The sequence below is a fragment of the Geomicrobium sp. JCM 19038 genome, from assembly GCF_000698125.1.
Taxonomy (GTDB): Bacteria; Bacillota; Bacilli; order Bacillales; family Marinococcaceae; genus Geomicrobium_A.
This window is the reverse complement of the sequence record NZ_BAXA01000018.1, coordinates 1-50,768: the sequence shown is the minus strand read 5'-3', so window position 1 is coordinate 50,768 and position 50,768 is coordinate 1. Positions and strand designations below refer to the sequence as shown.

54 protein-coding genes, 8 pseudogenes and 1 other annotated feature are annotated in these 50,768 nt (G+C 42.1%); of the genes and pseudogenes, 26 read left to right on the top strand and 36 right to left on the bottom strand.

Annotation, left to right across the window (positions count from 1 at the left end; genetic code table 11):
* Window positions 1-17: 17 nt before the first annotated feature.
* The 13 genes and pseudogenes from tig to ilvE form a co-directional block, all read right to left on the bottom strand.
* Window positions 18-1,337 carry a trigger factor gene (tig, locus tag JCM19038_RS17905; RefSeq protein ID WP_042420596.1) on the bottom strand — a complete coding sequence of 440 codons (1,320 nt, stop codon included), beginning with the start codon at window positions 1,335-1,337 and terminating at the stop codon, window positions 18-20.
* 125 nt (window positions 1,338-1,462) lie between these two features.
* On the bottom strand, window positions 1,463-2,464 hold the full coding sequence (locus JCM19038_RS17900) for a lipopolysaccharide assembly protein LapB (RefSeq protein WP_042420594.1): 1,002 nt from the start codon (window positions 2,462-2,464) through the stop codon (window positions 1,463-1,465).
* A 27-nt stretch (window positions 2,465-2,491) separates the two neighbouring features.
* Window positions 2,492-3,208 carry a hypothetical protein gene (locus tag JCM19038_RS24020; protein WP_238554489.1) on the bottom strand — a complete coding sequence of 239 codons (717 nt, stop codon included), beginning with the start codon at window positions 3,206-3,208 and terminating at the stop codon, window positions 2,492-2,494.
* Between the two features lie 50 nt (window positions 3,209-3,258).
* Entirely contained in the window at window positions 3,259-3,687 is a 429-nt protein-coding gene (locus tag JCM19038_RS24015; protein WP_238554488.1) for a sodium/glutamate symporter, read from the bottom strand.
* Window positions 3,656-3,913, bottom strand: a complete 258-nt coding sequence (locus JCM19038_RS24010; RefSeq protein ID WP_238554487.1) for a hypothetical protein — start codon at window positions 3,911-3,913, stop codon at window positions 3,656-3,658. The genes JCM19038_RS24015 and JCM19038_RS24010 overlap by 32 nt, the downstream gene beginning before the upstream one ends.
* Before the next feature lie 229 nt (window positions 3,914-4,142).
* Entirely contained in the window at window positions 4,143-4,727 is a 585-nt protein-coding gene (gene leuD / locus JCM19038_RS17890) for a 3-isopropylmalate dehydratase small subunit (protein WP_042420592.1), read from the bottom strand.
* A gap of 12 nt (window positions 4,728-4,739) precedes the next feature.
* Window positions 4,740-6,154, bottom strand: a pseudogene (leuC, locus tag JCM19038_RS17885) (3-isopropylmalate dehydratase large subunit).
* Window positions 6,155-6,168: 14 nt separating this feature from the next.
* Window positions 6,169-7,239, bottom strand: a complete 1,071-nt coding sequence (gene leuB, locus JCM19038_RS17880; protein ID WP_042420591.1) for a 3-isopropylmalate dehydrogenase — start codon at window positions 7,237-7,239, stop codon at window positions 6,169-6,171.
* A 20-nt stretch (window positions 7,240-7,259) separates the two neighbouring features.
* Entirely contained in the window at window positions 7,260-8,807 is a 1,548-nt protein-coding gene (locus JCM19038_RS17875) for a 2-isopropylmalate synthase (protein WP_042420589.1), read from the bottom strand.
* Complete coding sequence (gene ilvC / locus JCM19038_RS17870; protein WP_042420587.1) at window positions 8,794-9,816, bottom strand: ketol-acid reductoisomerase; 1,023 nt, start codon at window positions 9,814-9,816, stop codon at window positions 8,794-8,796. The genes JCM19038_RS17875 and ilvC overlap by 14 nt, the downstream gene beginning before the upstream one ends.
* Before the next feature lie 31 nt (window positions 9,817-9,847).
* Entirely contained in the window at window positions 9,848-10,366 is a 519-nt protein-coding gene (ilvN, locus tag JCM19038_RS17865) for an acetolactate synthase small subunit (RefSeq protein WP_042420584.1), read from the bottom strand.
* Window positions 10,363-12,087, bottom strand: a complete 1,725-nt coding sequence (gene ilvB, locus JCM19038_RS17860) for an acetolactate synthase large subunit (protein ID WP_193745164.1) — start codon at window positions 12,085-12,087, stop codon at window positions 10,363-10,365. The genes ilvN and ilvB overlap by 4 nt, the downstream gene beginning before the upstream one ends.
* A gap of 102 nt (window positions 12,088-12,189) precedes the next feature.
* Window positions 12,190-12,435, bottom strand: a binding site (T-box leader).
* Window positions 12,436-12,524: 89 nt separating this feature from the next.
* A pseudogene (gene ilvE, locus JCM19038_RS17855) lies at window positions 12,525-13,426 on the bottom strand (branched-chain-amino-acid transaminase).
* 206 nt (window positions 13,427-13,632) lie between these two features.
* Here ilvE and JCM19038_RS17850 point away from each other — a divergent pair.
* The 4 genes from JCM19038_RS17850 (at window position 13,633) to JCM19038_RS17835 (ending at window position 17,505) form a co-directional block, all read left to right on the top strand.
* Window positions 13,633-13,890: a hypothetical protein gene (locus JCM19038_RS17850; RefSeq protein ID WP_042420582.1), complete on the top strand. Its 258-nt coding sequence runs from the start codon at window positions 13,633-13,635 to the stop codon at window positions 13,888-13,890.
* 329 nt (window positions 13,891-14,219) lie between these two features.
* The gene (gene pdhA / locus JCM19038_RS17845; protein ID WP_042420605.1) at window positions 14,220-15,272 is read left to right on the top strand and encodes a pyruvate dehydrogenase (acetyl-transferring) E1 component subunit alpha; all 1,053 of its coding nucleotides are present in this window, start codon (window positions 14,220-14,222) and stop codon (window positions 15,270-15,272) included.
* On the top strand, window positions 15,269-16,273 hold the full coding sequence (locus JCM19038_RS17840) for an alpha-ketoacid dehydrogenase subunit beta (protein WP_042420581.1): 1,005 nt from the start codon (window positions 15,269-15,271) through the stop codon (window positions 16,271-16,273). Before pdhA ends, JCM19038_RS17840 begins: the two co-directional genes overlap by 4 nt.
* Window positions 16,274-16,284: 11 nt before the next feature.
* Entirely contained in the window at window positions 16,285-17,505 is a 1,221-nt protein-coding gene (locus tag JCM19038_RS17835) for a dihydrolipoamide acetyltransferase family protein (protein WP_042420580.1), read from the top strand.
* A gap of 32 nt (window positions 17,506-17,537) precedes the next feature.
* Here JCM19038_RS17835 and JCM19038_RS17830 read toward each other — a convergent pair whose 3' ends face one another.
* The 6 genes and pseudogenes from JCM19038_RS17830 to JCM19038_RS24005 all read right to left on the bottom strand — a co-directional run bounded on the left by JCM19038_RS17830 (window position 17,538) and on the right by JCM19038_RS24005 (window position 21,804).
* A complete protein-coding gene (locus tag JCM19038_RS17830) occupies window positions 17,538-17,951 on the bottom strand; it encodes a PaaI family thioesterase (RefSeq protein ID WP_042420579.1) in 414 nt (137 codons plus the stop codon).
* A 14-nt stretch (window positions 17,952-17,965) separates the two neighbouring features.
* Complete coding sequence (gene paaX, locus JCM19038_RS17825; RefSeq protein ID WP_042420602.1) at window positions 17,966-18,793, bottom strand: phenylacetic acid degradation operon negative regulatory protein PaaX; 828 nt, start codon at window positions 18,791-18,793, stop codon at window positions 17,966-17,968.
* Window positions 18,794-18,927: 134 nt separating this feature from the next.
* Entirely contained in the window at window positions 18,928-19,728 is an 801-nt protein-coding gene (locus JCM19038_RS17820; protein ID WP_042420578.1) for an ABC transporter ATP-binding protein, read from the bottom strand.
* Window positions 19,703-20,719, bottom strand: a complete 1,017-nt coding sequence (locus tag JCM19038_RS17815; protein WP_042359534.1) for an ABC transporter permease — start codon at window positions 20,717-20,719, stop codon at window positions 19,703-19,705. The genes JCM19038_RS17820 and JCM19038_RS17815 overlap by 26 nt, the downstream gene beginning before the upstream one ends.
* 19 nt (window positions 20,720-20,738) lie before the next feature.
* Window positions 20,739-21,550, bottom strand: a pseudogene (locus JCM19038_RS22050) (ABC transporter substrate-binding protein).
* Window positions 21,532-21,804, bottom strand: a complete 273-nt coding sequence (locus JCM19038_RS24005; RefSeq protein WP_052361943.1) for a hypothetical protein — start codon at window positions 21,802-21,804, stop codon at window positions 21,532-21,534. Before JCM19038_RS24005 ends, JCM19038_RS22050 begins: the two are co-directional and overlap by 19 nt.
* Before the next feature lie 369 nt (window positions 21,805-22,173).
* Between JCM19038_RS24005 and paaA the strand changes: the two genes are divergently transcribed.
* Genes paaA through JCM19038_RS24630 form a run of 7 tightly spaced genes read left to right on the top strand, consistent with a single transcriptional unit; the run spans window position 22,174 to window position 25,331 of the window.
* On the top strand, window positions 22,174-23,088 hold the full coding sequence (paaA, locus tag JCM19038_RS17805) for a 1,2-phenylacetyl-CoA epoxidase subunit PaaA (protein ID WP_042420577.1): 915 nt from the start codon (window positions 22,174-22,176) through the stop codon (window positions 23,086-23,088).
* Window positions 23,085-23,441, top strand: a complete 357-nt coding sequence (gene paaB, locus JCM19038_RS17800) for a 1,2-phenylacetyl-CoA epoxidase subunit PaaB (protein ID WP_042359532.1) — start codon at window positions 23,085-23,087, stop codon at window positions 23,439-23,441. Before paaA ends, paaB begins: the two co-directional genes overlap by 4 nt.
* Entirely contained in the window at window positions 23,434-23,790 is a 357-nt protein-coding gene (locus JCM19038_RS24000; protein WP_238554486.1) for a Phenylacetic acid catabolic protein, read from the top strand. Before paaB ends, JCM19038_RS24000 begins: the two co-directional genes overlap by 8 nt.
* Window positions 23,787-24,209, top strand: a complete 423-nt coding sequence (locus tag JCM19038_RS23995) for a Phenylacetic acid catabolic protein (protein ID WP_238554485.1) — start codon at window positions 23,787-23,789, stop codon at window positions 24,207-24,209. The genes JCM19038_RS24000 and JCM19038_RS23995 overlap by 4 nt, the downstream gene beginning before the upstream one ends.
* 31 nt (window positions 24,210-24,240) lie before the next feature.
* Window positions 24,241-24,549 (top strand): EthD family reductase, encoded by a 309-nt coding sequence (locus JCM19038_RS17790; RefSeq protein ID WP_042420575.1) that lies wholly within the window; start codon window positions 24,241-24,243, stop codon window positions 24,547-24,549.
* On the top strand, window positions 24,542-25,063 hold the full coding sequence (locus JCM19038_RS17785; protein WP_052361941.1) for an enoyl-CoA hydratase/isomerase family protein: 522 nt from the start codon (window positions 24,542-24,544) through the stop codon (window positions 25,061-25,063). The genes JCM19038_RS17790 and JCM19038_RS17785 overlap by 8 nt, the downstream gene beginning before the upstream one ends.
* On the top strand, window positions 25,044-25,331 hold the full coding sequence (locus JCM19038_RS24630) for an enoyl-CoA hydratase/isomerase family protein (RefSeq protein ID WP_052361939.1): 288 nt from the start codon (window positions 25,044-25,046) through the stop codon (window positions 25,329-25,331). Before JCM19038_RS17785 ends, JCM19038_RS24630 begins: the two co-directional genes overlap by 20 nt.
* Before the next feature lie 15 nt (window positions 25,332-25,346).
* Here the strand turns inward: JCM19038_RS24630 and JCM19038_RS17780 are convergent, their stop codons facing one another.
* From JCM19038_RS17780 to JCM19038_RS23975, 5 genes and pseudogenes are all read right to left on the bottom strand, one after another.
* Complete coding sequence (locus tag JCM19038_RS17780) at window positions 25,347-25,529, bottom strand: hypothetical protein (protein ID WP_042420573.1); 183 nt, start codon at window positions 25,527-25,529, stop codon at window positions 25,347-25,349.
* Between the two features lie 78 nt (window positions 25,530-25,607).
* Window positions 25,608-25,873, bottom strand: a pseudogene (gene uraH, locus JCM19038_RS17775) (hydroxyisourate hydrolase).
* Window positions 25,874-25,957: 84 nt separating this feature from the next.
* Window positions 25,958-27,443, bottom strand: a pseudogene (gene pucL / locus JCM19038_RS25625) (factor-independent urate hydroxylase).
* Between the two features lie 96 nt (window positions 27,444-27,539).
* Complete coding sequence (locus JCM19038_RS17760; protein ID WP_238554482.1) at window positions 27,540-28,799, bottom strand: CdaR family transcriptional regulator; 1,260 nt, start codon at window positions 28,797-28,799, stop codon at window positions 27,540-27,542.
* A gap of 8 nt (window positions 28,800-28,807) precedes the next feature.
* Window positions 28,808-29,146: a PucR family transcriptional regulator ligand-binding domain-containing protein gene (locus JCM19038_RS23975; RefSeq protein ID WP_238554481.1), complete on the bottom strand. Its 339-nt coding sequence runs from the start codon at window positions 29,144-29,146 to the stop codon at window positions 28,808-28,810.
* 157 nt (window positions 29,147-29,303) lie between these two features.
* Between JCM19038_RS23975 and JCM19038_RS17755 the strand changes: the two genes are divergently transcribed.
* Genes JCM19038_RS17755 through JCM19038_RS17745 form a run of 5 tightly spaced genes read left to right on the top strand, consistent with a single transcriptional unit; the run spans window position 29,304 to window position 33,110 of the window.
* Window positions 29,304-30,587 carry a M20 family metallo-hydrolase gene (locus JCM19038_RS17755; protein ID WP_042420572.1) on the top strand — a complete coding sequence of 428 codons (1,284 nt, stop codon included), beginning with the start codon at window positions 29,304-29,306 and terminating at the stop codon, window positions 30,585-30,587.
* The gene (locus JCM19038_RS17750) at window positions 30,565-31,809 is read left to right on the top strand and encodes an alanine--glyoxylate aminotransferase family protein (protein ID WP_042420571.1); all 1,245 of its coding nucleotides are present in this window, start codon (window positions 30,565-30,567) and stop codon (window positions 31,807-31,809) included. The genes JCM19038_RS17755 and JCM19038_RS17750 overlap by 23 nt, the downstream gene beginning before the upstream one ends.
* Window positions 31,810-31,811: 2 nt before the next feature.
* Window positions 31,812-31,949: a hypothetical protein gene (locus JCM19038_RS23970; RefSeq protein ID WP_238554480.1), complete on the top strand. Its 138-nt coding sequence runs from the start codon at window positions 31,812-31,814 to the stop codon at window positions 31,947-31,949.
* Window positions 31,888-32,307, top strand: a complete 420-nt coding sequence (locus JCM19038_RS24625) for an amidohydrolase family protein (protein ID WP_255343398.1) — start codon at window positions 31,888-31,890, stop codon at window positions 32,305-32,307. The genes JCM19038_RS23970 and JCM19038_RS24625 overlap by 62 nt, the downstream gene beginning before the upstream one ends.
* Window positions 32,301-33,110: an amidohydrolase family protein gene (locus JCM19038_RS17745; protein ID WP_255343397.1), complete on the top strand. Its 810-nt coding sequence runs from the start codon at window positions 32,301-32,303 to the stop codon at window positions 33,108-33,110. The genes JCM19038_RS24625 and JCM19038_RS17745 overlap by 7 nt, the downstream gene beginning before the upstream one ends.
* A 12-nt stretch (window positions 33,111-33,122) precedes the next feature.
* Here the strand turns inward: JCM19038_RS17745 and JCM19038_RS17740 are convergent.
* The 6 genes and pseudogenes from JCM19038_RS17740 to JCM19038_RS24620 form a co-directional block, all read right to left on the bottom strand.
* Window positions 33,123-33,580, bottom strand: a pseudogene (locus tag JCM19038_RS17740) ((2Fe-2S)-binding protein).
* A pseudogene (gene pucD, locus JCM19038_RS17735) lies at window positions 33,577-35,846 on the bottom strand (xanthine dehydrogenase subunit D). The pseudogenes JCM19038_RS17740 and pucD overlap by 4 nt, the downstream one beginning before the upstream one ends.
* A complete protein-coding gene (locus JCM19038_RS17730; protein ID WP_042420570.1) occupies window positions 35,839-36,681 on the bottom strand; it encodes a xanthine dehydrogenase family protein subunit M in 843 nt (280 codons plus the stop codon). The pseudogene pucD and the gene JCM19038_RS17730 overlap by 8 nt, the downstream one beginning before the upstream one ends.
* The gene (locus tag JCM19038_RS17725; protein WP_193745163.1) at window positions 36,651-37,202 is read right to left on the bottom strand and encodes an NTP transferase domain-containing protein; all 552 of its coding nucleotides are present in this window, start codon (window positions 37,200-37,202) and stop codon (window positions 36,651-36,653) included. The genes JCM19038_RS17730 and JCM19038_RS17725 overlap by 31 nt, the downstream gene beginning before the upstream one ends.
* Window positions 37,203-37,222: 20 nt before the next feature.
* A complete protein-coding gene (locus JCM19038_RS17720) occupies window positions 37,223-38,236 on the bottom strand; it encodes an XdhC family protein (protein ID WP_042420568.1) in 1,014 nt (337 codons plus the stop codon).
* 165 nt (window positions 38,237-38,401) lie between these two features.
* Window positions 38,402-38,524: a hypothetical protein gene (locus JCM19038_RS24620; protein WP_255343396.1), complete on the bottom strand. Its 123-nt coding sequence runs from the start codon at window positions 38,522-38,524 to the stop codon at window positions 38,402-38,404.
* 149 nt (window positions 38,525-38,673) lie between these two features.
* On the opposite strand from JCM19038_RS24620, the gene JCM19038_RS17715 reads away from it, so the two are divergent.
* The 8 genes from JCM19038_RS17715 (at window position 38,674) to JCM19038_RS17680 (ending at window position 45,864) form a co-directional block, all read left to right on the top strand.
* Window positions 38,674-39,462 carry a GAF domain-containing protein gene (locus JCM19038_RS17715; RefSeq protein ID WP_042420567.1) on the top strand — a complete coding sequence of 263 codons (789 nt, stop codon included), beginning with the start codon at window positions 38,674-38,676 and terminating at the stop codon, window positions 39,460-39,462.
* A gap of 18 nt (window positions 39,463-39,480) precedes the next feature.
* Entirely contained in the window at window positions 39,481-39,681 is a 201-nt protein-coding gene (locus JCM19038_RS17710) for a hypothetical protein (RefSeq protein ID WP_042420565.1), read from the top strand.
* A gap of 205 nt (window positions 39,682-39,886) precedes the next feature.
* On the top strand, window positions 39,887-41,155 hold the full coding sequence (locus JCM19038_RS17705; protein WP_042359520.1) for an OFA family MFS transporter: 1,269 nt from the start codon (window positions 39,887-39,889) through the stop codon (window positions 41,153-41,155).
* A 111-nt stretch (window positions 41,156-41,266) separates the two neighbouring features.
* Window positions 41,267-41,830, top strand: coding sequence for a hypothetical protein (locus JCM19038_RS21330; RefSeq protein ID WP_152549505.1), 564 nt, complete (start codon window positions 41,267-41,269; stop codon window positions 41,828-41,830).
* A gap of 7 nt (window positions 41,831-41,837) precedes the next feature.
* Entirely contained in the window at window positions 41,838-42,305 is a 468-nt protein-coding gene (locus JCM19038_RS17695; RefSeq protein ID WP_042420564.1) for a GNAT family N-acetyltransferase, read from the top strand.
* A gap of 454 nt (window positions 42,306-42,759) precedes the next feature.
* Complete coding sequence (locus tag JCM19038_RS17690) at window positions 42,760-43,836, top strand: DUF418 domain-containing protein (RefSeq protein WP_052361931.1); 1,077 nt, start codon at window positions 42,760-42,762, stop codon at window positions 43,834-43,836.
* A 224-nt stretch (window positions 43,837-44,060) separates the two neighbouring features.
* The gene (locus JCM19038_RS17685; RefSeq protein ID WP_042420562.1) at window positions 44,061-44,669 is read left to right on the top strand and encodes a hypothetical protein; all 609 of its coding nucleotides are present in this window, start codon (window positions 44,061-44,063) and stop codon (window positions 44,667-44,669) included.
* A gap of 154 nt (window positions 44,670-44,823) precedes the next feature.
* Entirely contained in the window at window positions 44,824-45,864 is a 1,041-nt protein-coding gene (locus JCM19038_RS17680; protein WP_042420559.1) for a GerAB/ArcD/ProY family transporter, read from the top strand.
* 51 nt (window positions 45,865-45,915) lie between these two features.
* Here JCM19038_RS17680 and JCM19038_RS17675 read toward each other — a convergent pair whose 3' ends face one another.
* The 4 genes from JCM19038_RS17675 to JCM19038_RS17660 form a co-directional block, all read right to left on the bottom strand.
* A complete protein-coding gene (locus JCM19038_RS17675; protein WP_042420557.1) occupies window positions 45,916-46,707 on the bottom strand; it encodes a peptidoglycan recognition family protein in 792 nt (263 codons plus the stop codon).
* A 156-nt stretch (window positions 46,708-46,863) separates the two neighbouring features.
* The gene (locus tag JCM19038_RS17670; protein ID WP_042420556.1) at window positions 46,864-47,244 is read right to left on the bottom strand and encodes a hypothetical protein; all 381 of its coding nucleotides are present in this window, start codon (window positions 47,242-47,244) and stop codon (window positions 46,864-46,866) included.
* 147 nt (window positions 47,245-47,391) lie between these two features.
* Window positions 47,392-47,619 (bottom strand): hypothetical protein, encoded by a 228-nt coding sequence (locus tag JCM19038_RS22995; protein ID WP_042420554.1) that lies wholly within the window; start codon window positions 47,617-47,619, stop codon window positions 47,392-47,394.
* Window positions 47,616-47,834, bottom strand: a complete 219-nt coding sequence (locus JCM19038_RS17660; RefSeq protein WP_042420551.1) for a hypothetical protein — start codon at window positions 47,832-47,834, stop codon at window positions 47,616-47,618. The genes JCM19038_RS22995 and JCM19038_RS17660 overlap by 4 nt, the downstream gene beginning before the upstream one ends.
* A gap of 152 nt (window positions 47,835-47,986) precedes the next feature.
* Here JCM19038_RS17660 and JCM19038_RS17655 point away from each other — a divergent pair, with 152 nt between their 5' ends.
* Entirely contained in the window at window positions 47,987-48,652 is a 666-nt protein-coding gene (locus JCM19038_RS17655; protein WP_042420549.1) for an SOS response-associated peptidase, read from the top strand.
* A 319-nt stretch (window positions 48,653-48,971) separates the two neighbouring features.
* On the opposite strand, the gene JCM19038_RS17650 is transcribed toward JCM19038_RS17655, so the two are convergent.
* Entirely contained in the window at window positions 48,972-49,331 is a 360-nt protein-coding gene (locus tag JCM19038_RS17650; protein ID WP_042420547.1) for a YxeA family protein, read from the bottom strand.
* 165 nt (window positions 49,332-49,496) lie between these two features.
* On the opposite strand from JCM19038_RS17650, the gene JCM19038_RS17645 reads away from it, so the two are divergent.
* Window positions 49,497-49,787: a hypothetical protein gene (locus JCM19038_RS17645; RefSeq protein ID WP_042420545.1), complete on the top strand. Its 291-nt coding sequence runs from the start codon at window positions 49,497-49,499 to the stop codon at window positions 49,785-49,787.
* Between the two features lie 585 nt (window positions 49,788-50,372).
* Here the strand turns inward: JCM19038_RS17645 and JCM19038_RS17640 are convergent.
* Window positions 50,373-50,648 (bottom strand): annotated as a pseudogene (locus JCM19038_RS17640) (phage terminase large subunit); the annotation flags it as partial.
* Window positions 50,649-50,768: the final 120 nt, after the last annotated feature.

Below are 50,768 nucleotides of genomic sequence, written 5' to 3'. Positions count from 1 at the left end.
CCTTTTAATCCCATGCATTATTCTGCACTATTCTCTTCAACTTTATCAACTTTAACGCTTTGCTCAACAAGGAAATCAACCGCAGTTTGGATGCGAAGATCACCTTTAAGAGCCTCTACGCCACCTTGCATTGCAAGAAGTTGACGAATCTCTTCTTTTTCACGTTGATACATTTCAGCCATTTTGTCGAGCTCTTCTTCAACTCGCTCATCACTTGCTTCTAGCTCTTCAGCAACAGCAATTGCTTCAAGAACGAGGTTCATGCGAACACGCTTTTCAGCTTCTGGCTTGAATTGCTCTTTCATTCCTTCTGCATCTGTACCTGCCATTTGGTAGTACATATCCATAGAAATGCCTTGAGATTGGAAACGTTGCTCCATCTCTTGCATCATACGATCCGTTTCAGTCTTGATCATTCCATCTGGAATGTCGACTGTCGCGTTTTCAGTTGCTTTCTCAACGACTGCATCATTATCGTGATGCTCTTTTTCATGCTCTTTGTCTTTTTGGAGTTGCTCTTTCTTCTTCGCTTTAAGCTCGTCCAACGTTTCGACATCTTCATCGACATCTTTTGCAAACTCATCATCAAGTGTTGGAAGCTCTTTGCGCTTTACTTCATGAACTTTCACTTTGAATACTGCAGGCTTACCAGCAAGGTCAGCTGCATGGTATTCTTCAGGGAATGTCACGTTAACGTCTTTTTCTTCGCCAGCTTTTGCACCTACAAGCTCTTCTTCAAAGCCTGGGATAAACTGTCCAGATCCGATCTCTAATGAGTAGTTCTCAGACTTTCCGCCTTCGAACGGCTCACCATCAACGAATCCTTCAAAGTCAAATACGAGTGTGTCGCCATCTTTAGCCGCATCGTCTTCAACGACAACAAGCTCTGCATGCTTCTCACGAAGTGACTCTAATTCTTTGTTAACGTCTTCGTCATTTACCGTTGTATCGAACTTCGGTACTTCAAGACCTTTGTACTCGCCAAGTTCAACTTCAGGTTTTACGACAACATTTGCAGTGAAAATAAGTGTTTTACCTTTTTCCATCTCTTTGATGTCGATTTCTGGTTGGTCAACAGGTTCGATTCCAGTCTCTTCAACCGCTTCAGAATATGCTTTAGGTAGAAGAATGTCTAGTGCATCTTGGTACAATGATTCTACTCCAAAACGTGATTCAAACAATTGACGAGGTACTTTCCCTTTACGGAATCCTGGTACATTGACCGTTTTTTTCACTTTATCAAACGCTTGGTCAATCGCAGCGTCGAATTCTTTTGCATCTACGTCTACAGTGAGGACCCCTTGGTTTCCTTCACCTTTTTCCCATTTAGCAGTCATTTATTGTGTTCCCTCCAAGTTTCATAGGTTACGCATCCATAATTACAACCATTACATTATAACATATTCGACCTTGTTTTCAATCAATGTCCGATAGAAAAACTTGCCTAAACATAAGTTTTCTATTAATTTGTCGGATGATGCGCTCGGAGAACTTGGACGACTTCTTGTAATTCCTGAACATCCGCACTATACGTATGTGCAATTGTTTGAAGTTCGTCTTTTTGAACCATTCCAGCATACACCATCGCTTCGAAGTGGAGCGCTGCCGCATATGTATGAACATGAAAAGCCGGAAGTGCAAATGGATACTTATTAAACTTTACATACTCCCATAACTGCGTTGCCGTTTCGTAAAGTTGCGGACTCTCATTAAGAACGGTATGTTCGAGCAACTGGATAAGCTTTGCTTCCTTTTCAGCTTCATAGTCTTCAAACCCTTTTAGTTCATTCGGAACGAACGAAAGCATAAGATCATCTTTACTAACGGCAACTGACTCGCTCCAATCTTCATCTTTTAAGTACAACATGATCATCGTTTTTAATACTGGATTTTGTTCATCGTCAGCGAGCACTTTTTCAAATGCTGACACCGACGCGCCAACGCTGTATTGCTTAATCTGTTGAAAAGCACCCATCTTTTCTTCTTCTGAACCGGAATACAAACGTTTTTGTAGCTCTTCAGGAAGCTCTTCTCGTTCGACTTGAACGTCTGATTGCTGTTCCATCCACTCGGCATTTGTCAATATTTGTTGCATTTGCATGCGCTCATCATCACTGATCGCTTCACTACGCAAAGAACGGTTGATCCACGAAATCGCTTCTGACCAGCGATTGTTTTCAGAAAGAGCGCTAATGATGATTGAAACAACCTTTCCTTCTGATGAAGGTCGATTCTCAATCAAGACTTTGCCAAGTTCTAACACATCATCTGTCCGCCCTGCTTTTAAGTAAGCTAGCAAACAGCCGTACCCCGCATCATAATGCGCGGGGTCGACGTCTAATAGAAGTTGAAACGATTCAATTGCTTCATTATAATTGTTCGTCTCCAATGCAAGTAGCCCTTTTTTGATGAGGTGCTCTTGCATGCCTGGAAACATAATCACTTTATTGTCATGTTTACTCATCATTCATCCTCTATTCATAAACGAACATTACTCACGCCGTTCATTCTGTTTGTTCTTACCGAAGTAAAGCACACCGAGTAACCAGAATGCAACGGTTAATAATGTCGTTGCGATTAAAAATGGAACGGCACCGAAGTTTATAATGAGTGGCATCGCTGCTGCAGTTACTAAACCACCACCGACCATCGGTTCAAAGAAGATCTGTTTGTAACCAAACGCTTTCATCGCAGGCGTCTTTTGTTCAGGGTCAACGATCTTCATGAGCATGATCCCTGTCGCTGCAACACCCATTGACTGACCGAAGTCACCAATACCACGTTCAAACCAGAAATGAGGAATCATTCGTGGTGCTAAATAAATAAACATAATAACATTTAAGACAACACCAACGACAGCTAAAATAATGAATTCCCATAAGTTGTCTCCGATTACTTGTAAACTAAGAGTTGCTAATGCACTTACAATTAATAAATCCAAAGCTGTATTCTGAATGCGACTCACAATTTGTCGATCGACGATGTCATTTTTATCATATCTCGTCATAAAGACTTGCACGATAATTCCACCGATCATCGCAAATGGAAACAGAGGGACATGGGCAATAATTTCTACACCGGTATCTAACCAAAGAACTTCTTCCACCCAAACTAAAGCCTCTAATATCCAGTAACCGATAAAAATTGCTAAACCGACGAGACCGATATGAAGCGCCAATGGTTCGATGGAAACTGTAGAAGTTGTCATTTGTCCCGCAGATTCACGACGATCTTGATCTAATATTCCTGTTTGTTGATCTACTGAAATGTCATCTGGGTGTTCAACGTTTCAGATTTCCCTTTTCTTGCTGCAATATTAAGCATCACTATACCGATGACGACACCAGATAAGATTCCGACGGTTGCTAATCCTACAGCCAGATCATAACCTTCCGGGAATCCTAACGATTCAAATGTATCTGAAAGACCTGCTGCAGTACCATGGCCACCTACGAATGAAATTTCAATTAAAGCACCTGCTGCTGGGTTTGTGCCAAACAACGGCGTTAAAATAACTAAGACAATCGCCATACCTACTGCATATTGTGCCCAAGAAATCGTATAGCCGAGCGCGACTTGTGGTCCACCGACTTTCCATATTTCTTGAAGCGCGGTAATGCAAACCCAATAAAAAGACTGGCAAAGACGACATTGATTAATAATCCTGGAGCTCCGCCCACACCTCATAAATTCCTTCGGTAAAAATACCGTAAGGCATGACTTCTTCGCCTGTGACTGCTGTAATAATTCTTCCAATAACTTCTGGTCCTAAAAGAAGTGCAAAGAAACCACCAAGCAATGAACTAGGTAAAAACAGTCGTTGAAAAACGGGAACCCGTAAACGGATCCACTTTCCAATAATAAGTACAATACTAATGACCATTAAGGCAAACGCGACAATTTCAACTGTCATTCAACCACATCCTATTCATTTGTGAACCTCGCTTCTCACACGTGTACATACGTATGTATGATACCTCTTTACCACTTCGTGATTCATTTAAAACAAATAAATTGAAGGAGGATTAAAATGGAGGTTTATCAGGTGAAAGGAAAGGTGATCGTTTCTTCTTCGCAGTTCTCTTTCAAATCTTTTCAAAAGTAAAAAGCCAACAGATCATCTGTTGGCTTTTGTCCATTAATTATTGTACCGCTCGCTCATATTTAGCAATGTGATCACTGTATTGAAGCGTTAATCCAATCTCATCTAAGCCGTGAATCAACATGTTTTTCCAATACGCGTCAATGTCAAATGTATGAATACCGCCTTGGTCATCTTCAATCACTTGCTCTTCAAGGTTCACACGTAGTTGCAGTGTTCCTTCCTCAAACCTCTCTTCCCAATTCCGAACGACTTCAAGCGGCATTCGAACAGGAAGTAGACCATTTTTGAAACTGTTGTTGTAAAAAATATCACCGAAGCTAGGTGCAATGACGACTTTAAAGCCGTAATCTTGAAGCGCCCAGGCTGCATGTTCACGAGATGAGCCACACCCAAAGTTCTCATCTGCAACGAGAATTGTCGCATCTTTTGCACGCTCGTAGTTCAATGGAAATTCAGGATCTGGCTGATCGTTTTCAAGTAGTCGCCAATTGTAAAATAAAAACTGTCCGAAACCTGTACGCTCTACCCGTTTTAAAAACTGCTTCGGTATAATTTGATCGGTATCAATATTGACATAAGGAAGTGCTGCTACAGTTCCAACGTGCGTGGTGAATTTTTCCATTCTATTCCCTCCTTACGATGACGCCGGTATGGCATCTAGCTTTCTAACATCCACGAAATGCCCATGAACCGCCGCTGCTGCTGCCATAATTGGGCTCATTAAATGAGTACGTGCATTTTTACCTTGTCGCCCTTCGAAATTTCGGTTGGACGTTGATGCACAACGCTCTCCTGCAGGAACTTGATCAGGATTCATCCCAAGACACATACTACACCCTGCATCGCGCCACTCAAATCCCGCATCAATAAAAATAGTTGCTAAGCCTTCTTCCTCAGCTTGTCGTTTCACTTTCACACTACCCGGGACGACAAGAGCTCGAACAGATTTATCCACTTTCTTTCCTTTTATATAGCGTGCAGCTTCACGCAAGTCACTAATACGAGCATTTGTACACGAACCTAAAAACACGTGTTGAATTTTGATGTCTTCCATCTTCGTCCCTGGTTCAAGCCCCATGTACTCGAGAGATTGTTCAATTGCACGACGCTCAGTATCTGTTGTGCCATCTTCTGGTGAAGGTACAGCACCGTCAATTGTCACCCCTTGGCCAGGTTCGTTCCCCAAGTAACCATCGGCTTCACTTCACTCGCATCTAAAACGAGTGTTGCATCAAAATTCGCATCAGGATCACTGGCAAGTTGCTTCCACTCTTCAACAATTACGTCGTATGCATCACCATCAGGCACATTTTCTCGTCCTCGTAGATAGTCAAACGTTACTTGATCTGGGCTAATTAACCCAGCGCGAGCACCGCCTTCAATGGACATATTGCAAATTGTCATGCGCTCTTCCATCGTCAAGCCTCGAATGGCTTCGCCACGATATTCAACGACGTGGCCTGTTCCGAAGTTCACTCCGTATTTAGCAATTAGAGCTAAAATAATATCTTTTGCAGAAACGCCATTCTCCAAGCGACCGTCCACCACGACTTCCATCGTTTTCGGTCGATCTTGCCAAAGCGTTTGTGTTGCCATCACATGTTCTACTTCGCTCGTCCCAATTCCAAAAGCTAGCGCTCCGAATGCGCCGTGAGTTGACGTATGACTATCTCCACAGACGATCGTTTTTCCAGGTTGAGTGAGTCCAAGTTCTGGCCCGATAATATGAACAATACCGTTGTTCGGACTGTCCAAACCTGCCAACTCAACCCCGAAGTTATTACAGTTTTCAACGAGCACATCGATTTGCTTTTTTGCAATCTTATCAGTGATCGTCTCGCGATCTTTCGTAGGAATATTATGGTCCATCGTTGCATACGTCAAATCAGGTCTACGAAGTTTACGATTGTTAAGTCGTAGCCCTTCAAACGCTTGCGGTGACGTCACTTCATGAATAAGGTGCAAGTCGATATAGAGTAAGTCTGGCTTCCCTTCTTCTTCGTAAACTTTATGACGTTCCCAAACTTTTTCAATGATCGTCTTTCCCATCACACGACTCCTCCTTATCGTAATGCTTTTATAACTGCTTCTGTCATTTCCGTCGTTGTAGAAACAGCACCTTGCTCAGTCGCAATATCTTTCGTACGATACCCTGCTTCTAACGCTTTCAAAATGGCATCGTCAATGGCTTTTGCTTCGTCATCCATCTCAAACCCGTATTTTAAAAGCATCGCAGTAGAAGCAATAGCAGCTAAAGGATTTGCAATATTCTGACCTGCGATATCTGGAGCAGATCCGTGAATCGGTTCAAACAAACCGACACCTTGGTCTCCTAAACTTGCAGATGGCAACAGCCCTAGAGAACCGGTCAGCATTGAAGCTTCATCACTTAAAATGTCACCGAACATGTTCTCTGTCAATATAACATCGAACTGGCTTGGTCCGTGAATGAGCTGCATGGCAGCGTTATCGACGAGCATATGCTCAACCGTTACATCAGGGTAATCTGTTTTCATACGATCTACCACTTCTCGCCACAATCGACTCGACTCCAATACGTTTGCCTTATCGACAGAAACGACACGTTGATCTCGTAATTTAGCTGCTTCGAATGCTTTTTTGGCAATACGAGTAATCTCAGATTCTGAATACGTTAACGTATCCAGCGCTTGCCATTCACCATTTACTTGTTCACGTTCGTGTTTACCAAAATAAATGCCGCCTGTAAGTTCACGCATAATCAGTACGTCCACATCTTCAACAACTTCTCGTTTCAGTGGAGATGAATCAAGTAGTGGACCATACGCTTTGACCGGACGTAAGTTCGCAAACAGTCCTAAGTTCTTTCTCATTGCAAGCAAGCCCTTTTCAGGTCGAAGAGTGGGTTCATTTTGATCCCATTTCGGACCACCTACCGCTCCTAACAATACCGCATCACTCGATTTACATAGCTCCTCAGTTGAAGAGGGGAAGGGGTCTCCTTCTTCATCAATGGCGACCCCTCCAATATTTCCGTAATGGAATTCAAATTGTTGATTCGTTTTTTTTGCAACGGCTTTTAGAACATGAACAGCAGCTTCAATTACTTCTGGTCCGATGCCATCACCTGGAAGAACTGCAATTTTCTTTACCATCTTTTCCCCTCAATTCTTTATTACACTAACTCTTCGATCGGTTCTTTTGTTGGATTACCACTAATAATTCGGTTTACTGCATTTAAATAAGCAAATGCAGAAGCTTCTAGCACATCATGCGCTGTACCGCGCCCAAGTGATGACTCGTCATTGTAAGTGAGGTGTACAACAACTTCAGCAAGTGCATCTTCTCCACCTGTTACAGATTGGATACGATAATCTTCAAGCTGTATCGGTTCACCGATTAATCTCGAGAGTGTGTTATAAACGGCTTCGACACTTCCTTTACCCGTCGCCGCTTCTTGAATTTCTTCACCGTCTGGCGTGCGAACAATAACGGTCGCCGTTTGAATGACGTTCTCTTGAGTTGCGACATTTACTTGTAAACTTTTCAGCTCATACATACCACTTTGACTACCTGATTTCTCTGCTGTTAATAAAGCAAAGATATCGTCATCTGTCACACTTTTCTTTTTGTGTGCAAGATCTTTAAATGCTTTAAATACACGTTTTAAGTCTTCTTCTTCTAACTCAAAACCGAGTTCGGTAATTTTTGTTTTAAAAGCATGCTTGCCAGAAAGCTTTCCTAGAGGCAAGCTATTCTTCTCAACACCAACGAGCTCTGGCGTAATAATTTCGTACGTTGTGCTCTCTTTAAGCACCCCGTCTTGGTGGATGCCAGATTCATGGGCAAATGCATTTGCACCAACAATTGCTTTGTTGCCAGGCACAATCGTCCCCGTCAACTTACTGACGAGATTACTCGTGCGCTTCAATTCGTTAAGCTTTAACGTTGAGTTCGCCGCGTAATAGTCTTTTCGAATTTGCAGTGCAACAGCAATCTCTTCTAAAGACGCATTTCCTGCTCGTTCTCCGATGCCATTAATCGTACACTCAACTTGGTCTGCGCCACCTTCAATTGCTGCTAAAGAGTTTGCAACAGCCATTCCTAAATCATCATGATTATGAGCAGATAGCTTAATCTTCTCTACGTCATGAACATGCTGTTTCATATGTTGGAACATCGCTTTGATTTCATTAGGTGTCGTGTAACCTACCGTATCTGGCAAATTAATTACATCAACACCTGCTCGAATAACTTCAGACGAGATCTTAGTTAGGAAATCCCAACTCGTGCGACAAGCATCTTCTGCTGAAAACTGGACGACAGGAAACTTCTGTTTCGCATAGCGTACAGCTTCTACAGCAGCATCAAGCACTTCTTGTTGTGTCATTAATAGTTTGTGCTTAATGTGAATGTCGGAGGTCGCAATGAAAATATGAATCCTCGGATTAGCTGTATCTTTTAGTGCTTCGTATGCAGTGTCGATATCTTTTTTCACGACACGAGAGAGCCCAGTTACGGTGCTGTTTTTTACCGCTCTTGCAATCTTTTGAACCGAGTGAAAGTCACCATCATTCGAAGCAGGAAAACCTGCTTCGATAATATTTACGCCTAGGCGATCGAGTTGCTTGGCGATTTCGAGCTTTTCATCGAGATTCAAATTCAAGCCTGGTTGTTGTTCTCCATCTCGCAATGTCGTATCAAAAATATCAATTTCCCGCACGCGAAATCACTCCTTTTTGATCGTGTTTTACAAATGGCATCATTTCACGAAGCTTTTGCCCAACTTCAGTTAGTTGATGCTCGTGCTCACGCTTGTTAATTGCATTGAACTGAGGGCGGTTCGCTTGGTTTTCAACAATCCAACCGTGTGCAAACTTTCCTGTTTGAATGTCTGTAAGAATCTCTTTCATTGCAGCTTTCGTCTCATCCGTTACGATCCGTGGTCCTGCAACAAAGTCACCCCACTGAGCTGTATCTGAAATTGAATAGCGCATGTACTCAAGTCCACCTTCGTACATCAAATCTACGATGAGTTTCAATTCATGAAGACACTCGAAGTACGCAACTTCAGGTTGATATCCAGCTTCTACAAGTGTTTCAAAACCTGCTTTTACGAGTGCCGATGTACCACCGCAAAGTACCGCTTGCTCACCGAAAAGATCCGTTTCTGTTTCTTCTTGGAATGTTGTTTCAATGATCCCTGCGCGACCTGCACCAATTTGCTTCGCATAAGCGAGTGCGAGTTCTTTCGCTTCACCGTGTGGATCTTGGTAAATTGCATAAAGCGCTGGTACGCCTGCACCAGATTCGTACGTACGACGAACGATATGACCAGGTCCTTTAGGCGCTACCATAAAAACATTGATGTCTTCAGGTGGTTGAATTTGACTAAAGTGAATGTTGAAACCGTGTGCGAATACGAGTGACTTACCGCTCGTAAGCGCTGGCTTAATATGATTTTCATAGATTGATGGTTGAGCTTCATCAGGAAGTGCAAGCATCATAATATCTGCTTTTTCTGCTGCTTCATTTACTTCATATACGTGGAAACCGTCTTCTTCAGCTTTCTCCCAAGAACGTCCACGACGAAGTCCAATAATAACATCTACGCCGCTTTCCTTCATATTTAATGCGTGTGCGTGTCCTTGAGACCCGTAACCGATTACTGCAACTGTCTTACCTTCTAATACTGATTCATTGATGTCTGTGTTGTAATATACTGTAGCCATTTTTATCTCTCCTAATTTGTAGTTAAATTTTTTATTGAATAAAGGAATACTTTAATTCTTGAGATTGCGACTTTGAACTTCTCTTAAGCGCTGTTGCACCTGTTCTTGCTAATTCTTTAATGCCGTAGGGCTTTAACAAATCAATGAGCGCTTCGACTTTTTGGTGGTCACCTGTAACTTGGAGTGTCACAGAATCTCTGCCAACATCGACAATGGACGCTCGAAACGGGCTCGCCAGTGTTTCAATTTCACTTCGATTTTGCGGTGTACTCACAACCTTAATTAATGCGAGTTCACGAGCAACAATGGTGTCTCCTGAAATGTCTCTTACTTTTAAAACGTCAACTTGTTTGTTTAACTGCTTAATCACTTGGTCAAGTGCCCGGTCGTTATCGACGTTTACAACAAACGTCATTCTAGAAATTTCAGGGTTTTCGGTTACACCGACTGTGATGCTTTCAATGTTAAATTGACGTCTAGCAAATAAACCGGTAATGCGATTCAAAACACCGGAAGAGTTATTAACCGTTGCAGTGATAGTGCGGATCATGGTTTAACCCCCTCCATTTCTTGATGACCTTTCCCAGGTGCAATCATCGGATAGACATTTTCTAAAGATGTGACACGAAAATCAAAGAGCACCGGGCCATCCATCTCAAGCCCTTTCTTTAAAACATCTCGAGCTTCATCTGGATTCTCCACTTTAAAACCTGGTATGTTGTACGCTTCAGCTAATTTAATGAAATCAGGCTGAATCGGAAACAATGAATGAGAATATCGCTCTTCATAGAACAATTGTTGCCATTGTCTAACCATACCGAGCGAAGCGTTATTTACGATGACAATTTTTACAGGTAAATTCAGCTCTTGAAGAATCGATAGCTCTTGCAACGTCATCTGGAATCCAGCGTCTCCAATGACTGCAACGACAGCTTTGTCAGGTTTAGCAAATTGTGCCCCGATTGCTGCTGGAAAACCAAAACCCATCGTGCCAAGTCCCCCTGATGTTACCCAATGGTCTGGCTCATCAAATTGATAGTACTGTGCAGTCCACATTTGATGTTGCCCAACATCGGTTGTAACAATTGCTTCACCATTTGTTTCCTCATAAATCAATTCAAGTAGTTTTTGTGGCTTTAATGTTTCACCGTCTTCTTCGTACCACAGTGGATTTTCTTTTTGATACGAGGTGAGGTGTTCATGCCACGCTGTAAACCCGTCGTTCTCTTCTTTACTAGTATTTAGAATCTCAAGCGCTCGCTTGGCATCACTTACAATCGGAATATCCGTGTCGATGTTTTTACCAATTTCAGCTGGGTCTACATCAACATGTGCGATCGTGGCGTTCGGTGCAAAATGATCAAGATTACCAGTAAGACGATCATCAAATCGTGCTCCGATGTTGATTAATAGATCACTTTCATGAAGTGCCATGTTCGCTGTATACAACCCATGCATTCCTGCCATTCCAAGTGAAAGCTCCTCAGACTCAGGAAAACTTCCAAGTCCTAAAAGCGTTGTAACAACTGGAATGTTTCGAGTTTTTGCGAAAGTTGCCAGTTCAGATGATCCACCTGAAAGTAAAACCCCTGCTCCTGCGAGAATGACTGGACGCTTTGCTTCTTTAATCGCCGCGTTCAGTTTTTTAATCTGCAATCGATTAGGCTGTACAGTCGGTTGGTATCCAGGCAATTCAATATGCTTAGGATAATTAAATGTTCCGACATTTGTAGATACGTCTTTTGGAAGATCGATGAGTACTGGACCTGGTCGACCCGTTGTCGCAATATGAAAAGCTTGCTTCATTACGGTTGGTATTTCTTGAACGTCACGAATTTGGAAGTTGTGTTTCGTAATTGGCATTGTAATTCCAACCATATCAGCCTCTTGAAAAGCATCTGTACCAATAACATTTGTAGCAACTTGACCTGAAATGACGATCAGCGGCAAAGAATCAATCATTGCATCAGCAATACCCGTTACGACATTCGTAGCGCCAGGACCTGATGTGACGATGCATACACCGGCTTTTCCTGAAACCCTTGCATACCCTTCCGCAGCGTGAATGGCACCTTGTTCATGACGAGCAAGAATGTGGCGTATCCCCTTTTTGTAAATCTCATCATAGGTTGGCAAAATTGCACCGCCAGGATAGCCGAATATGATATCGACTCCCTCTTCAACGAGAGATTGCAGAATCATCTGACTACCACTCATTTGCGTATCTGTTTGTTCGGCAGCTTGCATCTTCGCTTCCACCTCGAGATCCATACTCATCTCTTTTCCTCCTTCATCGCGTATCGTAATCTGTCCACTCAACATTTACGAAAAAATAAAATAAAAAAACCTTTTCATCCCTCACGTCTGTTCGACAAAAGGGGCGAAAAGGTTTCGCGGTACCACCCTAATTCCCAGCACCAAAGTGCTGGCTCATGACGCAACCGATTTGCGTCTTTTTCGTAACGATCAGATCGTTGTTCTGACCGGCAGCCACTACTTATGTTCATCGCTGCACTCAGAGGGGAGTTCATCTTAAGCTTTACTGCCGGGTTCTCAGCATCCCTCGGCTCTCTGTGAAGTAAATGTCTTTCGACTACTTATCCTCTTCAACGTTTTATGTCATTCAATTATACGAATTTCGAATGTTCGATTGATAGATATGTTACCACAAGTATGAATATAAAACATAGTTATTCTAAATTTTTTTGTTATGCTTTCATTTCTTTTTCGTAAACCGGTGTTCCGTCTTGCAAAATCTTCTCACGAAACGCCTCAGTTAATCGAATGGTTTCTTGACCTGGTTTGCCATCAGAGATCACACGTCCATCGACTTTAACGACAGCAATGACTTCTGCAGCTGTGCCGGTTAAGAATACTTCGTCTGCTGTATAGACGTCATGCCTCGTAAACGGTTGTTCTTTTACGGTGTACATTAAGTCATCTGCAATATCAATAATTGCTTGCCTCGTAATTCCTTCGAGGGCGCCAACGTATCCCGGTGGTGTGTAAAGCACACCATTCTTTACGATAAAAATGTTGTCACCAGAGCCTTCTGCAACGTAGCCTTCATCATTTAACATCAACGCTTCAGGAACGCCTGCAAGATTGGCCTCAATCTTCACCAATATATTGTTCAAATAATTAAGTGATTTAACCTTCGGACTAAGCACATCAGGGCGGTTCCTTCTTGTTGCTACACTGACAATTTCAATCCCCGTCTTATAAAGTTCTTTCGGAAATAGTGCTAGTTCTTCTGCAATTACAATAACTTGAGGTGTTCCACATGATCTAGGTCTAATCCTAAATTGCCGACCCCACGAGAGACGACGACTCGAATGTACGCATTCTCTAAATCATTCTTACGAACCGTATCGACTACAATTTCTGTCATTTCATCTAATGAATACGGAATTTCCATCATGATTGATCTTGCTGATTCAAAAAGACGAATGAGATGTTCTTTTAATTTATAGATATTGTTGTCGTACGTACGAATCCCTTCAAACACGCCATCGCCGTATAAGAATCCGTGATCATAAACGCTAACTTTCGCTTCATGCTTGCGTACGAACTCGCCGTTCATAAATATCCACTGCTGTTCTTCTTCCATACGATCACCTCAAAACTTCAGTAAATGTACACCGTACAAAACCATTTGTTTCTCTCACGAGTACATCGATGTTGTTGTCTATCATACCGCTAAGTGAAATGACGGTCAACCGTTTTTTGACAACTTTTCTGACAATATAAAACGATTGCAAAAGAACATATGTTCGTATATAATAACATTAACTATTTAGTAGGAGTGGATCGACGATGTATTTACACCCTTATTCTTATTTAGAAAAAGAGGTTTCGACGAATATTGAACAAAAATTAGTCATTGAGCAATTAGAGACCGCTCTTTATAGAAGTATTCCACTTACCATTTCAATTCTCAAAGAAGAAATGGCCGCTCATTTACACGGTACATGCGTAGAAGTAGATCACGAAAGCAATCGCGTTGTCTTTAATCAAGACCCAACGTTCTTTTTCATTCCATTTGAACAAATTACAGATGTCGCTTTTACATAAGATACGTTTTTTCTCGTTTTTATTATTCGTTTTATTTACGGAGTTGTTATTTTTGTTATATATTATTGTTTTCTTACCAACAATTCTGAAATGAAAGGTTTTTGTTTAGTACTCTTCATCACTTTAAAGCTTCAATCCCCCAAACCCCTAGCATATTATTTAATTATAAATGATGTTGAATTTTCTAAAGATTATTGACATTTTGATTCGTCTTTCGTTATTATTACAGTATTAACATAGTCCGATATAATATTGTGATACTTTTTCTGGACTAAGGAGGCGTCGTTTTGACAACATCCCTTTCTTCTTATCTCGATCAATTAGAACGAATGGACCATGACTATCCACTTCTTAGAATGATTCAACCAGATGGTAGTAAAGCATTTACTGAAGAAGAGTACGATGTAACATTACTTCTTTCGTTTTACAAACAAATGCTTCGAGCACGCATGTTTGACAGAAAAGCGATTAACTTACAACGTCAAGGTCGGATCGGCACATACGCTCCTTTTGAAGGCCAAGAGGCTGCTCAAATTGGGAGTGCATCCGCTCTTCAACAAGGAGATTGGATGTTTCCGACGTATCGTGACCACGCAGCAACGATGACCTATGGTCATTCATTAGAGACGATATTTCGTTATTGGAAAGGAAGAATCGATGGGTGTGTCCCACCTGCTGGGTTAAACATCTTACCTCCTTCCGTTCCCATTGCTACACAATTGTTACACGCTGTTGGTGCTTCATGGGCTGAACGTTTAAAAGGGCAGGACCGAGTTGCAATTGCCTATTTTGGAGATGGCGCTACTTCAGAAGGCGATTTTCATGAAGGATTAAATTTTGGAAGCGCTTTCAACACACCGACGATTTTCTTTTGCCAAAACAATCACTTTGCAATAAGTGTCCCGATTCACAAGCAAATGAAATCAAGAACGATTGCTCAAAAAGCATTCGCATATGACATTGAAGGCATTCGCGTTGATGGTAATGATGTACTAGCCGTTTACAAAGTAATGGCGTACGCAGTTGAAAAAGCACGTCGTGGAGATGGACCAACATTAATTGAAGCTGTCACGTGGCGTTACGGAGCACATACGACAGCAGATGATCCTACAAAGTATCGCGATCAAAGTATTAATGAAGAACGTCGCGATGAAGATTGTCTTCTTCGGCTCGAGCGATTCCTTCGCCAAGAAGGTGTCTTTGATGAGCAACAGATTGAAGATGCGACACATGAGATTGCGATGGAAATTGATGAAGCCGTAGAACGATTTGAGCGTGCAGAAGAGCCGAATCCACATGATATGTTTGACCATGTATTTGAAGATCAAACACCTTCACTGCGAGAACAACATCAACAGTTTCAAAAGGAGGTCACTTCATGACGAGTTCTTTACAACAAACCAAAGAATTAACGATGGTGCAAGCCATTACAGATGGATTAAAGATCATGTTAGAAGAAGACCCGACGACGATGATTCTCGGAGAGGATATCGGTGTAAACGGCGGTGTATTTCGTGCAACGGACGGTCTGCTTGAACAGTTCGGAGAGCATCGTGTCATCGATACACCTCTGGCTGAATCAGGCATTATCGGAACGAGTATCGGGCTTGCCCTTAACGGTTTTAAACCGATTGCAGAGATGCAATTCCAAGGTTTTATTTACCCTGCATTTGAACAAATTGTTTCACATGCTATACGAATTCGAACACGTACGCTTGGGGCTTTTACCGTACCGATGGTTATTCGCGCTCCATATGGCGCCGGCATTCATGCTCCTGAATTGCACTCCGATAGTATGGAAGCGATGTTTACACATCTACCAGGATTAAAAGTTGTTATCCCTTCTAACGCCTATGATGCAAAAGGACTGTTAATTTCTGCGATTGAAGACCCTGATCCTGTGCTGTTTATGGAACCGATGCGCACGTACCGCTCTACACGAGCGACAGTACCGAGTGAGAAATATTCCGTAAAGATTGGTGAGGCATCGACCCTTACAACGGGAGAAGACGTCACAATTCTTGCTTATGGCAATATGATAAGCCCTGCACTTGCTGCTGCTAAACAGGCAAAAGAGAACGACAATGTCAACGTGGAAGTCGTCGATCTACGTACGTTGTATCCTCTCGATGAACAAACGATTCTTGAATCGGTGGAGAAAACCGGAAGAGTAGTGATCGTCCATGAAGGACACAAAACGAGTGGGTTTGGTGCTGAACTCATCGCTTTCATTAACGATAAAGCACTCTTTTCTCTTCGAAATCCGATTGTTCGGGTTACTGGTTACGATGTTCACGTTCCTTTCTTTTCAATTGAAGAACATTATATCCCGAATGCAACACGCATCTATAAAGCCATTGAGACCGTGTTGCACGAAGAGTAGGAGGCTCATATATGTTTGAGATGAAATTGACCGATTTAGGAGAAGGCATTCATGAAGGAACGGTCGATACCCTATATGTAGGGGTTGGCGATGTTGTGACTGTGGACCAACCTGTTATTGCTGTGCAAACTGATAAAGTAACTGCCGACTTACCATCACCCGTTGCTGGAACGATTAAAGATATTGTCGTTTCCGAAGGAGACGTTGTCTCTCTAGGCGAAGTGATGGTAAAAATAGCGAGTCAAAATCAAGAGCAAGAAACGCTCACTACGAAGACAACCGAAAAGGCAACAGCAGAAAGCCAGACTGAACTACCTGCCACTCGATTGTTTCGTTTGCAAAATGTAAAAGCTGCTCCATTCACTCGAAAACTCGCACGTACGTATGGGATTGCCATTGAAACAGTGACAGGCACTGGAAAAAACAATCGAATTACGATTGAAGACATACGGCGTCATATAGAACAGCCTACGAGACCTGAAGACGAAGTTACCGCTACAACAGCAATCGAGGAGACGACTTTGCGCGAAAGCGCCCCCGTACGAACGTCCATACCGTATAAAGGTCGAAGAAAACAGATTGGCGCAAAAATGACGCAATCAGTCAAAGCAATCCCGCACGTCACTCACTTCGAACGAATTGATGTGACCGAGTTGTTGTCGTTAAAAGAATCTTATAGCCATCAATCTGGCGCAAGCTTATCCTTATCCGCTGTCTTCATAAAGGCAATCGCAATCTCATTGCATGACTTCCCCATCTTCAACAGTAAGCTCGATGAAGAGCGCGGAGAAATTGTCTTTCAAGACACGGTTAACATCGGGATGGCAACACACGCTGAGGAAGGGCTGATTGTGCCGGTTGTTAAAGATGTTGATGCACTTAGCATCCAAGAGATTCACAACCAATTCAAACAGTTAACAAAAAAAGCGCAAACAAACACGTGTGAGTTGAAAGACTTGCAAGGCGGTACCTTTACGATGAGTAACGTCGGACCGATCGGTGGCGTTTATGCAACACCTATTATTAATTATCCCGAGACAGGAATTCTATCCTTCCATAAAATTGAAGATACTCCTGTCGTTCGAGACAAAGAAATTGTTATTCGCTCACTACTTAATGTCTCCTTTTCCTTTGATCATCGGGTTGCAGATGGCTTTCATGCTGTCTCTTTCACGAACCGTGTAAAGGAATTGTTAGAACATCCTATGCACTTACTCGTAGCTCTCAAATAAAAAGCTTGCTCATCATTGATGGGCAAGCTTTTTTACGTAATAAAGATTGAGGACTGGCATGTAGCTGCTTTTTTGTCGTGTTGATAAAGCTCTGCGATGACATAAGCGACTCGTTTACCTAAGCGGTCTACTCTCGCATGAACCGTTACAACTCCTTCGGTAACCGGCCGATGAAATGTTGTATCTAAGTTAATTGAAGCAAACCCTTGATGATCTTCGAGCTTTGAAGCAATTGCGTACGCCATCATAATATCTGCCGCTGATGATAAAAAGCCTCCCATCACGACACCGTTTCCATTAATAAACGAATCGTCCACCGTCCAAGTTCCAGTTGATTCACCTTCGCTTGCTGCTGTAACACGAATGTTCATCATCGTATCGCACGGAGGTGGCTCAATCTCGCCGTTAGCAACACGTAAAAAATCACGAATTTCAAACCGCTTCATCGTCATCTCTCCTATCACACGTGCACAAGCAACGCTTCGTCATTTCCTTCAGAGAAGATCGTTTCAAAAAATTCAGTCGCAGGTTTAGTTAAAACATTGTAATAATCGGCAAATAAGACGGCTGCGTGACCACCTAACCAATCGTTTGGCAACAACTCTTCTGGTAAGCTCGGGTCTACGAATAGAAACTTCCGGTACTCATGAACAAGTTCTGTTCGTTCTACGAAACAAGCACCCAAGTCCATTTGTCCTCGCTCTATTTGATTTCTCGTAATAATGAATCTCTTGCTATACGCATCAATAAACTGACGATATTTCTCATTAATTTCTTCGATATCCCAACATTGTGTAACGAGTTCTTTTTGTTTTTCTGTTTGCTCATAATCGGAAACAAAGAAATGGATGTATTGCTCAATTTCATAACGTTCTTTCAATTGTTCAACTTCATCTTCTAGAGGATGAGGGGTAATCCAACAACTGTGTGTGAGTGAACCAAACCCACTCCACGATAGTTCCTTTCGCAGTTCATCTCGTAACTTTCGTTTACTTTCAGGTATGGAATAGATGAGCATGCGCCACTTCCCATCCCAATCTTCTTCGTGTTGCTTAAAAATTCTTTTACCTGCTTCTTTCATTCGTCTCGTACCTTGGGTGGTTAGTGAATAGTAGCTTCGATTTCCTTGCTTTTCAGCTTGGACCCATCCTTGCTTTTGCATTCTTGACATGGCAGCTCGTACTGCTTGTGCATTGTGACCAAACTCCTCGAGCAATCGTATTAGCGTACCAATCCACACTTTACTTCCATAATGTTGAATATAATCTCCATAAATCGTAAAGATCATCGATCTCGTATTTAATTTTTTCGTCAAGAAACTCCGATCCTTTCTTTACTAGAGCCCGCTACAGCGTTCATTATAGCAGAACCGTCCAAAAACAGGGAATGATCGGAAAATAAACTTCCGATCACCCCATTTTTTTAATGACTAAGAATTGCACGATCATTTGCCAGTTGATTGCCTTGAATTTTTTGGAATTCTTCTAGCAAACGCTCAACCGTTAATCGCTGTTTTTCTTCACCTTCTGCTTCAAATATAATTTGGCCTTTATCCATCATAATTAAGCGGTTGCCTAAGTCTAGTGCTTGTTGCATGTTGTGCGTAACCATAAGTGTTGTTAACTCATTTTTGCTTACGATTTCTTTCGTCTTGTCTGTAATGAGCTCTGCTCGCGAAGGGTCAAGTGCAGCTGTATGCTCATCTAATAGAAGTATAGACGGATCGGTAAACGTTGCCATAAGTAGCGAAAGTGCTTGGCGTTCACCACCTGACAAAAAACCAACCTTTGCATTTAATCGATCTTCTAGCCCAAGACCAAGCGATTCTAGTTGTTCTTTGAAAAACGTCTTTCGACTTTTTGTGACGCCTTTTGCGAAAAACGAACGTTTTCTCGTTCGGCTATAAGCCATTGCCATGTTCTCTTCAATCGTCATTGAAGGTGCTGTCCCTGCCATTGGATCTTGGAAGACACGGCCGATGAGCTTGGAGCGCTCGTGTTCTTTTAACCTTGTTACGTCTTTTGTATCGATTAATATCTTCCCAACATCAGGGGTTAGATTACCTGCGATTAAGTTCATAAGCGTTGATTTACCGGCACCGTTACTACCAATAACAGTCACAAAGTCACCGTCTTTTAAATCTAAATAGACGTTTTCTAGTGCTGCCTTTTCATCGGTCGTACCTTCATTAAACACTTTAAAGATCTGACTTAGTTGCAGCAACGGATTTCTCCCCCCCATATTGCTCTTTTATCTTACGAGCTTTGCGGTATTTACGCCTTCGCTCTTTGCCATTCTCAAGTAGCCTCGGTACGACAAGTGCGCCTATGACGATAATGGCCGTTATGAGCTTCATGTCACCCGTCTCAAGAAACCCTACGCGTAGTGCAAGTGCGACGACCATTCGATAGATGACTGCCCCAACAATAACAGCAATCGTAATTTTGAAAATCGACCCTTTTCCAAAGATCGCTTCACCGATAATAACGGAAGCAAGACCAATAATAATCATTCCGATCCCCATATTCACATCGACGAAACTACTATATTGTGTGACAATCGCACCGGATAAGGCTACAAAAGCATTGGAAATACCGAGACCTAAAATCTTAAGACGATCCGTATTCGCAGATAAACTGCTAATCATACGTGGATTATCCCCAGTTGCACGAATCGCAAGACCAACTTCTGTACTTAAGAAGAAATCGGTAAATAGCTTTACGACAATGACAATCATAATGGCAAACAATAAAATACCCCATGTTGAAGGTGTAAATGGTAGATTTAATGTCGTAAACAAACTCGTCATCCAACCATCAAACGGTAATGTCGCCCAAAAACTTTGAAACATCGTCATAATCGTATCTTCACGCATGAGCGGGATGTTCGGGCTATTCCCCATAATTCTTAAGTTAATCGAGTATAGCGCGATCATCATTAATATCCCGGATAGTAAAGGGTTAATCTTTCCTTTTGCATGTAACGTTCCCGTAATTGAACCGGCAATAAAACCTGCACCAACTGCTGCTAATGTGGCAAGAATTGGTGAGTAGCCACTTACAATCATAATGGCGGCTACAGCCCCACCTGTAACAAAACTTCCATCCACTGTTAAATCGGGGAAGTTCAAAACTCGAAACGATAAATAAACTCCTAGTGCCATAATTCCGTATATGAGTCCAAGTTCAACTGAGCCGAAAAGGGCGGTGAACATTCGACTTCACCTACCTAACTTATTCGTTAATTACGTTATCAGCAATTGAATCCCATTCTTCGTCCCAATCAAGCCCCATACGTTCTGCTGCACCCTCATTAAATATGAGTTCCAATTCTGGCGGGAATTCTACAGACAATGTCGCAGGATCTGCACCATTTACGAGAACGTCTGCAGCCATCTCACCTGTTTTGTAACCGATGTCGTAATAAGAGAACCCGAATCCAGCAAGACCACCGGCTGCAACTGAATCTAGCTCACCGACAAATAAAGGTAGACTTTCTCGTTCTGCAACACCAATTACTGCGTCAAGTCCAGAAACGACTTCATTATCAGTTACGATGTAAATCGCATCAATTGATCCGATTAAACTTTCCGTTGCACTTTGTACGTCAGCAGACGTTTGAACCGTTGCTGTTTCTACTGATATTCCTAACTCGTCAGCGGTTTCTTGAGCGATACTCACTTGGTACTCAGAGTTTTGTTCACCTGCGTTATATACCATACCGAACGTTTCAATGTCGAATTGTTCTGACATCAACTCAACCGTTTGTGAAATGGCATCTGGATGAAGGTCCATCGTACCCGTAACGTTTCCACCTGGCGCTTCTAATGTATCCACAAGTTGAGCCCTTCTGGGTCAGTTACAGACGTAAATAAAATTGGAATTTCAGAAGTTGATGTTGTCATAATTTGCGCCGCGGGTGTAGCATTTGCAAAAATTAAATCAACGTCATTTCCAACGAATGTATCTGCAATTGTTTGCAACACATTCATGTCCCCGTTAGGGTTTTGATCATCATAAGTAATGTCTAAACCTGCTTCTGCCAATGCGTCTTTAAACCTTCTGTCGCCGCATCTAACGATGGATGATCAGCGTATTGAACGACGCCAATGTCGAAGCTCTCTCCTTCACTAGCTGCAGCAGGCTCATCTTCTCCGTCGTCTTCAGCAACTTCTTCATCCTCAGTTTCTGTTTCTGTTTCTGTCGGCTCTGCAGGAGCTTCCTCTTCTGTGTCTCCACATGCTACGAGCATCGTTGCCGCAAACATCAATGTACCAGAACCAATCATCCATTTTTTCAATTTAAATCCCCCTTATTTACAATATTATGAAAAGTAGCGATAGAAATCTTTGCTACGTTTCTTAAACATAGTATGACATAATTCAGCAGCAATTTTAATCCTTTAAACGGCTAAATTCTATAATCTATGAGGAATTTTTGACTACGATTTATGAATAAGTTACATGGTAAAACTGGGTGTGTCAATAACGATTATTAAGTTTTTAATTAAAAAGTATTAATTTTCTAAACTTTTATTATTGATTTTTATATAACGTATGATAAGATGACGTTATAAAGACGTTATATAGGAGGATCGCTTCATGTACACTATTTAGAGCACCAAAAGGGGTCCAACACGAATGAAGATCCGATTCTTTACGAGAATTTTATGCAACGAATTGAGTACGGCGATAAGATTGAAGCGAATGACTGGATGCCTGCTGAGTATCGCGACACGTTAATTAAATTGATTTCAATGCATGGCATCAGCGAAGTTATGGGAGCGCTCCCAGAGAAAGAATGGGTACCAAAAGCCCCATCTTTAGAACGTAAACTTGCCATTATGGCGAAAGTTCAAGATGAAATGGGCCATGGGCAGTTACTTCTAAGAGTGACTGAGGATCTCATGAAGCCTTACGGAAGAAACCGCCAACATTTAATGGAAGATTTATTATCTGGACGATTAAAGTTTCATAATGTGTTCCATATGCCAACGAAAACGTGGGCTGATGCAGGAATGGTCGGTTGGCTCGTTGACGGTGCAGCGATTATTTCCCAAACGAACATGCTTGATGCATCTTACGGTCCTTATCAACGTGCATTGCAGCGCATTTGTAAGGAAGAAGTGTTTCATGCTCAACACGGGGAATCCATCATTATGGCACTTGCGGAAGGCACAGAAGACCAACGAACGATTTTGCAAGATTCGCTCAATCGTTGGTGGCCATCACTGCTCATGTTTTTCGGACCTGCAAGTGCAGAAACGACCGGCTCATCAAAACAAGAGATTACAATCAAATACAACATTCGTAAAAGTACGAACGAAGAGCTTCGACAAGCCTTTTTAGATAAGTACATGCCGCGCGTATTTTCACTCGGACTCACCGTCCCTGATGAAACGATGCACTATGACGACGTCCAAGAAAAGTGGATTTACCAACAACCGGATTGGAATGAATTTAAACAAATCATCCAAAACAAAGGACCACGCTCAAAAGAACGACTAAAAGTGCGTGAGATTGCCTATTCGAACAATAGCTGGGTGCGAGAAGCTTTAGCCGTTGCTGGAGGTGATCGTCCATGAGTGAACAAGATTTCTATCAAGAATTCGAAGTTTTCAGTCGCAAAAATCCGAGAAGCGGGTTGATGCATCAGTTTAGTCTACTAGCCCCTAATGAAGAGATGGCAATGATTCTCGCTCAAGAGAATTTTATGAGGCGTGAAGAAGTCATGGATATATGGGTCGTTCCTTCTTCTTCCATTCGTCACATGACTGACGAAGAGCGCGAAGCCCTTACCCAACGTATAGACAATAAGAATTACCGTACGACGAAAGCATACGGCTATTTACGAAAAAAATGGCAAGACAAAGAGCAAGGAATGCTTGATGAACAAGAGATTATGTCTTGGAAGGAGGTTAAAAAGAATCGTGGATAAACGTAATGAGGCACTCATTGATTTGCTATATCAATGTGCAGATGATGACCTGCTCGTTTCATTTCGAGGTTCTGAGTGGTTAGGTCTTGCTCCCCACATCGAGGCGGATGTAGCCTTCTCATCAATTACGCAGAATACGATGGGGCATGCGGTTTACTTTTATCACCTTCTTCAAGATCTTGGTGAAGGTGACGTAGACGTGCTTGCTCACGAGAGGCCTTCTGTTAAACGACGCAATGCCGTTTACCTTGAAAAGCGAAATGGCGACGGTCAGTACGACGAAGATCCTTACTTTGATTGGGCGCTTGCGTCGTACGCGGTTATTTTTATGAGACGTATAAACGAGTGAAGCTCATCTCATTCACCAACTCTTCTTATGAGCCGCTCGCCACCTGTGCTAAACGTATTTTACCTGAGCAGCGGTATCATCTCGCTTATTGGGAAGAGTGGATGAAGCAATTGCAACAAAGTTCTCCGACTGCCAAAGAAAAAATACGCACGAGAATTGAAGAAGCTTGGTCGCTGAGTTTGGACTTAGTTGACTTTGGTCAATACGAACAAACTCTTCTAATCGAAGGCTATATAAACGATCCAAATGAGCTAAAGCAACAATGGTTATCCGAGCTACAATCCAAAGTGAAGGATCTTCCAACACGCCCATTAGAACAAGTAAAGAATGGTCGAAACGGAGAGCATACGAAAGATTTGGATGATGCTCTGACAACATTATCAGAAGTCTATCGAACCGATCCAGTCGCTCAATGGTAATGAAATTAATTTATAGAAATGAGGAATTACAATGGCTAAATTAATCGCACTGTATAAGCAACCGGAAGACAAAGCAGCATTTGATGAACATTACTTCAACACACATGCGCCAATCACGAAGAAAATTCCTGGATTAAAAGAAATGAACGTTACGAAGTTTGTTGGTACACCGATGGGAAAAGAAAGCGATTATTACCTCATGTGTGAAATGGTTTATGAATCTCATAACGCCTTAAAAGCAGGACTTAAAAGCGATGAAGGCAAAGCATCTGGAAAAGATTTAATGAACTTTGCAGGATCTTTAGTTACGCTAATGATTGGCGAGGATGTCGATGAATAACGAGACGAAAACGACCGACGAACTTCTCGTTCAACTACGAGAGAACGTCTGCTACGTCACGTTTCAACGACCTACCTATTATAATGCATTCACACCAAGTCTATTGCAATCGCTTACAAGCATTATTGAAGACTCTGATCGAAATGATCAAGTTCGAGCGATTGTGATTACGGGTGCTGGCAAAGCGTTTTGCTCGGGTCAGGATTTAAAAGCAATGAAATCCGCAGAAACATACGATCAGTTGCTAGAAAACAACTATCATCCGCTGTTACGAGTCATGCGCGCGGCAAAGACACCACTTATTGCTGCTGTAAATGGTACCGCTGCTGGTGCAGGTATGAGCCTTTCGCTCGCTTGTGACTATCGCCTCGTTCATGCAAACACGACTTTTATTAGTGCATTTACAAACATCGGCTTAGTACCGGATGCAGGGATGATGTATGACCTACCACGCCTTGTCGGTTCAGCGAAGGCATTTGAGATCGCTACATTAAATGAAAAAAATCTCAGGTGAAGAAGCAATTTCTCTACATCTTGCCACTCGCTACATCCACGATGATTGGCAAGAAGGCGTTGAACAATTTGCAAAGACAATTGCGGCCATGCCTACTGAGGCCCTTCGATTAACGAAAGAGCTGCTCTTCGGTGGACTACAAGAAGACTATGAAACGTATTTGAATCATGAAGCACGCGCTCAGCTTAAAGCTGGTAACACAAGCGATCATAAAGAAGGATTAAACGCCTTCAAAGAAAAGCGAACCCCACAGTTTACAGGTCTGTAAGCTGTAGGGTTCGCCCTATTTTTGTTGCTTTTTCCTTTGGTGTCTTCTTGTGATACGTAGCGCTAAATTCGCAACTGCCATCGCAGCAACTAGCGTGACGAACAGTGCGGTTATGACTCCGAACACACTCGTATGCCAATTAAAAAACAACAAGTAAATGAGCGCAATTAATGGAAATAAGATGTCGAGCCACTTCACGTTAACACAGCCTTAGTATGTCTTTTCTATTAGAAAGTGTACTCGATTCCTTCATTCAACTCAACTGATTGCATTCATTTAGCTTCCTCTGTACGTTTGATATCCCCAAGGAGAGATTAATAACGGCACGTGGTAATGCTCATCTGGGTCGGTAATTTTAAAACGGATCGGCACCGTTTCATAGAACTCTGTTCGTTAAAATAATCCCCAACATGAAACTCTAATTCAAATACCCCTTCTTTAAGCTGTTCACCTTGCAAAAGAGGTTCATCGACTCGACCGTCATCATTCGTCCAAGCCTCTTGAAGGTATTCTTCTCGTTCACCAAGATTAATAGAATACAATTTAATGTGTACATGTTTCGCAGGTACACCGTTTGAGAGATCTAGAACGTGTGTCGTTACCTTTCTCAATTCTCTCTCCTCCTTTTAACGATGACTCTCCTCTACGCCAATGTTGGCAGTTTGTCGCTCGTTTTCTAAGTCCATCCGCGTCACTTGGAATCGTTGAAAACCATACGGCAAACGTGGTTCTGTATACACTTTGCCTTCAGAATCTGGTATTTGTTCAACAACTGTATCCCACGTGCGGTTCTGCGATTCAAAGCGAACGTCTTTTAATGAAGGAAAACGTTGCAACATCCGTAACCCGATGTGATAGATTAAGCTTTGAATGGATGGTGATGCGGTTTCGTGAAAAACTGTACTCGCAATGTCTTTTACTTGCTCGTGAGCAACGAATCCACCTCTTCTTCTCCTAGTTCATACGTCCACCCTATGTTCAAATAAATAAAAAGCGGTCGATTTCCATCTTCCGGTAATGTTGTATACTCATCACGAATAAAACCGACAAACGAATTGTCTTTCACTTTAATCAACTGCAAATCCGTGAGCTCACTGACCTGCTGTACAATTGCTATTGCCCCTTCACGACGTTCCATATGAATGGACGCTTTCAACTTTTCGTTTCTAGACTTCTTGTACACAAGATCACTAATTTTCGGCTCATCATTCTCCGTTGTAACAGTTGCCTCAAATGGTAATAAATCTGCCGTCATCTTGACCGTCTCAATATGAGCATAGTGTTCAAGAAACGCATGAGCGACATAGTATACAAATTGCTCAGCCGTTGTACCGGAAAAAGTTGCTAAATGCCGTTGAATAAAGTTCTTCATTGAATCCGTTGCAACGACCTTCGAGTTGTCTCCTTCAGTAAATGAAGATAAAAATTCCTTACCCCCTACTTCTACCGTCACATCTATTCCAAAAACTGTATTGTCCCGCTCTTTAAATGACGATTCAGGGATTTGTCTACTTGCTACAACGGGCTCCATAAACGTACGATAAGCAAAAACATTCCCTTTTCCATACGTCATCATTTCTCTCTCGTCCACGATGATTCCCTCCTCGATACTTGTTAACCTTGAATTCGATCGCATAAGCGAAAGTAAGCAATTTTATAGACTTCCTGTAATGCAGTTGAGACTTCTTCTTCTTTCGTTAACAACAACCTTCTCTGAATCGCTTCAACAATCGCGTCTTTTGATTGACCTTTAACCGCTTTAATAAAAGGAAACCCAAACGTTTCCACATATTGCTCATTTAACTGTAAAAACGTCTCGTACTCCTCATCACTTAATTGATCCAATCCGACTTTGCGCTGTTCCGCAACTGACATAGGTGCCATCTTTTCTCGTGCCCCGAGCTTTGGGTGAGACCGAATTAACGTTAATTGATCCTCAAACTCCGCTTCTTCCACACTTATCACCATACGTTCATGCACTTCTTCAACCGTTTTATAAGGTCGATTGTCCGCAGCTTCCTCAGCTACCCACGGTGAATGTTCAAAAACGTCCGATAACGTGTCCGTAAAAAAGTGAGTGTCATTTTCATTTAACTGTTTCAAGGTTACCAATTCGAACACTCCTTTCGTTCCTTTCATCGTAGGAGAGGAAAGACAAACTGTCTTTGTGTACATCGTCTAAAATTATTCCCTAAAATTAGAACATGTTTACAACGAAGCATTCAATGTAGGATGGATTCGAAAGGCAATTCTCAACTGCAGCGTCGTTTCAGGTTCGTTAACTTTTTTACCAAGTAAATCTTCAATTTTTTCTAGACGGTAAATGACGGTGTTACGATGAACATACAAGCGATTGGCAGTCTCGGTAATCTGACAATGCGTTTCTAAATAAACAGCTAACGTGTGTAACAAGTCAGGGTCATCAATTCGCTGTAACGTATACTCACAGAAACTACGCAAATCTTCACCTGGGATCATTCGCAATAACTCGCTAACATCTTTCGTATGATACGCTTGAATAAATTGGCGATTGCCTGATAATAGCCCGGAGTTCAGGGCATTTAGCGCTTCTGAATAGCCTGCTTTTACATCGAGAAATTCATGACAAATGTTACTAATCCCAAATGACACGGACCGACCCAGTTGTTGAATGACATGATCTTGAATCATCTCTACCATCATTCGTGTAGGCGAATGCCAGTCACTCGGATGGACTTCACCTGTTTCCTCAGCGAGAATACAACAATAATTGCCATTCATAAAGAAATAGGTTGGAATTGCGAACATCGCGAGCTCCTCTTCAATTAACGCAAATACTTTCTCAACTTCAATAACGTTTTGTTTAAAACCAAGTGATGCCTCGCGGGCATCCATTTTTCCTACAAAACAGCTAAATTGGTGATTGTTGTAAATGTCGAACTCTTTTGCTCGGCTAAGCACCTCGTCATTGGTTAGAAAAGCATCGTCTAAGTAATTTTTAAAAAACTCGTTGCGCGCACGTTGCGTATATTGTTTGACTGCGTTCTCTTTCATCACTTCAAAGGCAATCACATTCGTTGCTTGTTCTAACGTTAAAATCGTCCGATGCGTTAAAGGTGCATCACTTAAAACGACTAACATCCCTTTAGTAACGTTGCTCATCTCTACTGCAAATGCGGTAACGACTTGCTTACTGTCGATTAGAGAAAAGTACGTATGATGCGTTTGGGACAAAAAGCACTGCTGTTTTCCACTAATGGACTTATTCAATGTCTCTAAGTTCGAGTGATCTTCCCCTGATGTTGCAACTAAAATTGATTGATGATTCAGTAAATAAACCGGAAGACTCACAACGTCTGACACTGTTGTTAGCAAGTGACTTAACCCTTTTCCGCTCATCACACTTTCAGAAAACGTTTGATGCGCCGCCATCGCTTCTTTCATCTCTAACGTTTGAACGTTTAAAATCGCGCTTAGTGTCTGATTCACGATCGATCCTAATCGGACGTGAAAAGGCAATTCAATAATTGGAAAATGCAAGGCATCCGCATATACCTTACGTCTTCTGGAATGGATGCTAGAAAACGTTTCGTCTTAATTCCGAGTCCAGCACAACCTCTTCGCGCCATTTTTTCGATTAATTGTTTTAGACTCGTTGGATCTTCTTTGAAATGATATGCCGTTGTAATAAGAAGCTCGTCTTGCTTTAAATAGTCAGCGATATCAGGTGCGTCCATCATATTGACATTTTCGACATTCCGCCAAAGGCCACTACTTCCTGAAATAACGTCTGCTTCTTGAAAAATCGGTAATTGTAGAATGTGTCCGAGTTGCATGATGATCGCCTCCAAACAATTGGTTATGTTGTACAAGAAATCGAAAGAAAACTCACGAAACATCTAATGATTTCCTCACATCATACCAGTAAACTAGAAAAAACGAAGATAGTATGTAAGATCACCTAACAAATTGTTCGAGTGAAGGAGGCAAAACTTGAAACAACAATCGCTATTGAATCAATCAACGACGGTCCAATCCATACTTGATTGGCTTCATACGTTCGGTAAATCGAGTGATACAGGGAATACGAGGCTTCTTTATTCGAACGATTGGATGAATGCCCAGAACGCGTTATTTGACCAATTCCAGCAATCAAGCTTAACGCCGTACTTTGATGATGTAGGGAATTTATTCGGAAGAGTAGAAGGTATGAACAGAAATCATAAAGAAGCCATACTCGTCGGCTCCCATATTGACACGGTGATTGACGGTGGCAAATACGACGGGGTGTATGGCATTGCCGCTGCTTGGATTGCGGTCAAAGAACTTCTTGAACAACACGGAAGACCACTTCATACGATTGAGGTCGCTTCATTGTGTGAAGAAGAAGGTAGTCGCTTCCCTTTAACATTTTGGGGGTCAGGAAATATCACAAACAAACATAAACAGATTGTATCGACTGAAATTTTCGACCACGAAGACGTATCACTGTACAGCGCAATGATTGAAAAAGGATTCGGGCTCGGTCGCTATCCACAGCCTTATCGAGGAGACTTGTCACACTTTTTGGAGGTGCATATTGAACAAGGCAGTGTCCTCGAGCAAGATCATCAAGACATTGGCATTGTACAAAGCATCGTCGGACAACGCCGCTACACGATTGTCGTGAATGGCAAGAGTGATCATGCCGGAACAACACCGATGAATCGAAGAGTCGACGCCATGGAAAGTGCTGCAAGTCTTATGACTTCGTTTACTCAGTTCGCTCGTCGTCTAGATGACGACTTAGTGAGTACTGTCGGTAAAATTGAAGCGAAACCGAATACCCCAAACGTCATTTGCCATCAAGTGACGTTTTCACTCGACGTTAGACACCCGAGCGTTACAACCCTTGACTTGTACGAACAGGAAATGAACACCCTTATCGCTCAATTAGAGCGAGAAAAACGAGTCAACATTCATGTGAATCGTTGGACGAACGTCCAACCAGTCAATATGGATGATTCACTTGTTGAACTTGCCTATAAAGAAAGCGAACGACTCAACTATCAAACCAAAATTATGCATAGTGGTGCTGGACATGATGCTCAAATCTTCGGGACTCATTGTAAAACGTCGTTATTGTTCGTCCCAAGTAAAGACGGCATTAGCCATTCACCGAAAGAGTTCACCGCAGAGCATCATTTACGTGCAGGCGTTAACGTCTTAAAATCAATGATTTATACACTTGCCTACGAGAAAAGGAGCTCTTATCATGACGAATTACCTCTCTCCTAAACGAACGATAATGACACCTGGCCCGGTTGAAGTTGACCCTGTCGTATTGCGAGCAATGTCTGCTCCAATCCTTGGTCAGTTTGATCCTGCGTTTACGAACATCATGAATGATACGATGCACATGCTTCGTTCACTGTTCCAAACGAAAAACCGTTGGGCTTTTCCGATCGACGGAACGTCACGATCAGGCATTGAATCTGTACTCGCAAGTGTGGTATCCCGTGGGGAAACGGTCCTTATTCCTGTGTACGGTCGTTTCGGTTATTTATTGCAAGAAATTTGTGAACGGTACGGGGCAAATGTTGTCACGATCGAGCAACCGCAAGGCACTGTCTTCTCACAAGCAACGATCATTGACGAGATTTATCGCATTCGCCCCGATGTCGTTGCAATTGTTCATGGCGAAACGTCAACAGGATGTATGCAACCGATCGATCAGATCGGTCAGGCTTGCCTTAATGTGGATGCGTTATTTATTGTTGATGCGGTTGCAACAATTGGAGGCACAGAAGTAAACGTAGATGAGTGGCAAATCGATGCTTGTATCGGCGGTACGCAAAAGTGTTTGTCGGTTCCTTCTGGCATGGCACCGATTACGTATAACGAACGCATTGAAAGCGTGCTACAAAAAAGAAAAAAAATCGAACGCGGAATTGCAACCGACGATGACTTGCAAACACCTCAACAAAACAACATCATTCCGAGCAATTACTTTGACTTGAGCCAACTTCAAGAGTATTGGGGTCCAAGACGACTTAATCACCATACGGAAGCAACGTCGATGCTCTATGCACTCCACACTGGTTTAACGATGGTACTGAATGAGGGATTAGAAGAACGCTTTGAACGTCACCGCACTCATGAAGCCGCTCTTATTGCAGGCATTCGTGCTTTAGGTTTAACGTTGTTCGTTCAAGAAGACTATAAACTGCCAGTCGTTACGTGTGTCAACGTTCCAAAAGGCATTGATGCAGATCAAGTTCGAACGTTTTTGCTTGAGCATTTTGGCGTTGAAATTGCCAGTTCCTTCGGCTCTTTACACGGAAAGATTTGGAGAATTGGAACGATGGGTGCGAGTTGTCGAAAGGAAAATGTCCTTTTTGTACTAGCAGCACTTGAAGCTGCACTCACTTACTATGGCGTTAATTTATCTAGAGGAAATGGCGTTCAGGCAGCGCTCACCTATTACGAAAACCAAGCCAGCAACAAGGAGCGTGTGTAGATGTGTATGATCTCATCATAAAAAACGGCGTTGTTGTGTTGCCACATGAAGTGAAGAACGTCGACATCGGCATCCAAAATGGTAAAATTGTTGCCTTATCATCATCTTCAAGTAGCAAGCAGCCCCGTCTACAATGCTGAAAACTGTTACGTGTTGCCTGGTGTCATTGACGCCCATGTACATCTCAATGAGCCAGGACGGGATCATTGGGAAGGGTTTACGACTGGATCACAAATGCTTGCTGCTGGAGGGTGTACAACCTACTTTGATATGCCGCTAAACAGCATTCCTGCAACGGTCAACGAGAACGCTTTTCATGAGAAGAAAAAAATCGGTAGTGAGAAATCGATCAATGACTTCAGACTATGGGGCGGACTAGTTCCAGGTAATCTTTCTGAACTCGCTTCCCTTCATAATCTCGGCGTAATTGGCTTTAAAGCTTCCTATCACCATCAGGAACAGAAGAATTCGATCACACGGACGATGAAACATTGCTAGAAGGAATGCGGGAAATCGCTCGTTTAGGGAGCGTTCTTGCTTTACATGCAGAAAGCACACCGATCATTGAACACTTAGAACGTAACGTGCACATTGAAGATCAGGTTCAAGCTTACTCTCACATGCGCCCCATTATCGCTGAAAGTGAGGCAGTCAAACGTAGCTTATCATTCGCTGAACTAACCGGTTGTGCCTTGCATTTCGTCCATATTAGTAATACAAGTACGCTACAACTCATTCAAGAAGCCAAACAACAAGGCCTGAATATTACCGTTGAAACGTGTCCCCATTACTTATTGTTCAATGATCAAGCGATGTATGAACACGGGGTTCACGCAAAGTGCGCTCCACCGTTACGTAATGAAGAACATCGAGCGCAACTCGTTCAAGCACTCGTAGATGGACACATTGACTTTGTTGCATCAGACCATTCACCAAGTCCAAATATGTTAAAACAAACAGGCAGTTTCTTTACGGCTTGGGGTGGCATTAATGGTGGGCAATTTACGTTGCTTAGCTTACTTGAACTTACGGAGACGACATCATTAACCATTCAAGATGTCGCCCAGTTAACAGCTACAGCACCCGCCTCACGTTTCAAACTTACTCGTGATCGTGGAAGTATTGAAGAAGGAAAACTCGCAGATCTTGTTGTCGTTAACAAGGACAACAATGATGCTATTACAAAAGAAACGTTACACTCTAAGCATAAAGACAGCCTCTACCTCGGACATCGATTTCCTCATCGTATTAAAGAAACCTTCTACCGTGGTCAATCGATCTACAAAAGTAACCGTCCGTAAATGTACGGACGGTTACTTTTGTTTTCTAATTGCCGCTCGTACGGCACGTTTAATTCCTTCATACCCTGTACAGCGACAAATATTCCCGGACAACCCTTCAACAATTTGCTCATCACCAGGCTCAGGATTTTCTGAAAGAAGTGCCTTTACAGCCAGGACCATGCCAGGTGTACAGTACCCACATTGAAAACCGCCTTCTTCCATAAATGCAACTTGGATTAGATCTAGCGACCCTTTCCCAACGCCTTCGATCGTTGTCACAGAGCTCCTTCTACCTGATACGCCATGAGTAAACAAGAATTAACGAGCTCTCCATTCACTAACACAGAGCATGCTCCGCAACGACCAATTCCACATGATAACTTCGTTCCAGTTAAGGATGGTTCACCATGACGAAGTACGTCAGTCAGTCGGTCAGTCTCATTCGCCTGAATAGACACACGCTCACCGTTTAACGTCATGCTAATCATTTGTGGCTTACAATCGGTTGCTCGTTCTCGAACTCGTTCCACCACGTAGCACCTTCCTTTTCTAAAGCCTGAAGAATCGTTAAAGGATCAACAGGTATTTTGTTTATCCAAATGCCGAGTGCATTATGAATTGCTTTCGTAATCGCGGGAGCGACAGCTACGGTACCGATTTCACCGACGCCTCGTGGCCCGTGTACATCTCCATCTGGAAGCTTCTCAATGGCATCTACCGTTAACCTTGGTACATCGGAAATTGTTGGCAACATATACGTATCAAAGTTCCGTTTCAAATAGTGCCCTTGCTCCATTCCCATGTCTTCCATAATTGAGTAACCAAGACTCATCACACCGCCACCTTCAATTTGACCTTTATAGCCAAGCTCATTAACGACCTCACCTGCACTAATCGCTTGATGCAAATGAGTAACAGTCAATTGGCCGGTAAGAAGATCAACTTCAACGGCTGCTAAAACCCCTGCAAACGTGTACAAATAATGCCCACCGTCAACTTCATCTGGTGTTGTCGGAAAATCAAACGATGTCTCCACGACAACTTGATCCTCATGATGCAGCTGTTTACGTAACGAACGATAGGTGAGCACTTGTACCTCATCCTTGTAAATTCCCCCTGTTCCTAGACGTAATTCATCCTTAGGCTCACCGGTGATTATTGCTGCTTTTTCACAAAGCTTTTCTTTAAACTCCTGCTTCATTCGCTCAAGGGCATGCCATACCATACTCGTCCCTCGGGATGCCGTTGTTGAACCTGAATGTGGAACTCGGTTCGTATCACCAATCGTAATTGTAATGTCATCTTCATCACATTGCAGTGCTGCTATTGTTAATTCTTCAATGACCGCAACGATTCCTTGACCGACCTCTTCAAAGCCAAAAGAAACGTCGATTTTTCCCTCATCGCTTAAGGATAACCTTCCTCCAGCACCGTCTAAGCGCCCAAAGCCTAATCCCCCACCGTGCATGGCCATCGCAATTCCTACACCTGTGCGAACAAACGGATGGTCTTTTTTGAATTCAAGTTGATCTTTTAATCGTTCGACATTCTCAAGCACGTCACTTGCACCGGTTGTCGGTACGATCCGCTGCTCGAGTGGTCCTAGATCATGCTCACCACGCAAATTCAGCTTGCGTAATGCCAAAGGCACATCCCTACCTGCTCAGCAAGACGATCCATTTGGTTTTCTAGGGCGAACGTAATTTGGTTACCTCCGAACCCTCGAAACTCTCCAGACACGGCATTGTTCGTCAACACCGATGTGCCATCGACCGCTACGTGTTCAAAACGATATGGACCGGCACTATGCTCTACTGCGAAATCCAATATTGCGGGTCCAAGCGTTGCATACGGACCTGTGTCAGCGACAATTTTGACATCGTGCGCGATTACTTTTCCCGTTTCGTCTGCCCCTGTTTTAACCGTAATTGCCATCGGGTGCCGCTTAATGCTTGAAATGACTGATTCAGCACGAGTTTGATGGAGTTTTACTGGTTTGTTCGTTTTTAGTGCCAAAAGTGCTGCGTACGGTTGAACGTTTAATTCATCTTTCCCTCCAAATGAGCCTCCCATCGGGCTTGAGACGATGCGAATGCTCTCTTTAGGTACATCAAGAATACGAGACAATTGAAATTGATCTTTAAAACCGTGTTGCGTTCCCATATAGACCGTAATGCCACCATCTGCCTCAGGTATGACAACACCACCTTCTGTCTCCATATACGCATGCATCTGTCTTGGAACGTGATACGTTTCTTCAACGACCGCCATACAGTGCTTAAATCCTTCGGCCACATCCCCTTTTGTAAAACTCTTTTTATACAACACATTTCCGTCATCACGCAGTTTTGGTGCGTCTTTCGCTAAGCTTTTCGCCGGATCGTCAAGTACAGGCAAAACATCGTATGTTACGTCAATACGCTTTATCGCTTCTTCAGCGACTTCTACGCTTGTCGCTGCAACAGCCGCAACCGCATCACCGATAAAACGTACGGTCTCATCACAAAACACAGGTTGATCAGGAGTAATAATGCCATAGCCATTGACGCCAGGTACGTCTTGATGTGTAATGATTGCTTTAACTCCTGGAAGCTCTTTCGCTCGCTCTGTACAAATTGAACGAATTCGCGCATGAGGGTAGGCACTTCTTAACACTTTCGCATACAACATTTCTGGAAAAGTTCGATCGGTTAAATACGCTAACTGTCCTGTCACTTTGTCGTTCCCATCCGGTCGTTTGCGTGATTTACTCAAGAGATCCCTCCGTTCGGTTGATCAATTCTGAGATGAATAGATTCTTCGTAACCATGCGTTGATACGTCGTTGCTGTTTTGATACGTGCCAATTCCTCATTTAAAGATTCACTCACCTTTTGAATGACACTCTTCGTTAGTTTATGCCCTCCGAGTACTCGTTCGGTTGTTCGTAAACGAATTGCAGCCCGCTCACCGTCACTAAAGACAAGACGTACGTTGCTTTGAACACGTTGTTTGTCGATGCTAATCATGCTTGCAACCGTTAACTGTGACTTCGAAAATGACTTTCGAAAGCCAACCTTTTGATAAAAAAATGATTCGATCTTTACTTTCGGTATATGAATCTGTGTAACGATAGGCTCATTTACTTTTAATGAAAGGAAGTCCGCGACTGAAACGGTCCGTTCTCCATTTTCTTCAACGATCGATACCGTTGCCCCGAGCGCAATTAGTGCCGGAATCGTATCGCCACACGTGTACATTAAATTCCCACCGAGCGTAGCCCGGTTTCTCACCGCCTTAGACGCGACTGTTGGAATCACGGTCTGCAAAAGCTCGACGCTTGCGCATTGATTCAGTGGTGTCGCCGCCCCTATAAGTACATAATCTTCTGTCTCTTCAATTCCAAATAACGATGGAATACGTTCCAAACTTATCAATTGTTCAGGCAACTCGTTGCCTTGCTCACGTTCTAATTGAATGAGGGTACCACCAGAAATAAACCGACTAGACTTAGGAAGTTGCGCCTTTAACGCTAAAGCTTCCTCAATAGAATGTGCGATTCGGACTACGGTATTTGCTTTTACGGTATGCTCTGTTGACTGATTAACCATGTATACTCTTCCTCTGTATCAATGTCATACGCTTCACTGCTTTCATTTATATTGAGACTCATTCCAGTAAGCATCGGCAATAGTCTCCTGGCACCGACGTCACCTTCAAGCTTCATTAAGTCTGGAAAGACTTCTTTCGAAAATAAAAGGGGCGGTTGTGTACGCCCTTCCACATTTGTACCGATATACTGAACACGCTCCTTTATCGCAGCCTCCATCATCGCATTTAGATGATGCATTCGTAGAAATGGTTGATCGGCCAACATAATCATCACTGCATCTGCACCACGTGTTATCGCAGCTTTAATCCCGGTAACAATTGAATGCGCCTGCCCTAAAGGAGCATCACAACACGTGACGGATTGGAATTGACCTTCACATGATGAATCGACCCATTCTAGATGATCTTCCGCTCGTTTTACGATCAAGACTTCATCCAGGTTACTTTGAAGTGCGACTTTTAATGCAACCGAACCGAGTGTCGTATTGAACAAAGGAAGGGCTAATTTGTTTCTTCCCATTCTTGAGCTACTTCCCGCTGCTAAATAGATGCCGATTGTGTATCCCATAGCGAACGTCGGTCGTCTCCTTTTTGTTCTTCTTCAATTAACTGTGCGACCGCACTGATTGCAATTTGTTCTGGCCCTTCAGCGCCAATTGACAGTCCTAGTGGTGTCGTAATGGTAGACGGAATAATGGAAGTGCCTAAAAGTCGCCTCGTTCTCTTTTTAGATCCTAGAATACCTAAATACCGAAGCGACAAGTCTTTAAGTGAGATGATAATGTCACGGTCGTAATAAAAATGATGTGTCATCACAACAACATAATCCGTAGGTCTAAATGGAATGGTCGGGATCGTTTCTTTAGGAAACCCTATGATGAATTTTGTTGCATGAGGAAAATAGTGATCTTGGCATAGACCGCTGCGCCAATCACTAACGATGACTTCGAACCCTGACGCTGCTGCAAACGATGCGACAGGTCTTGCATCAACATTCGCTCCGAAAAGAAAAAGTCGTGGTTTGGGCTCATATCGATGAACGAACATCTCTTGCCACATGCCACTACGCATGGGAACATCAACCGCTTGCTTCAATAATAATAATTCTCCAAAGTGATCGTTAGACGTACTTTGATACACCGTCTGTACGTCGTCTTCATGTATTGACTTTATTACTTGGACCGCGTGACCTTTCATAAGTTCAGCCTTTACGTGCAAAAGCTCGCTTCGAAGCTTCTCAGTGAGCGGTTCAAGCAGTACAGTAACAATCCCATTACAACCACTATTGTTCACTCCCCAAGAAAATGGATCGTCACTACGCATGTCATATTCATATACATCTGCCCCGTGATACCAAACATGTTCAAAGCGAGCCATGATATCTTCTTCTAGACACCCTGCACTCATCACTCCTACTTGATTCCCCTCAGCTGTGACGAGCATCGATGCACCTTCTTTTCGATAGGCAGAACCTTCAACATGAATAACCGTTGCCACCATCGAACGGTCCGTCGACGTTTCTATATAATCTAAGATTTCATGCATGTTCTCCATTTTTCTCACTCCTTAAGTTAGCTTCACGAAAGGTTTTACTAACCAGTACTAAGAAAAAACACGTTGTTCTTATGATATTTAGTTAGATTTTCTATCAACGATCTTAGTTTCAACTACCAATATTACCCATCGTATCGTTCGTCTAACGACTCGTCATTGGTTAGATTAACTAAATGGAGTGATGGTTTTTGTATCATTTTTGTACAAAAGAACGGCTTCCTTTTGCTTTACGATCACAACGTACAACGCGTCGTATGCTCTTCCATCTGTCACTGCCCAATCGCTCATGGAAGATGACCTTACATAAATTTTCTTACTGCGCTACTTTTGAAAACAGACCTATGTTTAATGATCTATTTTTAAACCAATCCCTTCTAATGCGTTTTCACCATTAATAAACTGCTTGTATATCATATAGTAATGGGGGGATTCGGATTATGATTGGTGAAGATGTTATGATTCGCATTATCGACCGAATGCCCGATTGGACATTCGCCGTGTTGTCCATCCTCTTGATCATAGGCTTAGTGCTCGGTTCATTTTATTTGAGTCGATTTGCAAAAAACGTACTCAGGGCATTAGAAAGTGAATCGTCTGCTCTTGCCATCTCTCAAGAGAACTCAACCTTAACGAGCCAAAACAATGACCTACAAGACGCCAACACCCAATATCACCATTCATTACAAAGCATTAATCATTTGTTTGAGGACCTTATTGAACTTCGAAACGATTGTCATCAAACGTACGAAGAATCTCTTGAAGTCATTAAAAAAATCATCGATACACTTCCGTTATCACTATCGAGTTCAAGAGGCGATAGTAAGCGATGCGCCGTCTGGCTCAGTAGCCCTACGACCAATACGTTAGATTTCCATACAGGAAGTTTCAATTTCCCAAAAGATTATACGAACAGCAGAAAATTAGACATCGATGATTCAACAGGCGGACGTTGTTATCGCAAAAACGAAGTCATCGACCTTGATGATGTCACTGATGATCCTGATTGGCTAAAAAATGAAGAATCTAGAGGGAATTACAAAAGCCTTATTTGCATACCTATCTTAAACTTAGGCATTTTAACCGTCGATTCACTTTCACCATTTAATCAAGAATCACGTAATATAATATGTTTATATGCGAAGTGTATTGAGCTTGCCTATCTGCAAATGTTCGATGCATTGAAATTTCAGGATGAAGAGTTGAATGGATCGTTAGACAAAAATTAAAGGTAGGGAGTTTCTGTCATGAACTATCATGATGCACTCAAGAAAATTAAAGTGCTCGATATCGCACGGCAACAAGGAATCATTAGCGAAGCTTTTTTCAAAAGGGAGAGTGATACGCTAAGAGCCTACGTTGACAAAGTGAGCAAGCAAAAAGCAGAAGATGACGTTGCAGCAAAAAACTTAATGACGGGAATCAATACGAAGTATAAAACTGTTTAATATGAAAATCATTTAAAAGCGCGATGGATCGGGGTATTCCCGCCGGCATGATTGCCCGTCGCGCTTTTTTTGTTTCGTCTGGTTAGCCAAACTTGCTACACTCCTCTTTTTTTATGATGCGATTAACTGTACACGACGATTTAAAGCGTTTATTATTGTTTGTGTATTATTAATTTTTAAATAATTATTGAAAGGGGTTCTTTTGATGGAAGCACACCGAAATCGTTGGCTGATCGCCCTCTCTGCGATTGCCATTCATTTGTCGATTGGCTCAGTGTATGCGTACAGCGTTTATCAAAACCCGATTAATGATTCTCTCGGATGGGCGATTACGTCTGTTACGCTTGCATTTACGGTTGCGATCTTCTTTCTTGGGATGAGTGCCGCTTTTATGGGAAAGTTCGTAGAACGTAACGGTCCCAAGAAATCAGCACTCATATCAACCGCTCTGTTCGTCTCAGGGACATTTGGTGCGGGCTTAGCTATTCAACTTGAAAGCATTGCCATGTTTGTTTTCTTTTACGGTGTTGTTGGTGGAATTGGACTCGGAATTGGATACATATCGCCCGTCTCAACGCTCGTTAAATGGTTTCCTGACCGGCGCGGACTCGCAACTGGGATGGCCGTTCTCGGTTTCGGTGCTGGTGCGTTAATTACGAGCCCGTTTGCAGAATTTCTTATGAATCAAACGTCCATTCATATGACCTTTTACATTCTCGGTACACTTTATCTCGTCTTAATGGTCAGTGGTGCGAGCTACCTTTCGCCACCTCCTGAAGGATGGAAACCAGAAAACATGCAAACCGATTCTGAACGTAAACAGCCGCGTACCGTTGCCGTCGACTTGGCACAACTTACGGCAAACGAAGCGCTTCGTACCGCTCGCTTTTACTTTCTTTGGGTGATGATGTTCATTAACATCTCTGCGGGGATTATGTTGCTTGCGGTTGCTGCCAACATGACAGAAACGATTACCGGCGCAACTTCTGCATTCGCAGCGACAGTCGTTGGCGTGATGGGCTTCTTTAACGGAATTGGGAGAATCGGTTGGGCTAGCTTTTCTGATTACATCGGTCGAGCGAATATGTACATCATTTTCTTTATTATTCAACTCGGCGCCTTTATCGCTTTACCGTTCACAACGAACGAAGTCGCCTTCTCCATTCTTCTTTACTTGATCATGACGTGTTACGGTGGTGGATTTGCATGCCTTCCCGCTTTTATCGGCGACTTGTTCGGTACAAAGCAACTCGGTGCGATCCACGGCTACACACTTACCGCCTGGGCAATGGCAGGCATTGTTGGTCCGATGGCTGTGAGTCTTACGTTTGAACGTACAGGAGAATTTACATCCGCTTTCGTCTTGTTTACAATTCTTCTCGCCGTCGCACTCGTAACCGCCATTTTAATGAAAATCAATATTAAACGAGTAAAATCGCAAAAAGTTGACGCTGATTCTTCGGTTAGTGCGTAATCTCTAAATGATAATCACTAGCACGAATTAAACAAAGGTGAAAACGATGCATTATCGTTCAAAGAAGAAGAAAATTCGAGGCTGGAAGCGACATATTCGAAAGATTGAACGTTGGAACGTCACGCAATGGCGTTCCCGTTCGATGAATTACACGCACACAAACGGACATACGTTAAATTAACCATTCATCCTTTTTACTTTTCCTTCGAAGGGAAACTACCTGCTTGGTTTGTTCGGGAAGTATTCGATGCGGTATTGGATGTGTATCATTCGTGGCATGAACAACTTCAATCGTTACACGAGCCTTACGATTTAATGGTTTTGTTGTTTGAGCCAGACTTTATGAAATCGCAAGTCGTCGTTTCGTATCGTGATTGCCTCCATTTTTATGACCAAACGTTCGAACAGCGAGAGCAACAACGAGCGTTTCCTACTGAAAAATTCGTAAACGATCCGATGAAGGTGAACTATATGAGCTGGCAATTGTACATTCATACGACCGATTGGACGAAAGAAATAATTGACGGTTGGCTCGAGGATGACCTCATAACGAGACAAGAATTAGATTGTTACAAACAAAATGTCTATAAAACGATGGTTCTTTCAAACGGAGACCTCCTCTACTTGATTGACTCCGGGAACGTTTGGATTGGCAAACACACTCAGGAAGGATGAGGGATTTATGCAGGTCATCCAATTAACCGAAAAGAACGAACGATTCAATGAGGCCATTGACCTTTACTGGAAAACGTGGGGTGAAGAAGGCGGCAAAGTTTTTTATGAAGATGCGATGGTTCATAGCTTGCAAGACACTTCTGGACTCCCGAGCTTCTACATTGCGATTGATGATCGTGAATTCATCATCGGAACGTATGCACTTCTTCGAAACGACTTAAACAGTCGTCAAGATTTGCGCCCTTGGCTAGCGTGCTTATACGTAAGCGAAGACCATCGCGGCCAGCAATTAGGAGCTAAATTACTCGAACACGGCTTAAAAGAAGCCGCAAAGCGAGGCTACGGCTCGTTGTACCTTACCTCTGATTTAGAAGGCTATTATGAAAAGTATGGCTGGAAGCAAATCGCCTTAGCGTACGGTCCATCTGGAGGTTCCATTCCATTATATGAAAACCATACAAATCAATATGTATAGCTTTAATACTTTGAAATCTACAAGTTAATCAACTCTCCACTTCATTTATATGAGGATAGCACTTTTTCAACACTCTGAGAGCGTCTATTTTGACGCTCTTTTTTGTGTTCTCAGAAAGTCGTATACTTCACACCTATGAACATCGTCACCAAAAGCGCTTACATACGTTTACAATCAAAGAAATGAAGAGAGACGACCTATTGTAGGGCGTCTCGTAGTCGTGTTAATTTATGTCATGATGACGTATTGTTCTTGAGTTATGTGTGACAAGAACGACCGTTAATTCCTTTTTATAGAAAACCTTCCAATGCTGTACCGTTGAAACTGAACCTCTAGTACGCTTTTAGATTTATTATCAATCACCACCGATTTTCAGACGAACTTAGACTAGATACATAGGAGTGGGATTTTTGACGAAAAAAAGATACATCTCTTTCGACCTCGCACGGGGCTTATGCTACTACTCGTCGCCCTTGCACATGCACAAATCTTCTTGAGTGGTACCATCCTTACTCGCCCCGAAAGTGGTGGGTTCATCGATACGATCCTCAATTACACCTCGGTTCTCTTTGTTGATAACCGTGCTCGCGCAATGTTTGCCTTATTATTCGGTTACGGGATTACGCTCGTCATCCGCAGTTACATGAAGCGGGAAAAATCTAGACTCGATATACGACGTTCAATAAACCGTAGAGCGATCGCACTACTTTTCTTCGGATTCGTGCTCTCCGTCATTATTGGTGGAAAAGATATACTAGCCATTTACGGTGCAGGATTATTACTCGTTCATTGGTTCTTATATCGAAGTGATAAAACACTCGTCAGAGCGATGATCGCTCTCACCATCGGATTTGCCTTGTTACTGCCAATCTTTTGGGCCAACATGGCCTCTGTTGGCATGGAAAACATGTTCATGACAGGTGATGGTTATTGGGAAACGATGCTCAATCAACTCGTCATGTTCTTCACTGGCGCTCCGCTGTTCGGGAACTTTGCACTGCCTGTCATTCTATCCATTATGTTAGGCATTTGGTTCGGTAGAAAAGGCTTGTTAAATGAAGATCCAAAACACCGCTCCCTTCTTAAGAAAATTGCGTTTGGCGGTATACTCATTTCAATCGTCGGCGCGATCCCACATGCTTTGCATAGTAACGGGGTCATCACGGTCGAACAGCCGAGCCTATTCGGAATCATCTTTACGATTCACATGATGAGTGGAATCGCTGGAGGGTGTGGTTATGCAGCGCTGTTCGGACTCGTCGGACCACATTTAAAGAAGACAAATCCAATCGTAACCGGGATTACAGCACTCGGAAAACGCTCACTCACTTTCTTTATCGTGAATGAAATCTTGCTGATCGTTCTCCTCTCACCAGCAGTCTTCGGGTTAGCGAGTACGTTAAGCATTGCTCAAGTATGGGTACTTACATTCCTTGTATGGTTATCATCTGTAGGAATGGCGACCATCCTGGAACTAAAACAAAAAGCAGGCCCGTTCGATTTCCTTTTCCGTAAATTTGTTTATCGATAAGTGAGTAACCCTACCATAGAATTGCTATGGTAGGGTTTTAATTTTTGTTCCTAGATTTGATTCGTCAGAGCTTTAATCTCATGCTGCTAGCATAATCGCGACATTATGATAAAAATAAAAGAAGCACTTTAAATGTTGAAACTTTCTGTATTATCATTACGTACACCGTTACTAAGTCTAATTATAGAGACAATCAATTAATTCCTAAAGGAGACTGAGGAATTATGGCAGAAGTTGAAAAGCAAAAGGTTAAACCGATGCGGTGGGGCTATCTTGGACTGTTAATTCTCCCTAGCGTTGCTTCACTCGCCGCAGCAGCCTCACCGGTCTGGAGCCAAGCATTTGCATGGGGATTTGCGAGCATTATCACTTTGTTATTCATCTATTCGGTAGTATTTATATTATTGAAGCAATATGAACAGGAACCGCTACGCCTTCTGTACGGGACTATTGTAATTAACATCTCAACCGTCATTATTCTCATTGCATCATGGAGAGTATTTAATGAAAATATCTGGCTTGGATTATTATTATTAAGCCTGTTTATTTGCCATGTCACTTTTGGTATTACACATCGCAAACGTGTAAATGATGCCATTCGAGACCCGAAAAAACACCCGACCTTACATCGAGTGTACAAAAGAATCATTATTCTACTCGCTTTACTCGGTCCTGCAAGTTATGGGTTGTCTGTAGCATTAGGCTCCTATTTCGCAACCGATACAATTCTGATTGTCTTTGCATCTCTTGGAATACCTTTCGCTTTCTTTCTTTCATTAATTACTCTTTCATCACTCACATTCGTACTACCTACGAATGAAGATCATGAATAATGTACAGTAGCTGATAATGGGAAATGTTTAACCACAGAAGCCATTCCTGAATAATCCCACGTAAAATGATCAAGATAGTGCTATGAACACTCCTGTCTCTTTAAATACAAACGCTCTCTTTATCTCTTTGTTCATTTTTAGCAATTCTACCTTATTGAGTTTGCCTTACAACATTGCCCCTGATGTTGGTCATGAGATTTGGTGGATCCCACTAGTCGGTTGCTTCATAGGCTATTTGTTAATTGTAGTCGTATCATATTTATTCAAGACGTTACCGGACTATGATTTAATCACAAGTCTAAAAAGCTCATTTGGTTCTAAGGCTGGCATGATCTTAGCCTTATTATTTCTCTGCCAACCTGTATCGTTACTCGTTTCTCACTTAAACTTTTTTGGGCTATTTATTAATAACACGCTACTCGATGGCACACCGCATATCGTAGTCCTGATCCTATTGATGATCATTATTGTGTACGCGACAATCTCAGGCTTCACTACAATTGTGACTACGTCGACACTCGTAGGTCCTTTCGTTTTACTCTTAATTGTTTTAACCTTACTTGCCTTTGTACGAGACATAGAATTTGATAAGTTTTTGCCGATGTTCCAGTATCCATACGAGCACTACGTAAAGTCAGTAGGCTTTTATTTAATAAAAAGCGTGATCGACAACATTTTAATCCTATTTTACCTTTATCCTCGCCATGCTTCGAACTTCAAAGGGACAATTAAAGGGATTAAAATCGGTTACTTGCTTTCCGTGATTATTCTGGCACTCCTTAATTTCTTTACCATTAATGCTCTTGGGCCGAAATTAACAAGCATGGAAGTTTTCCCGGCATTTCGTACGATGCAGAATTCAGGAATGTTAAGCGATGCATTTGCGTTAAAGTCTTCGCTTTTTGTGATCTGGTATTTCACGATGTTCTTCTCCTTATGTGTTTACAAACACGTGATTTCAGACGTGTTGCGCTCCATCAACGTTAAGCCATCAAAAACGCTACAAATCATTACAGGAGCAATCATCGTTGTTGTCGCAGCATACTACACCTCGAATACGATTGAAGAAATTGAATTTTATCGTTCATGGTCCATTTATATTTCAATCGTATCGTTCGCTCTGTTTTTCATTCTTTTATTGCACATGAAACTAAAGAATAAAAGCATTGAATACGGCGTCACGAATCATCGTTAACAGAAGAAAAACCTACGTACAATACCATAGGTTTTTCTTCTGTTAACGTATTTAATTTCCCTCCTCAATCCGCTTAATCACTGTTGCTTGTTGTGCCCGTGTAATCGGATGATTCGGATTCTTGCCGTTAAATATACCTCTCTTCGTCAAATCCTCCCAAGTGTCTTTGTGCGTGCTAGGCACCGTTTGAGAAGGTTCTGCTAGAATGCCTTTTGACAATACACCTAGTGCGTCACTAACCGTTAGCTTACCTGCTTTATACGCCTCTAGTTCATTTTTGTTACCGTGTTGATTGATCACCGCTTCAAATTGTTCTTTTCCTGATGACCACTGGAAATCTTCCGCTTTCACATACATCACCTCTTTTTGATTTGGTTCATGCACAATTGATTTCACTTCTTCTCTTCGAGCAATGAGCTGCTTAAATCGTGCCCACGGAAAGTTTCGTCCAGGGCAACTCGTCTGCCCTACATCACTGTGACGATACACATCGTTTGCTGTTAACCCGTGCTGATTCATTAACTTTTTAACTTCTTGTACAAATCGCAAAAACAATGTCTCATCCATTTGTTCACGATCATAATTCCCTTCAACACAAACGCCTAGGGAATCACTGTTGTGGTTGGCCGCATGGGCACCTACATTTAATCCTCGCAACTCATAGAATTCATGGTTTTTTTGCAGATAATAATTGTATCCAGCCCCTGACCATCCTTGGTTGCGATGTTGGTTGTGGATTTGCAGATATGAGTATCTCACGGCGGCAGGATGATGAATGATAATACGTCTAACTTTACGAATAGGAGTTAAATTCCCCCACCTTAAAATCGTCGGTTTGATCATTTTCATAACTCCTTTTGTTTAGTAACATAAACCACTGATTCCGCCAGATCAGAGAATGCTCGTGTTAGTATATGAAAACTCTTCATTGCTTGTCACTCTTGTCTAGATTGATTTGGATCAAGCCAAAATAAAAAAAGCACCACGAAGGTGCTTCAATTACTTAATCACTTTATGATAATAATCGATAAATGCCGTTACTTGATCTTTTTGATCTCTCAGATTCTCAAGACTTTTTTCTGCATACGTGACGTCTGGATCTAAACTTTTGATCACGTCCGTCAGATCTTGCACAAAATGATTATGTACCGAAAAATACAATTCAATATGATGATGCTCCATTTGTATATTGTTTGCATAATAGATCTTCGTTTTGGAAATCTCATTTTGCGATATACTCAAAAATTGGGCAGAAAGAATGTAGTCACAATCACTTACATGCTTACCATAAGTTAATGATTCTAACGATAGTTCTGCGAATTTAAAAGAGCTCGTAAGTAAGCTTTTTAACATATCTAGTTGTATTTTATCATTTTCCAAGATTACCACTCCTATAGTTATATTTTATCATTCAAATTTATGAATATAACAGTTATGAAGGAGGATTAATCATTTCGCTAACAAAGAGCTACAACCATAATCAATAATGCGTCGTTATGGATGATTTTTTGATGATTATCGTCGTTCTTAAGCGTACGCATGCATCATTCTTTGTCTTCTTTTTTGCACCGATAGTATATTCTCTACTCTGAGACTTCTAACAGCTTTCTTATTATGGCACCAAACGAACACGTTCTCTTCATTCATTCGCCGCACAGTAACAAGTCTTTGACTGAGGGATCCATCTTTTGCCTCATAGATGATTTGTATAGGCATACTCGTAGACCTTGAATGTTGAAGGACATACTTGCTCATGAAGCAACCCCCTTCACTAAGATCTTAAGCGTTCTTGGTCGATCATACTCCCACGTGACATAACCTTGTTCTTTCAAACGAATGAATAGCGTATGGACGGCCGATTGAGATTTCAATCCTAACCGTTCTTTTAATTCACGGAATGTAGGAGAAAACCCGTTCTCATCAATAAAAGCAATCGCAACTTGTAACGCTTCCTTTTGTCGTTTCGTCATCTCATCACTCCGTTCATTTCCTTAATCATATACGAACATATATTCTAATTCAAGACTTATCACGAACTTTTGTTCGTGTATATTTTCCCATTTATAATCGCAAGCTTACTAGTAACCAAAAGTGGTGAAAACGAAGAAAGGGGGGCGATCTCATGTGCGGACGATTTACGTTCTTTGAGCAACTTCAGTCGCTCCAAAAGCATTTTAATATAACGATCACAGCACTCGATGAGTATCAGGAAAGTTACAATGTTGCGCCGACTCAACAAGTCGTTACGGTACGTAATGATGGACAACAAAACCGATTAGGAACCTTACGCTGGGGGTTCATTCCATCGTGGTCTAAAGATCCTAAAATCGGATACAAAATGATCAATGCTCGCGGAGAAACGGTTCATGAAAAAAACAGCTTTCGTACGGCATTTAAGAAACGCCGTTGCATTATACCTGCTTCAGGGTTTTACGAATGGAAAAACGTTAATGGTAAAAAGCAGCCCTATCACATCCAACTGAAAAACGGTGATCCGTTAGCATTTGCAGGGTTGTGGGAAACATGGAGCGATGGTGACGAAGCGATAAACAGTTGTACCATCATCACGACCGAAGCCAATGAATTAATGAGAGACATCCACGACCGTATGCCCGTCATCCTCACACCGGCTGACTATGAACGGTGGTTAGATCCTACAATGATCGATTCGGAAGAACTGCTGAGCTACTTAGAGCCCTATCCAGCTGGAGATATGATTGCGTATGAGGTGTCTACAGATGTTAACAGTCCGTACAACAATCATGAGAACCTTATAAATTCGTTATAACTGAATGAATTTTATAACTTGATTTGAGCACAAAATAAACGATCATTTTTAACCAGTGTCGCTTATTGATCTACACTACAGGCGGATGCTTGCCGCGGAGAACCGGATGAGCCTCCTCGGTCACTCCGTTCCCTGTGGGGTCTCATCTCGGTCCTTTTTCCGCAGGCGTCACCGCCTTTCGTTCCAATCAAATTGTAGTCATTTAAAAACGAACGACTTTCCATAAAAATAAAACAACATTCGTTTTAATGCCCAAAGTCAGGACTTATGAAATTGAATCAACTACAATTAAAAATAAAAAAGCACCCACACCGGGTGCTTAATTCGTGATCAATTGTGTTGGTACATCGTCTTCCTCGACCTCATCGTATGTGATGACATGATCTTCTTTTAAGGTTAATTGCAGATAAGCCCCTTCTTGCAATTCACTTAGAGCGGTAAATTCAATTTCTTTCTCCTCTTCACCGTTTTCGTGTATTGCCGGAAGTTCGTAATAGACACTACCACGTTCGTCTTCCTCTAGTATTCCTGACGCATCTACTTGTACAAACCAATACTCTTCTTCGATAAATGGGTTAATGTTGACCCGTGTCATATCAGTTAACGATTGATATAAACCGACTAAAGCTGCAATCATTACGAATGCGCCAATGCTCACACCGATCATTGCCTTTCTCATAATTAGCCTCCTATCGATCTTTACCTAATCGTAAATCTTTTTAATCTTTGATTAAATGGATTCTTCTTACTTGCCCTTACAATGTTGTAAGATCGTAGGTAGTGAAGGTAAAATGCACGGTGGAATAAAGCTACATCATATACTGATAAAAGGAGCTTACTTTGTATGTGGAAGCTATGGCTATGGCTCGTAACAATCGCAGTCTTAATCGGTGTACTAGCATTAACTATAAACTTCATTAATCAAACGACTTTTGATCACATTATCACGAACATGAAAGATGAATACGGGGAGTTCAGCCAACTACTTATCTATGATCACTCTTCAGAAATGTATGCAACAGAGGAATTCGCAAGACTTGAAGAATCAGAGGAAATCAATAGCTTTTTCAACCTTGCTGCTGAAATGGAATTAACGGCTATTAATCAAAGAAGAGGTGAAGAGGTGAAGAGGTGAAGAGCTGTACAGTTTCGTCGTTTTTTTCGAAGAGACTCAGAGTCGGTTCATCTTTTATATTAATAAGGATACCATGTCGTTAGGGGGAGAAAATTACGAACTAAGACAAAAGGATAATGATTTGATCAAAGCAATTAAATCTTCGGATCTTGCTTGGGAAAAGATTGAATTGAATTAGATTTGGGTCAATGATAACTTTGAAATGGATTAGGAAATAATCATACTACCAATGACAAAGATCGTTGAAGAGTGAAACACGTTTAACTTACATTCTAATCATTGATTACCTCTACTAACCATATGTACCTTCTCTGTTTTTGCAATGAATTTCCTATGTAGCTCTGTTATAATTAATTGATAATTCTTTATTTAATGAGGTGCCCTTATGGTAAACGTCAGCAACTTATTATTTCCTCTAGTTATTTGGGGAATTAACTTGTACGTCTTATACTGGATCATTCGTATAGCTGTAAAACACGGTATGCAAGATGCCAATAAAAGTTAGATGCGACAGGCAGATTCTACAAGAAGTAATCCATTGTTGAAAAACGCTAGTTCAGTGGAACTAGGATTTTTCGTTAGGTGATTACGTTCTCTTGCCGCCTCAGCCTCCTCAATAAACTGCTGTGAAATAAACTGGTTATTAAGGTAGGTTGTATGATGTACAAAGGTATTGTCAGCCTGTATATGGCTCTCGTACTTCTTGTTAACCCATGATTGCTTACGTTTAGGAGGGTTGTATGAGTAAAAAAACTTATAAAAAAGACCCTCCCCCAACTCTCCACGTAAAAGTGAGTTAGTGATGGTTGTTACTTCGTCTTCTGTTTTAAACTGAGCTAGCTCCTCGATCCAAGCAATTGCAGACAGTTGATTTATAACGAATACGCTGAGGTTATTGGCTTGCCAACAAAGAACAGTGACCGTGTGAGAGCCGCCGAGCTTCTAGGCAGACGCTCGATGCTAACAGGGTTAGATATGAGA

Excerpts from the sequence above, each read along its gene's own strand:
- tig (WP_042420596.1), bottom strand. The coding sequence starts at position 1,337 with ATGACTGCTAAATGGGAAAAAGGTGAAGGAAACCAAGGGGTCCTCACT.
- JCM19038_RS17900 (WP_042420594.1), bottom strand. The coding sequence starts at position 2,464 with ATGAGTAAACATGACAATAAAGTGATTATGTTTCCAGGCATGCAAGAG.
- JCM19038_RS24020 (WP_238554489.1), bottom strand. The coding sequence starts at position 3,208 with ATGACAACTTCTACAGTTTCCATCGAACCATTGGCGCTTCATATCGGT.
- JCM19038_RS24015 (WP_238554488.1), bottom strand. The coding sequence starts at position 3,687 with ATGAGGTGTGGGCGGAGCTCCAGGATTATTAATCAATGTCGTCTTTGC.
- JCM19038_RS24010 (WP_238554487.1), bottom strand. The coding sequence starts at position 3,913 with ATGACAGTTGAAATTGTCGCGTTTGCCTTAATGGTCATTAGTATTGTA.
- leuD (WP_042420592.1), bottom strand. The coding sequence starts at position 4,727 with ATGGAAAAATTCACCACGCACGTTGGAACTGTAGCAGCACTTCCTTAT.
- leuB (WP_042420591.1), bottom strand. The coding sequence starts at position 7,239 with ATGGTAAAGAAAATTGCAGTTCTTCCAGGTGATGGCATCGGACCAGAA.
- ilvC (WP_042420587.1), bottom strand. The coding sequence starts at position 9,816 with ATGGCTACAGTATATTACAACACAGACATCAATGAATCAGTATTAGAA.
- ilvN (WP_042420584.1), bottom strand. The coding sequence starts at position 10,366 with ATGATCCGCACTATCACTGCAACGGTTAATAACTCTTCCGGTGTTTTG.
- ilvB (WP_193745164.1), bottom strand. The coding sequence starts at position 12,087 with ATGGATCTCGAGGTGGAAGCGAAGATGCAAGCTGCCGAACAAACAGAT.
- JCM19038_RS17850 (WP_042420582.1), top strand. The coding sequence starts at position 13,633 with ATGTATTTACACCCTTATTCTTATTTAGAAAAAGAGGTTTCGACGAAT.
- pdhA (WP_042420605.1), top strand. The coding sequence starts at position 14,220 with ATGGACCATGACTATCCACTTCTTAGAATGATTCAACCAGATGGTAGT.
- JCM19038_RS17840 (WP_042420581.1), top strand. The coding sequence starts at position 15,269 with ATGACGAGTTCTTTACAACAAACCAAAGAATTAACGATGGTGCAAGCC.
- JCM19038_RS17835 (WP_042420580.1), top strand. The coding sequence starts at position 16,285 with ATGTTTGAGATGAAATTGACCGATTTAGGAGAAGGCATTCATGAAGGA.
- JCM19038_RS17830 (WP_042420579.1), bottom strand. The coding sequence starts at position 17,951 with ATGAAGCGGTTTGAAATTCGTGATTTTTTACGTGTTGCTAACGGCGAG.
- paaX (WP_042420602.1), bottom strand. The coding sequence starts at position 18,793 with ATGATCTTTACGATTTATGGAGATTATATTCAACATTATGGAAGTAAA.
- JCM19038_RS17815 (WP_042359534.1), bottom strand. The coding sequence starts at position 20,719 with ATGTTCACCGCCCTTTTCGGCTCAGTTGAACTTGGACTCATATACGGA.
- paaA (WP_042420577.1), top strand. The coding sequence starts at position 22,174 with ATGCAACGAATTGAGTACGGCGATAAGATTGAAGCGAATGACTGGATG.
- paaB (WP_042359532.1), top strand. The coding sequence starts at position 23,085 with ATGAGTGAACAAGATTTCTATCAAGAATTCGAAGTTTTCAGTCGCAAA.
- JCM19038_RS17790 (WP_042420575.1), top strand. The coding sequence starts at position 24,241 with ATGGCTAAATTAATCGCACTGTATAAGCAACCGGAAGACAAAGCAGCA.
- JCM19038_RS17785 (WP_052361941.1), top strand. The coding sequence starts at position 24,542 with ATGAATAACGAGACGAAAACGACCGACGAACTTCTCGTTCAACTACGA.
- JCM19038_RS24630 (WP_052361939.1), top strand. The coding sequence starts at position 25,044 with ATGAAAAAAATCTCAGGTGAAGAAGCAATTTCTCTACATCTTGCCACT.
- JCM19038_RS23975 (WP_238554481.1), bottom strand. The coding sequence starts at position 29,146 with ATGCAACTCGGACACATTCTACAATTACCGATTTTTCAAGAAGCAGAC.
- JCM19038_RS17750 (WP_042420571.1), top strand. The coding sequence starts at position 30,565 with ATGACGAATTACCTCTCTCCTAAACGAACGATAATGACACCTGGCCCG.
- JCM19038_RS24625 (WP_255343398.1), top strand. The coding sequence starts at position 31,888 with ATGGTAAAATTGTTGCCTTATCATCATCTTCAAGTAGCAAGCAGCCCC.
- JCM19038_RS17730 (WP_042420570.1), bottom strand. The coding sequence starts at position 36,681 with ATGGTTAATCAGTCAACAGAGCATACCGTAAAAGCAAATACCGTAGTC.
- JCM19038_RS17725 (WP_193745163.1), bottom strand. The coding sequence starts at position 37,202 with ATGGGAAGAAACAAATTAGCCCTTCCTTTGTTCAATACGACACTCGGT.
- JCM19038_RS17720 (WP_042420568.1), bottom strand. The coding sequence starts at position 38,236 with ATGGAGAACATGCATGAAATCTTAGATTATATAGAAACGTCGACGGAC.
- JCM19038_RS24620 (WP_255343396.1), bottom strand. The coding sequence starts at position 38,524 with ATGAGCGATTGGGCAGTGACAGATGGAAGAGCATACGACGCGTTGTAC.
- JCM19038_RS17715 (WP_042420567.1), top strand. The coding sequence starts at position 38,674 with ATGATTGGTGAAGATGTTATGATTCGCATTATCGACCGAATGCCCGAT.
- JCM19038_RS17710 (WP_042420565.1), top strand. The coding sequence starts at position 39,481 with ATGAACTATCATGATGCACTCAAGAAAATTAAAGTGCTCGATATCGCA.
- JCM19038_RS17705 (WP_042359520.1), top strand. The coding sequence starts at position 39,887 with ATGGAAGCACACCGAAATCGTTGGCTGATCGCCCTCTCTGCGATTGCC.
- JCM19038_RS17695 (WP_042420564.1), top strand. The coding sequence starts at position 41,838 with ATGCAGGTCATCCAATTAACCGAAAAGAACGAACGATTCAATGAGGCC.
- JCM19038_RS17690 (WP_052361931.1), top strand. The coding sequence starts at position 42,760 with ATGCTACTACTCGTCGCCCTTGCACATGCACAAATCTTCTTGAGTGGT.
- JCM19038_RS17685 (WP_042420562.1), top strand. The coding sequence starts at position 44,061 with ATGGCAGAAGTTGAAAAGCAAAAGGTTAAACCGATGCGGTGGGGCTAT.
- JCM19038_RS17675 (WP_042420557.1), bottom strand. The coding sequence starts at position 46,707 with ATGATCAAACCGACGATTTTAAGGTGGGGGAATTTAACTCCTATTCGT.
- JCM19038_RS22995 (WP_042420554.1), bottom strand. The coding sequence starts at position 47,619 with ATGAGCAAGTATGTCCTTCAACATTCAAGGTCTACGAGTATGCCTATA.
- JCM19038_RS17660 (WP_042420551.1), bottom strand. The coding sequence starts at position 47,834 with ATGACGAAACGACAAAAGGAAGCGTTACAAGTTGCGATTGCTTTTATT.
- JCM19038_RS17655 (WP_042420549.1), top strand. The coding sequence starts at position 47,987 with ATGTGCGGACGATTTACGTTCTTTGAGCAACTTCAGTCGCTCCAAAAG.
- JCM19038_RS17650 (WP_042420547.1), bottom strand. The coding sequence starts at position 49,331 with ATGAGAAAGGCAATGATCGGTGTGAGCATTGGCGCATTCGTAATGATT.
- JCM19038_RS17645 (WP_042420545.1), top strand. The coding sequence starts at position 49,497 with ATGTGGAAGCTATGGCTATGGCTCGTAACAATCGCAGTCTTAATCGGT.